Source organism: Streptomyces sp. NPDC015661 (assembly GCF_043077765.1).
Taxonomy (GTDB): domain Bacteria; phylum Actinomycetota; class Actinomycetes; order Streptomycetales; family Streptomycetaceae; genus Streptomyces.
In genome coordinates this window covers 561,640-616,096 of the sequence record NZ_JBIBST010000001.1, presented here as the reverse complement: position 1 = coordinate 616,096, position 54,457 = coordinate 561,640, and the positions used below count along the sequence as shown (strand labels likewise).

Here is a 54,457-nt window from a genome sequence, read left to right as displayed (position 1 = left end):
ACACCTACGCGGGCTACGAGAAGCGCGTGAAGGCCAACCTCGAGCAGCGTGCCGTCTCGCTCAACGTCGAGGACTTCATCTACCAGGCCGAGGTCCCCGAGGAAGAGATCGTCCAGATCAAGGGCGGCGAGCGGAAGAACGTCAAGCAGAACAAGCTTCCCGGCTACGTTCTCGTCCGCATGGACCTGACGAACGAGTCCTGGGGCGTCGTCCGCAACACCCCCGGTGTCACCGGCTTCGTGGGCAACGCCTACGACCCGTACCCGCTGACCCTGGACGAGATCGTCAAGATGCTCGCCCCGGAGGCCGAGGAGAAGGCCGCCCGCGAGGCCGCCGAGGCCGAGGGCAAGCCGGCTCCGGCCCGCAAGCTGGAGGTCCAGGTCCTGGACTTCGAGGTCGGCGACTCGGTCACCGTCACCGACGGCCCGTTCGCGACCCTCCAGGCCACGATCAACGAGATCAACCCGGACTCCAAGAAGGTCAAGGGCCTCGTCGAGATCTTCGGTCGCGAGACCCCGGTCGAGCTCAGCTTCGACCAGATTCAGAAGAACTGATCTCACCGTCTTCCGACCAGGTCAGAGTGGCTCTCGAAGCCGCTCTGACCTGCTCGGTTTTTGGCCGCACGTCTATACCCGTTATCGTTGTGCGGTATGCCTGCATCCGGATGACCGGAAGGCGGGCTGAACACTCTCACTAGGACCCGGAGAGAGCAATGCCTCCCAAGAAGAAGAAGGTCACGGGGCTTATCAAGCTCCAGATCAACGCTGGTGCGGCCAACCCGGCCCCGCCGGTCGGCCCCGCGCTCGGTCAGCACGGCGTCAACATCATGGAGTTCTGCAAGGCCTACAACGCCGCGACCGAGTCGCAGCGTGGCATGGTCGTGCCGGTGGAGATCACGGTCTACGAGGACCGCACCTTCACCTTCATCACCAAGACTCCGCCGGCCGCCAAGCTGATCCTCAAGGCCGCGGGTGTGGAGAAGGGCTCCGGCGAGCCGCACAAGACCAAGGTCGCCAAGCTCACGGCCGCCCAGGTCCGCGAGATCGCCACGGTCAAGCTCCCCGACCTCAACGCCAACGACCTGGACGCCGCGTCCAAGATCATCGCTGGCACCGCCCGTTCCATGGGCATCACGGTCGAGGGCTGATCACCCCCCGTTTGACCCTTCAGTGGTAGGGCCTGCGCGGCCCGCACCACGACTCCACCCCTGAACCACAGGAGAAGCAGTGAAGCGCAGCAAGGCTCTCCGCTCCGCGGACGCCAAGATCGACCGCGAGCGGCTCTACGCCCCCCTCGAGGCCGTCCGTCTCGCCAAGGAGACGGCCACCACCAAGTTCGACGGCACCGTCGAGGTCGCCTTCCGCCTGGGCGTCGACCCGCGCAAGGCCGACCAGATGGTCCGTGGCACCGTGAACCTCCCGCACGGCACCGGCAAGACCGCCCGGGTCCTGGTCTTCGCGACCGGTGAGCGTGCCGAGGCCGCGATCGCCGCGGGCGCCGACATCGTCGGCTCCGACGAGCTCATCGACGAGATCTCCAAGGGCAACCGCCTGAACGAGTTCGACGCCGTTGTGGCCACCCCGGACCTCATGGGCAAGGTCGGCCGCCTCGGCCGCGTCCTCGGCCCGCGTGGTCTCATGCCGAACCCCAAGGTCGGCACCGTCACCCCCGATGTCGCGAAGGCTGTCAACGACATCAAGGGCGGCAAGATCGAGTTCCGCGTCGACAAGCACTCGAACCTCCACTTCATCATCGGCAAGGTCTCCTTCGATGACACGAAGCTGGTCGAGAACTACGCCGCGGCCCTGGAGGAGATCCTCCGTCTGAAGCCGTCCGCCGCGAAGGGTCGCTACATCAAGAAGGCGGCCCTCACGACGACGATGGGCCCCGGCATCCCGCTGGACTCCAACCGCACCCGCAACCTCCTCGTCGAGGAGGACCCGGCCGCGGTCTGAACCTCATCGGTTCACTGAGTGGTCAGCCGGCCCCGCACCTCTCCGGAGGTGCGGGGCCGGCTCTTTGTTACGGTTCAAGGAACCGTAAAGACCTTGGATCAAGGGGTGGGGAACGCTCATGAACAAGTCCGCATGGAAGCGCGCGGGCGTCGCCCTCACGGCCGTGGTGGCCGTGAGCGGCGTCGCGGGCTGTCAGGACGGCGGGGACGCCAAGGGGGCCGCTCCGGTCGCTCCCGAGGTGCAGGACCACGGGGACGCCACGCAGGTCATCCAGGCCGCGTACGCGAAGACCTCGGCGGCCAAGGCCGCCAAGGTCAAGATGACGATGACCATGGAGGGGCTCGGCGCCGAGTCCGGCACGATCGAGATGACCGGTGTGCAGGGCTGGAACCCGGCGGTCATGGACATCACCATGAAGAGCTCCATGCTCTCCGCCGGCAGCCCGGACGGCCCCGAGCAGATGCACATGATCATGCTCGACCAGGTCATGTACATGGACATGGGTGCCAAGCAGGCCGCCGAGATGGACGGCAAGCGCTGGATGAAGCTCGACATGAGGGACGCGGCCGACGCCTCCGGCGACAAGGCGCTGCAGAAGCAGATGACCGGCGGCCTGGACAACATGAACCAGGACCCGGCCCAGCAGCTCGCCCTGCTCCTGGACTCCCCGGACCTGAGGCACATGGGTGCCGAGAAGATCAACGGCATGGAGACCCAGCACTACAAGGGCACGCTCACCTTCGAGCAGATGCTCAAGGCCAACGAGTCGTCGAAGGTCCTCTCCAAGGAGGACCACGACAAGCTCATCGCCAGCGTGAAGCAGGCGGGTCTCAAGGGCTACGACACCGAGCTCTGGGTCACCGAGGACGGCTACCCGGCGCGCATGGACATCGGCATGACCATGGCCAAGGGCACGATGCAGATGCGGGCCGACTACACCGACTACGGCACCAAGGCCGCCGTCCAGGCCCCGCCGGCCAAGGACACCGTGGACCTCTTCGAGATGATGAAGGACTTCGGCAAGAACACCGACCAGGGCTGATTTGCCCGAAGCCGAACCCGTCACGTACTCTTCCACAGAAGCCAAAGACCGCTGGTCGTTGCTGTGCCCCTCTCGGGTGCGGTGGCCGAAGGATCCGCTGACAACGGACGACCCGCGCAGGTGACTGTGGAAAGTTCCCGGACTTCGTGTCCGGTCGAGCTCAGCCCCGTGCGCCTGCGCCCGGGGCGTTTTGTTTTGTTCAGCCTCCTTCTGAGCGGTCCTCATCACCCGGAAGGAGGCCGAAGCACTATGCCGACGCCCAACAAGGCTGCATCGGTGGCCGAGCTCAAGGACGCGTTCCAGAGCTCCAACGCCGCCGTGCTGACCGAGTACCGGGGTCTCACCGTGGCGCAGCTCAAGACGCTGCGTCGTTCGCTCGGTGAGAACGCCCAGTACGCCGTGGTGAAGAACACGCTGACCAAGATTGCGGCCAACGAGGCCGGGATCACCGCACTGGACGAGCACTTCGCTGGTCCGACCGCGGTCGCCTTCGTCACCGGTGACCCGGTGGAGTCGGCGAAGGCCCTGCGTGACTTCGCCAAGGAGAACCCGAACCTCATCATCAAGGCCGGTGTCCTTGACGGTAAGGCTCTCTCCGCCGACGACATCAAGAAGCTTGCGGACCTCGAGTCCCGCGAGGTTCTGCTCAGCAAGCTGGCCGGTGCCTTCAAGGGCAAGCAGTCTCAGGCTGCCTCGCTCTTCCAGGCGCTGCCGTCGAAGTTCGTCCGCACCGCGGAAGCGCTTCGCGTCAAGCTCGCCGAGCAGGGCGGTGCCGAGTAATTCGGCTCGCGCATTGATCCGCGCCGCCTAGTGCGCGGGTCGTAGCGGGCCGTTACGCCCGCCTCTAAAGACACATCGGCACCTGCCGAGATTAGTGGAAGGATCGCCCATCATGGCGAAGCTCTCTCAGGACGACCTCCTCGCCCAGTTCGAGGAGATGACCCTCATCGAGCTCTCCGAGTTCGTGAAGGCCTTCGAGGAGAAGTTCGACGTCACCGCCGCCGCGGCCGTCGCCGTTGCCGGCCCCGCCGTCGGTGGCGCTGCCCCCGAGGCCGCCGAGGAGCAGGACGAGTTCGACGTCATCCTCGAGGGTGCCGGCGACAAGAAGATCCAGGTCATCAAGGTCGTGCGTGAGCTCACCTCCCTCGGCCTGAAGGAGGCCAAGGACCTCGTCGACGGCACCCCGAAGCCGGTCCTCGAGAAGGTCGCGAAGGAGGCCGCCGAGAAGGCTGCCGAGTCCCTCAAGGCCGCCGGCGCCTCCGTCACGGTCAAGTAAGACCGTTTCGGCTCGCTGAGCTGACTCCTGCCCCCGTGTAACGCGGAGGCACCGAGAGGCGATCACCCAACTGGGTGGTCGCCTTTCGGCGTTCCCGGGAAACGGGCGTGGCGGGGGTCCTGCGGGCCGCCGGAAGCGGAGTATGGTGATCTTCGCCGTGCGCCCCGCAGACCGGCGGGTCTTGACGAACCGCACGCAGCGCGCAATTCTCAGGACGCGTCGTCACAACGATCCGTTTCCGAGGCATGGATCGACGGCTGAACGGGCAGTATCGAGGTGCGCCGCACGGCGCGAGGTACCGCGGAGTTGAGAGCAACGAGGGTCGCGAAGAAGTCGCCCTGGACATCAGTGAGCCAAGTGGCTACACTGACCCTTTGCGCTGCCTGTTAGCTGCCCCCTGCCCGTCACCAGGGGCATACCTTCGCATCAGCTTCGTGGACCGACCCCGTCTGACCTGGCCTTTTGGTCATCTCAGGAAAAGTCTGCCGTGAAGCGTTGCTGGGGACCGGTACGCGCGTAGTGAGTCCGAGCCCTCGGAAGGACCCCCTCTTGGCCGCCTCGCGCAACGCCTCGACCAATACGAACAACGGCGCAAGCACCGCCCCGCTGCGCATCTCCTTTGCAAAGATCAAGGAGCCCCTCGAGGTTCCGAACCTCCTCGCGCTGCAGACCGAGAGCTTTGACTGGCTGCTCGGCAATGCCGCCTGGAAGGCTCGCGTCGAGGCTGCCCTTGAGTCGGGACAGGACGTCCCCACGAAGTCCGGTCTGGAGGAGATCTTCGAGGAGATCTCCCCGATCGAGGACTTCTCCGGGTCGATGTCGCTGACCTTCCGCGACCACCGCTTCGAGCCGCCGAAGAACTCGATCGACGAGTGCAAGGACCGTGACTTCACGTACGGCGCCCCGCTCTTCGTCACCGCCGAGTTCACCAACAACGAGACCGGCGAGATCAAGTCCCAGACGGTCTTCATGGGCGACTTCCCGCTCATGACGAACAAGGGCACCTTCGTCATCAACGGCACCGAGCGTGTCGTGGTGTCGCAGCTGGTCCGTTCCCCCGGTGTCTACTTCGACTCCTCCATCGACAAGACGTCCGACAAGGACATCTTCTCCGCCAAGATCATCCCGTCCCGGGGTGCCTGGCTGGAGATGGAGATCGACAAGCGCGACCTGGTCGGTGTCCGCATCGACCGCAAGCGCAAGCAGTCCGTCACCGTCCTCCTGAAGGCTCTCGGCTGGACCACCGAGCAGATCCTGCAGGAGTTCGGCGAGTACGAGTCGATGCGCGCCACCCTGGAGAAGGACCACACCCAGGGCCAGGACGACGCGCTGCTGGACATCTACCGCAAGCTCCGTCCGGGCGAGCCGCCGACCCGTGAGGCCGCTCAGACGCTGCTCGAGAACCTCTACTTCAACCCGAAGCGCTACGACCTCGCGAAGGTCGGCCGCTACAAGGTGAACAAGAAGCTCGGCGCCGACGAGCCGCTGGACGCCGGTGTCCTCACCACCGACGACGTCATCGCCACGATCAAGTACCTGGTCAAGCTCCACGCGGGCGAGACCGAGACGATCGGCGAGAACGGCAACGAGATCGTCGTCGAGACCGACGACATCGACCACTTCGGCAACCGTCGTCTGCGCAACGTCGGCGAGCTCATCCAGAACCAGGTCCGCACGGGTCTGGCTCGTATGGAGCGCGTCGTCCGCGAGCGGATGACCACCCAGGACGTCGAGGCGATCACGCCGCAGACCCTGATCAACATCCGGCCGGTCGTCGCCTCCATCAAGGAGTTCTTCGGCACCAGCCAGCTGTCCCAGTTCATGGACCAGAACAACCCGCTGTCGGGTCTGACGCACAAGCGTCGTCTCTCGGCTCTGGGCCCTGGTGGTCTCTCCCGTGAGCGGGCCGGCTTCGAGGTCCGAGACGTGCACCCGTCCCACTACGGACGCATGTGCCCGATCGAGACCCCCGAAGGCCCGAACATCGGTCTGATCGGTTCGCTCGCCTCGTACGGCCGCGTCAACGCGTTCGGCTTCATCGAGACGCCGTACCGCAAGGTCGTCGACGGCCAGGTCACCGACGAGGTCGACTACGTCACCGCCGACGAGGAGGACCGGTTCGTCATCGCGCAGGCCAACGCCGCGCTCAACGACGAGCTCCGCTTCTCCGAGCCGCGCGTCCTCGTCCGCAAGCGTGGCGGCGAGGTCGACTACGTCGAGCCGTCGGACGTGGACTACATGGACGTCTCGCCGCGCCAGATGGTGTCGGTCGCGACCGCCATGATCCCGTTCCTCGAGCACGACGACGCCAACCGTGCCCTCATGGGCGCGAACATGATGCGTCAGGCCGTCCCGCTCATTAAGTCGGAGGCCCCGCTCGTCGGCACCGGCATGGAGTACCGCTGCGCCACCGACGCCGGCGACGTGCTCAAGGCCGAGAAGGACGGTGTCGTCCAGGAGCTGTCGGCCGACTACATCACGGTCGCCAACGACGACGGCACGTACATCACGTACCGCCTGCACAAGTTCTCCCGCTCCAACCAGGGCACCTCTGTGAACCAGAAGGTCGTCGTGGACGAGGGGCAGCGCGTCATCGAGGGCCAGGTCCTCGCCGACGGTCCCGCCACCGAAGACGGCGAGATGGCGCTCGGCAAGAACCTCCTCGTGGCGTTCATGCCGTGGGAGGGCCACAACTACGAGGACGCGATCATCCTGTCGCAGCGCCTCGTGCAGGACGACGTCCTCTCCTCGATCCACATCGAGGAGCACGAGGTCGACGCCCGTGACACCAAGCTCGGCCCCGAGGAGATCACCCGGGACATCCCGAACGTCTCCGAGGAGGTCCTCGCGGACCTCGACGAGCGCGGCATCATCCGCATCGGTGCCGAGGTCGTCGCCGGCGACATCCTGGTCGGCAAGGTCACGCCCAAGGGTGAGACCGAGCTGACCCCGGAGGAGCGCCTGCTCCGCGCGATCTTCGGTGAGAAGGCCCGTGAGGTCCGTGACACCTCGCTGAAGGTCCCGCACGGCGAGATCGGCAAGATCATCGGCGTCCGCGTCTTCGACCGCGAGGAGGGCGACGAGCTTCCCCCGGGCGTGAACCAGCTGGTCCGCGTCTACGTCGCCCAGAAGCGCAAGATCACCGACGGTGACAAGCTCGCCGGCCGTCACGGCAACAAGGGTGTCATCTCGAAGATCCTTCCGATCGAGGACATGCCGTTCCTCGAGGACGGAACTCCGGTCGACATCATCCTCAACCCGCTGGGTGTCCCGTCCCGAATGAACCCGGGACAGGTCCTGGAGATCCACCTCGGCTGGCTCGCCAGCCGCGGCTGGGACGTCTCCGGTCTCGCGGACGAGTGGGCGCAGCGCCTCCAGGCGATCGGCGCCGACCAGGTCGCCCCCGGCACCAACGTCGCGACCCCGGTCTTCGACGGTGCGCGTGAGGACGAGCTCGCGGGTCTGCTCCAGCACACCATCCCGAACCGCGACGGCGAGCGCATGGTGCTCCCGACCGGTAAGGCGAGGCTGTTCGACGGCCGCTCCGGCGAGCCGTTCCCGGACCCGATCTCCGTCGGGTACATGTACATCCTCAAGCTCCACCACCTGGTCGACGACAAGCTGCACGCGCGTTCGACCGGTCCGTACTCGATGATCACCCAGCAGCCGCTGGGTGGTAAGGCCCAGTTCGGTGGCCAGCGCTTCGGTGAGATGGAGGTGTGGGCGCTGGAGGCTTACGGCGCCGCGTACGCCCTCCAGGAGCTGCTGACGATCAAGTCCGACGACGTGACCGGCCGCGTGAAGGTCTACGAGGCCATCGTCAAGGGCGAGAACATCCCTGAGCCCGGCATCCCCGAGTCCTTCAAGGTGCTCATCAAGGAGATGCAGTCCCTGTGCCTCAACGTGGAGGTGCTGTCCTCGGACGGCATGTCCATCGAGATGCGTGACACCGACGAGGACGTCTTCCGCGCAGCGGAGGAGCTCGGCATCGACCTGTCCCGGCGCGAGCCGAGCAGCGTCGAAGAGGTCTGACGGGAGTCCGGCAGGGGGACTAGTGATGGTCCCCCCGCCGGCCCCAGGACCCCCGTATCAGACCCCACAGCCTTACAACCCTGAGAGGGATTGACGCATAGTGCTCGACGTCAACTTCTTCGACGAGCTCCGGATCGGTCTGGCCACCGCTGACGACATCCGTCAGTGGAGCCACGGCGAGGTCAAGAAGCCGGAGACCATCAACTACCGCACCCTGAAGCCCGAAAAGGACGGACTCTTCTGCGAGAAGATCTTCGGTCCGACCCGGGACTGGGAGTGCTACTGCGGCAAGTACAAGCGTGTCCGCTTCAAGGGCATCATCTGTGAGCGGTGTGGCGTCGAGGTCACCCGCGCGAAGGTGCGCCGTGAGCGGATGGGCCACATCGAGCTCGCCGCCCCCGTCACCCACATCTGGTACTTCAAGGGCGTCCCGTCGCGCCTTGGCTACCTGCTCGACCTCGCCCCGAAGGACCTGGAGAAGGTCATCTACTTCGCGGCGTACATGATCACGTACGTCGACGACGAGCGTCGTACGCGTGACCTGCCCTCCCTGGAGGCGCACGTCTCCGTCGAGCGTCAGCAGATCGAGAACCGTCGCGACTCCGACCTGGAGGCCCGCGCCAAGAAGCTCGAGAACGACCTCGCCGAGCTGGAGGCCGAGGGCGCCAAGGCCGACGTGCGCCGCAAGGTGCGCGAGGGTGCCGAGCGCGAGATGAAGCAGCTGCGCGACCGCGCGCAGCGCGAGATCGACCGTCTGGACGAGGTCTGGTCGCGCTTCAAGAACCTCAAGGTCCAGGACCTGGAGGGCGACGAGCTCCTCTACCGCGAGCTGCGTGACCGCTTCGGCACGTACTTCGACGGTTCGATGGGTGCCGCGGCGCTGCAGAAGCGCCTGGAGTCCTTCGACCTGGAGGAGGAGGCCGAGCGCCTCCGCGAGATCATCCGCACCGGCAAGGGCCAGAAGAAGACCCGTGCGCTCAAGCGCCTCAAGGTCGTCTCCGCGTTCCTGCAGACCGCGAACAGCCCCAAGGGCATGGTTCTCGACTGCGTGCCGGTCATCCCGCCGGACCTGCGTCCGATGGTGCAGCTCGACGGTGGCCGCTTCGCGACCTCCGACCTGAACGACCTGTACCGCCGCGTGATCAACCGCAACAACCGTCTGAAGCGGCTTCTCGACCTCGGCGCGCCCGAGATCATCGTGAACAACGAGAAGCGCATGCTCCAGGAGGCGGTCGACGCCCTCTTCGACAACGGCCGTCGTGGTCGCCCGGTCACGGGCCCCGGCAACCGTCCGCTGAAGTCCCTCAGCGACATGCTGAAGGGTAAGCAGGGTCGATTCCGTCAGAACCTGCTCGGCAAGCGTGTCGACTACTCGGCGCGTTCCGTCATCGTCGTCGGCCCGCAGCTCAAGCTGCACCAGTGCGGTCTGCCGAAGGCCATGGCGCTTGAGCTCTTCAAGCCGTTCGTGATGAAGCGCCTGGTCGACCTGAACCACGCGCAGAACATCAAGTCGGCGAAGCGGATGGTCGAGCGCGGCCGCACGGTCGTGTACGACGTCCTCGAAGAGGTCATCGCCGAGCACCCGGTTCTGCTGAACCGTGCGCCCACGCTGCACCGCCTCGGCATCCAGGCCTTCGAGCCGCAGCTGGTCGAGGGCAAGGCCATCCAGATCCACCCGCTCGTCTGCACCGCGTTCAACGCGGACTTCGACGGTGACCAGATGGCCGTCCACCTGCCGCTCTCCGCGGAGGCGCAGGCCGAGGCCCGCATCCTGATGCTGTCCTCGAACAACATCCTCAAGCCCGCCGACGGCCGTCCGGTGACGATGCCGACCCAGGACATGGTCCTCGGTCTGTTCTTCCTCACCACCGACGGTGAGCTCCGTGACACCAAGGGCGAGGGCCGCGCGTTCGGCTCGACGGCCGAGGCGATCATGGCGTTCGACGCCGGCGAGCTCGCGCTGCAGTCGCAGATCGAGATCCGCTTCCCGGTCGGCACCGTCGCTCCCCGTGGCTGGGTTCCCCCGGTCGCCGAGGAGGGCGAGCCGGAGTGGCAGCAGGGTGACTCGTTCCGTCTGAAGACCTCGCTGGGCCGCGCGCTCTTCAACGAGCTGCTGCCCGAGGACTACCCGTTCGTCGACTACTCCGTCGGCAAGAAGCAGCTCTCCGAGATCGTCAACGACCTCGCCGAGCGCTACCCCAAGGTCATCGTGGCGGCGACGCTCGACAACCTGAAGGCGGCGGGCTTCTACTGGGCGACCCGTTCCGGTGTCACCGTGGCCATCTCCGACGTCGTCGTTCCCGAGGCGAAGAAGGAGATCGTCAAGGGCTACGAGGCGCAGGACGAGAAGGTCCAGAAGCAGTACGAGCGCGGTCTGATCACCAAGGAAGAGCGCACGCAGGAACTCATCGCGATCTGGACCAAGGCGACCAACGAGGTCGCCGAGGCGATGAACGCGAACTTCCCCAAGACGAACCCCATCTTCATGATGGTTGACTCGGGTGCCCGAGGAAACATGATGCAGATGCGGCAGATCGCCGGTATGCGTGGTCTGGTGTCGAACGCCAAGAACGAGACCATCCCGCGTCCCATCAAGGCGTCCTTCCGTGAGGGCCTCTCCGTCCTCGAGTACTTCATCTCGACGCACGGTGCCCGTAAGGGTCTCGCCGACACCGCCCTGCGTACCGCCGACTCGGGTTACCTGACCCGTCGTCTGGTGGACGTCTCGCAGGACGTCATCATCCGCGAGGAGGACTGTGGCACCGAGCGCGGTCTGAAGCTGCGGATCGCGGCCAAGGACGAGGCCGGTGTCCTGCGGAAGACGGACGACGTCGAGACCTCCGTGTACGCGCGGATGCTCGCCGAGGACGTCGTCGTCGACGGCAAGGTCATCGCGCCGGCCAACGTCGACCTGGGTGACGTGCTCATCGACGCCCTGGTCAACGCGGGCGTCGAGGAGGTCAAGACCCGTTCGGTCCTGACCTGTGAGTCCGCCGTCGGTACCTGTGCGTTCTGCTACGGCCGTTCGCTCGCCACCGGCAAGCTGGTCGACATCGGTGAGGCGGTCGGCATCATCGCCGCCCAGTCCATCGGTGAGCCCGGTACCCAGCTGACGATGCGTACCTTCCACACCGGTGGTGTGGCCGGTGACGACATCACCCAGGGTCTGCCCCGTGTCGTCGAGCTCTTCGAGGCGCGGCAGCCGAAGGGTGTCGCCCCGATCTCCGAGGCGGCCGGTCGCGTCCGCATCGAGGAGACCGAGAAGACCAAGAAGATCGTCGTCACCCCGGACGACGGCACCGACGAGACGGCGTTCCCGATCTCGAAGCGTGCCCGTCTGCTCGTGGGCGAGGGCGACCACGTCGAGGTGGGCCAGAAGCTCACCGTGGGTGCCACCAACCCGCACGACGTGCTCCGGATCCTCGGTCAGCGCGCGGTCCAGGTCCACCTGGTCGGCGAGGTCCAGAAGGTCTACAACTCGCAGGGCGTGTCGATCCACGACAAGCACATCGAGATCATCATCCGGCAGATGCTGCGCCGCGTGACGATCATCGAGTCCGGCGACGCGGAGCTCCTGCCGGGCGAGCTGGTCGAGCGGTCGAAGTTCGAGACCGAGAACCGTCGTGTGGTCACCGAGGGCGGTCACCCCGCCTCCGGCCGTCCGCAGCTGATGGGTATCACCAAGGCCTCGCTGGCGACGGAGTCCTGGCTGTCGGCCGCCTCCTTCCAGGAGACGACCCGAGTCCTGACGGATGCGGCGATCAACGCCAAGTCCGACAGCCTCATCGGCCTCAAGGAGAACGTCATCATCGGTAAGCTCATCCCGGCCGGTACGGGTCTGTCCCGCTACCGCAACATCCGGGTCGAGCCGACCGAGGAGGCCAAGGCCGCGATGTACTCGGCCGTCGGCTACGACGACATCGACTACTCGCCGTTCGGCTCGGGCTCCGGCCAGGCCGTTCCGCTGGAGGACTACGACTACGGTCCGTACAACCAGTAAGCGAGTCGCTTGACCGAAGGGCGGTCACCCCGTGCGGGGTGGCCGCCCTTCGGCGTGTGCGCGGCCTTCGGCTAGCCGAGGAGCGCGCGGTGCACGCGCAGGAGTGCCCGGGTGCCGACGGCGAGGACGGCGGGGACGTCTTCGGTGGGGACCCGGCGGGCGAGCGCGAGGGCGTCGACCACGATGGCGTAGTCGTCCACGATCGCCCGGGGTGCTTCGGGATGGGTCGCGGCGGCGGCGTACTCGGCGGCCACCGCGCCGTACTCGATGAGGGTGAGGTGGACGTCGGTGTGGACGCCGGCGTCGTGACCGATGGACGGGGCGTGCGGGGATACGGGCGGATCGTGGTCGTCCGTCGCCATGACGGTCCCCCTTCGTCGGCTGGTCGGGCCTCTGTGCAGTGTCCGCCCGTACGGCCCCGGGGGACAGGGCCACGGGCCGGTCGTGTGGGGAGGTGCTTCCTGCCGGGGCCCGGCAAGGGGCGGGAGGCGGGGCCGCCCGGCGCTGGGTCCGGGTGGCCCCGCCTCCCCGGTCGGGTGCCTCAGCGGGCCGCCAGCTCCCAGGCCGTGACGGCCACCGTCGCCACCGCGGCGAGGGCGCCGATGCTGGCCAGTGGCCAGCGGGACCGTTCCAGGGCGTCCAGGCGGGCCTCGTGGTCGGCGAGCTGCTTGTCGGTCTGGTCGCTGCGCTGCACGAGCAGCGCGAGCGAGCCGTCGACGCGGGCGAAGCCGGCCTCCAGGGTGCCGCGGAGCCGCTCCAGTTCGAGGGCGACGGCGACGGGGTCGTTCGGGTCAGGCTCGGTCATCGGCACCGCCCGGGGTGGGGCGCAGCCAGGACGGCAGCAGGTTCTGCACCAGGTCGAGGGCCATCACCCGGGCCAGCCCGCCGGCGACGGCGAGGGCCCCGGCGACCCAGGGGAGGGTCGCGGGGATGCCGGAGGCGTCGACGATCGCGGGGAGCACGACGGCGATGCCCACGGCGGACTGGAGGACGGTACGGGCCGTGCGCTTGGCGGCATCGGACATCGGTCTGCTCCTCTGGGTCACTTCGTGTACGGGACTTTCAGCGCGTTCCATGAGGCGGCGCCCGGGATGCCGTCGGCGTCGGAGCCGCGGAAGCCGAGCTTGTGCTGCCACTTCGCGTAGCTGAGCCGGTCGGCCTCGCCCCAGCGGGGGCTGGGGCCGACGGTGTACGCGGAGCAGCCCTCGGCGACGAGGCGGCGGCCCATGGCGGTGATGATCGGGGAGCTCGTCTCCCGGCGGAAGAACGAGGTGCCCGGGAAGGGCTGGAGGCGGGGGGCGGCCGGCTTGCCGGCGTCGGGGGCGGGCCTGGCGGGGGCCTTGTTCAGCCGGGCCTGGACCCGGTCGCGCATCGTCGGCATGGCGAAGCCCCGGGGGTCGTCCTTCCAGTCCGACCACTCCTTGTGGCCGATGACGGAGCGGGCGCCCCAGCCGTGGGCCCGGCACAGGGCGGCGGAGACCCGTTCGATGGCGTCGAGCTGGGCGGGCGGCCAGGGGTCGGTGCCGTTGCCGAGGTTGACGCATTCGAAGCCGTAGAAGCGGGAGTTGCCGTCGACGGCGCCTGCGCTGCCCTGGTGTGCGCGCGGGGCGGGCGGGCGGTCGCCGTACGTCTCGCTGATCACGGCCTGGAGGACGGAGGGGTCGCCGCCGCCGGCGTGGTTGGCGCGGCCGTTGGCGACGAGGTGGACGCTGCCGTCCTTGGCGATGACGCCGTGGCAGAGCGGGCCCGGCAGCCCTTCGTAGCCGTTGAAGCACATCTCGACCGTGTTGGCGGTGCCGGCGGAGACGGTGTGGTGGATGATCACGCCGGTGACCGGGCCCCAGGCGCCGACGTGGTTGCGGTTGTGGGTGCGCCAGCCGGGGTGCTCGACGACGGTGACGCCTTCGGCGCGGAGCGCGGCGACGAACCGGTCCGCGGTGAGGGGAGTGGCCATCTGGTGTCCTCCGGACATGAGAAAGGCCCGCACCGGGGAAGCCGGCCGGGCGTGCGTACGGGTGGGGGCCCGGGTTACGGGGTGGGGGCGGGGGCCGTCGGGGCCCAGGCCGCGCACAGCGCGGCGCTCGCGGCCCGGCGGGTCTCGAAGTCGGCGAGCGCGGCCGTCACGGCCCGCTGGGCGGCGGTCTGGTCGGGGACGGCCGGGACGCCGTCCTCGGCGGCGACGACGACCAGGCCCGAACCGCGCAGGACGGCGTCGCCGGTGCCCTTCTCCGTGACCTCGGCGGTGACGTACACCGAGGGGTACTGGCCGGTGACCGGGTCGCGCTGGAGGGTGTAGCCCATGGTGTTGTCGTAGACGCGGACGACGAGGGTGTGGCCGTCCTCGGTGACGGTGGCGCGGCCCGCGTAGTCGATGGCGACGCCCCAGGGCTGGGTGGGGTCGATGTTCATGGGGTGCTCCTTGTGGTCTGCCGCGGGCGGTTCAGGTCTGGGCGCCGTGGATGAGCAGGGGCTGGGCGTAGACCGTGCCGGCGGTGGCCAGGGCCTGGATCTCGACGGTCATCGTCTGGCCGAAGCGGGTCTTCATGTCGCCGGGCAGCAGGCCGAGGTAGTCGTAGGTGGTGCCGGCGGTGACGGTGGGGCCGAAGGGGGTGCCGTCGACGAGGACCCGCACCTGGCCGGTGCCGCCGCTGGACGCCGCCGTGCCGATGGAGAGGCGCATCTTCGGCTGCCAGATGGGGTTGAGGCAGCGGGCGATCGTGGTGAACGTGGCGGCGGTGGTGGAGGGCCACTTGGCCGTGTCGCTGGCCAGCGGCGGCATGAGCTGCAGCCAGGGCCGGGCGAGACCGCCGGTCATGATGTCGTCGGCGAAGATCTCGTGGTTGTAGCCGTCGAAGATCCGGAACAGCGGCCGGGTGATGGTGACGCTGCCGGTCGTCTGCGGGGGACGGAACTCGTTGACGGCGGGACGGGTGTTCACGGCCGTGGACAGGGCCTTGAGCCGGCGTTCCATCTGGTTGAGCCGGTCGATGATGTCCTCGGGCAGCTGGGGCATCAGGCCTCCTCGAGGTAGAGCTCGGCGGTGTCGGGGCGGCCGCGTTCCGGCGGGGTGACCTTGGCGCCGATGATGCGGTAGCGGGCGTCGAGGCCCTGGGAGTACCACTCGTCGGTGATCCGGATGCGGGCGACGCGGCCGAGGAGCTGCGGCGGGACGATCCCGCCGAGGTGGATGGAGACCGAGGGGATCACGACGGCGCCGCGGGCCTGCCTGAGCTCGGTGGCGGCCACCGAGTCGAGCGCGAGCGGGTCGGTGATCTCGTTGTGGTCCGAGGACAGGTCGATCAGCGGCCAGCCGTCCACGAGCAGGTCGCTCGCGTACTGCTGGGTGGAGTAGATCGGCCGGGACTCGGCGGCGGCGTTGGCGTTGGTGGAGGCGCCGCGGGCCAGGGCGGTGGTGCCGCCGCGGGTCGCGTCGTACGGGAAGGAGTACGACAGGATGACGCCGGGCCGGTCGAAGATCAGGTCGGTCGCACCGGTGACGATCTTGGGTTCGCCGATGCGGAGCTGCCGGATCCGCGAGCCGGTGACCGGGTCGCGGTAGACCAGGATCTGGTACTCGAAGCCGTTCTCGGTGGCGGCGAGCTGGTCGAGGGCCTCCAGGTAGACGGTCTCGTCGCCCTTGCGCCACGAGGCCGTCTTCTGGAACTTGGGCAGCTCGTCGCCGAAGGTGATCCCGAGGCGGCGGGGGTCCTCGCCCGCGGGGGCGTCGGGGTAGGCCTGGACGTCGAGCTCGCGCCACAGCCGGCGCACGATCTCCACCTGGTCGGTGGGGGTGTCGTACGTGATGTCGGTGCGGATGCGGCGGCGTCCGGCGTACGAGTCGAAGGTGGCGGCCTGGATGCCGAGGGTCAGCACCCCGCGGCCGCTGGACTGCAGGGTGCTGGTCCAGACGATGCCGCCCCACCACAGGTCGCCGCCGCGCTCCAGGTAGACCGCGGTGCGGCCCTCGCGGACCTTCTTGACCCGGTCGGCGATGGCCTTGTCGGGGATGGGGATCGTGCCGGAGAGCGAGCCCGCCTTGCCGATGTAGTCGTCGAAGGAGACGTCCCGCAGGGGGAGGATGTCCAGCGTCTGGTCGGTGAGCAGGTCGCAGAAGATCGCCCGGTAGGGCGTGTCGATTGCCATCGAGGGCCCCCTTACAGGACGTAGGTGGCGGTGATGCGGATGTTCCGGCCGGCGGTCAGGACGCCGTTGGCGGACCAGGTGCGCACATGGACGCTGCCGTCCGTGGAGAAGGTGAAGGAGCCCTGGCCGTAGAAGTCGGTGCCGGTGGCCTCGTAGGCGAACGAGGGGCGCCAGCCCACCGGGATGGTGGCCACCAGCTCGTCGGGGCTGAGGTTGCCCGCGGAGGTGGCGGTGAGGTCGGCGCCGCTGCGGGTCACCGTCACGGACACGGTGGCCACGCCCCGGGTCCTGCGGCCCGCGAAGCCGTTCAGCGTCCATCCGGCGGCCGGGGTCGCCGCCGAGGTGCTGACGGTCTCGACCTCGACCGGCGGCTGGTAGGCCGCCCAGGCGGTGCCGTTCCAGCGCTGGAGCTGGCCGCCGTTGTAGTCGCGGTACTGGCCGGCGTAGCTGCCGGTGGTGATCGTGCCGCTGGGCGCGATGCCGCCGATCTCCTTGGGGTAGGCGATCCAGGCGGTGCCGTCCCAGCGCTGGAGGAAGTGGGCGTTGTCGTTGTCCTGGTACTGGCCCGGGTAGGCGCCGGCCACGCCCGCGTTGTTGTAGACGGGCAGGATGCCGCCGGCGGAGACGGTCGTGGTGCGCAGGTCGGTGGCGGCGCCGCCCACCCAGTCGATGCCGCCGGTGCCGGCGGAGGCGCCCTTCTTCACCTTCACCGAGAACAGGGTGAGGGAGCGGGCGGGCGCGGCCGGGGCGACGGGGGCGGCCGCCGGGGTGCCCTTGACGATCTCGATGCCGGCGTCGTACTTGCCGAGGGCGTCCACGTCGTTGTCGTAGACGCGGATCACGACGAGGTCGATGCGGTCGTTGAGCGGGTCGCCGTCGGCGAAGGTGATGGTGATGTCCTCGTCGAGGGCGACGGGGTAGGCGCCGTCGGTGGTGGCGCCCTGGATGACGGCCCTGCCGTGGTAGACGGTGGCCGTCATCGGGCCGGTGGAGCTCATCCACAGGCCGCCGACCCGGTACTTGCCGTCGTACGTGCCGGGCAGGATGCCGGACCGGACGCCGAGGGGGTTGACGGGGGTGGTGGCGCCGATGTTGGTGACGCGGGTGTTCTGGCGGGTCTGCCCGGTGGGCATCAGCCATCCGGAACGTACGGGCATGGTGGACTCCTGTGGTGGGGCGGCGGGCGGGGGCTGGGCTCAGTGCTGCGGGGTGACCTGGAGGAAGGTGTTGTTGAACCAGGTCTGCAGAGCGGTGTTCGTCCCCCGGTAGTAGGCGGTGACCGTGTACGTGGCGCCCGCCGTGAGGTTCTGGAGGCGCTGGGTGGTGGCCACGGAGAGGTTTCCGGGGGCGGCGGCGACCACCGCGTTCGAGTCGTTCACGTCCGAGTGGACGGCCGCGCCCTGGGTGACCTTCACGCCCATGAAGCCGACGCCGGCCCCCGTGCCGACCAGCTGGATCCGCGAGCCGAAGGTGAGGACGGCCTGCCGCGAGGCGGGGGCGACGAAGCTGAGGGACACCACGCCCCGGTTGGTCAGCGTGTTCACCCAGGTCGTCGAGGTGGTGTAGCTGGAGTCCAGCGAGTCGGTGAAGTACGGCCCCGGGACGGCGGGCGCCCACGCCGAACCGTTCCAGCGCTCGATCCGGCCGCCCGCGCCGTCCCGGTACTGGCCGGTGTAGCTGCCCTGGAGGGTGGACGCGGAGGACGGGACGATGCCGCCGACGGCCTCCGGGTAGGCGACCCACTTGCCGCCGTCCCAGCGCTGGAACTGGTTGTTGGCGGTGTCCTGGTACTGGCCCGGGTGGGCACCCGGCTGGACCGGGCCCTCGACCGGGAGGATGCCGCCGAGGGAGACGACCGGCGTGCGCAGGTCCTTCAGGGAGGTGGCCCACGGGATGCCGCCGTTGCCCGCGCTGGCGCCGGCCGGGACCGTCACCTCGTACAGCGCGAGGCTGCGCGGCGGGGCCACCGGCGCCTGGGGGGCCTGGCCGGGCACGCCCTGGATGATCTCGACCTTCGCCTCGTTGCGGTTGCTGCCGTCGTAGAGGTTGTCGTAGACCTTCAGGACGACCAGGTCGATCCGGCCGTACTGGGCGTCGCCCGCGGCGAAGGTGACCTGCTCGGCGGCCGGCAGGGCCACCGGGTAGACGCCCTGGGAGATGTCGCCCTGGATGACGGCCCGGCCCTCGGCGACGGTCGCCGTCATCGCGGAGGCCTTGTCCATCCAGAAGCCGGACAGCCGCCACTTGCCGTCGTAGGAGCCCGGCAGGATGCCGGAGCGGACCTGGACGGGGTTGACCATGGTGGTCGCGCCGACCTGGTTGAGGCGGGTGTCCTCGCGGGTCTGGCCGGTCTCGGCGACCCAGCTGCTGCGCAGTGCCATGGGGGTTCTCCAATCGGGGAGGTGCGGTGGGAGGGGGCGGTCAGGACCTGATCCACTGGGCGGTCAGGGTGCTGTAGTAGCCCGAGCCGCCGAGGGTGCGGACGGCGGCGGTGTGGTTGTGGTAGCCGGCGAGCTGCAGGACGTTGCCAGCGGTGAGCTTGATGAGGCCCTCGCCGCCGACGGTGACGGCGCCGGTCGACGCCTGGGTCAGCCACGTCATCCGGGGGACACCGACGCCGCCGAGGTGGATGCGGGCGCCGCGCACGCCGGTGGTGGAGTCGCCGTTCCAGGCGATGTGGGCGGAGACCCGCCACCAGCCGGTGCGCGGGACGACGAAGCTGTCGGTGCCGTTCCAGCCGGTGAAGTCGTCGATGTCGACGTTGTTCAGGGTGATCGGCGTCCAGGTGCCGGCCGGCACGCTCTGCATCGACGTCTGCGAGACGCTGAACAGGACGGTCGCCTTGCCCTCGGCGTACTGCCAGGCCGCGCCGTCCCAGCGCTGCAGGATGCCGGCGTTGTCGCGGTACTGGCCGGTGTAGCCGCCGGTCGTCATCGTGCCGTTGGGCGCGATGCCGCCGATCGCCTTCGGGTACCCGGCCCAGAGGCTGCCGTCCCAGCGCTGGAGCTGGCCCGCGACGTCGCGGTACTGGCCGGCGTACACGCCGTTGAAGCCGCTGGTCGGCATGATGCCGCCGAGCGCCGTCATCGGGTAGTGCTTGGTGGTGACGGCGCTGGAGGTCCAGCCGATGCCGCCGGTGCCGGCCGAGGTGCCGGCCGGCACGGAGATCGTGTAGAGCGGGAAGGCACTGCCGGGGCCGGAGGACGGGGCCACCGGGGTGGCCGCGGGCGTGCCCTTGATCAGCCGGATCACGGCGTCGGTGGAGCCCGCATTGTCGTAGGCGTCGTCGAGCACGGCCAGTTCGATCAGGTCGATCCGGCCGTACTGCGGGTCGCCGTCGGCGATGGTGAGCGTCTCGGGCGCGGTCACCGCGATCATGTACGCGCCCTGGGCGGTGTCGTTGCCCTGGAGGACGGCCCGGCCGGTGCCGATGGTGCACTGCATCGCGGAGCTGCCGGTCAGCACGAAGCCGCCCGGCACGATGCCGGGCCGCGAACGCAGGGCGGGCGCGGAGGCGTTCGCGCCGCTGGGGGTGAGCAGCGCGGACAGCGCGATCCGGGTGTCCTCTCGGGTCTGGCCCGTGGACTGGAGCCAGGCGGCTCGTACGGTCATGGGGTGTTCACCTCTTCCGGGAGGGGCGGTCGGGGGCTTCGGTCACCACTCGGCGCTGCGCCAGCGGACCGTCATCAGCGCGTCGGAGGTGGCCGCGTCCGGACGGAACGACAGCTCCGTACGGCCCGGTTCGAGGAGGAACAGCTCCTCGGGGCTGGAGTCGGCCATCGCGGTGTGGCGGCGGGAAGCGGTGTTGTTGAGCATCACCGTGCCGTTGGCGGTGTCGACGACGAGCTCGTCGCCGGCGGCGAGGTCGATCGCGTACCGCAGGCGGCGCTTGGAGACCCGCTCGGTGACGGTCGGCATGGAGCAGGGGCCGCGGAAGACGATCACCGGGTGGGTGGCGGCGGAGCCGGTGTTCTCGGCGACGGCGTCACCGGTGGACTTGGCCTGGCCCCAGTTGAGCGGCCAGGTCAGCGGCCAGGTCAGGCCGGACTCCGGCTGCGGGGGAGTGGTGGAGGCGGACTGCTCGTTGACGCTGTAGCGGCGCGGGTCGGAGGCCAGCCACTGGATCGACATCTTGGAGCTGCCCTGGGTGGCGAAGCCCTGGTCGGCGGGGACCACGCGCTGGGCGATCCGGGCGCGCACGGCGAGGAGTTCGCCGTGCAGCCGGACGGTGAGCCAGCGCTCCTCGTCGAGCAGGGCGAGCGACTGGCGCAGGGCGCGGATGGCCTCGGCCGCGCCGGAGTACTCCGGCATCAGCACGATCGTGCCGCCGATCTTGCGCGGCTTGGCGTAGCGGGAGCCGGGCCAGGCGCCGTGCGAGGTGGGCCGGTCGGCGTCGGAGGAGTCGTACTCGGGCAGGTCCTCCCAGCCCTGGAGACCGGAACGGTCGACGTTGAACGGCGTGCCGGGGCCGATGAGAAGCCCGGCCCACTGGATCTGCCCGTCCTGGGTGATCAGTGAGCCGGGCGCGAGGTCGGCGGTGAGGGTGCTTCCGGCGTATGTGGTTGTGGTCTCGGCCATGGGGCCGTCACCTCACTTCTGAGGGGCTGGGGGGCTTCTGACGGTCTGTCGGGCTGACGGACTTCTGTCTGGCGCGCTGTCAGGCCTGCGGTGCCTGCGGCGCCTGCGGGGCCTGCGTGCCTTCGGGCGGGCGGGGCCTGCGGCGCCTGCCGTGCCTTCGGGCCTTCGGGCGGGCGGGGCCTGCGGCGCCGTCGGGCCTGCGGGCGGGCGGGGCTTCAGCCGTGGGCGGCGAGGAGGAAGAGCAGGTCCTCGGCGGTCGACCGCGGGCCGGCGCCCGGATCCTCGTGGAACTCCGTGATGCGGTGGGGCTGCCGGGGAGCCTCGGTGAGGGCCGGGACGCGCCGCTGTTCGAGGACGGTGAGCGGGTCGATGCGCGGCGCGCTGTCGGCACCGGGGAAGACGACACCGCCCTCGGCGAGCATCGGGATCTTGTCGATGTCGACGCCGAAGTGTTTGCCGAGGAAGTCGAAGCTCAGCTTGTTGAGCCCGTCGATGATCCAGTTGGCGAAGGCGATGAGCCCGTTGATCGGGCCCTTGACGACACCGAGCACGGCGGTCAGGGCGCCCTTGATCAGCTCGCCCATGCCGTGCAGGGCCTTGCCGACGGCGTCCTTGGCGTGCCGGAAGAAGCCCGGGATCTTGTCGGTGAAGAAGGACAGGAACGGGTGGATCGCGCCCTTGATGCCGCCGATGGTGCTCGAAGCGATGCCGCACAGGGCGTTGGTGGCGGAGGTGACGGAGGAGCGGACGTGGGAGAAGCCGTTGACGGCGTCCCCGATGATCTTCAGAGCGGTCGTGAAGAGGGTGAGGTAGGCCTTGAAGTAGACCGAGACCGCCTGGCCGATCGCCTTCAGGACCGGCTGCAGGAACTTCCAGACCGCCTGGAAGCCCTTGAGGGCCGCCTGGAAGACCTGCTTCATGATCCGCTGCCCGGTCTCGGTCTGCATCGCGTACTCGATGAGCCACGCGGCGACCGGGACGAGGATGCCGGCGAGGAAGCCGAGCGGGTTGCCGCGCATGGCGAGGTTGACGCCGGTCATGGCCACGGAGGCGATCTCCATCACCGTGCCGTAGGTGTCCATCAGCTTCGTGAGCGTGTCGACGAAGGGCAGCAGCGGGAGGATCATCTCCAGCAGCATGCCGACGGCGGGGCCGGCGAAGAGCCCGGCCACGGTCCCCGCCTTGCCCGCCGCGACGCCGATGCGCCGGAATCCGTTCGCCGCCCTGGACCGCTGGATGCGGCGTACGGAGCCGACGGCGCCGGACGCGTTCCTGCCGACGGCGCGTACGGAGGTGCCGGCCGTACGGAACCCGGTGGCGAACCGGTCCAGGCCGCCGGACGCCCGCTGCGCGTCCTGCCGGAGCCGCTTCAGTCCGTCGCTCGCCTGGCCGAGGCCCCGCCTGAGGGAGGTCATCGCCGGCAGGGCCCGGCGGAACGGGTTCGGGAAGGCCGCGACGGCACTCATCCGCGTGCCTTCGCCAGGTACATCAGCGCGTCGGCCGTGGACTGCGGGTCACTGTTGCGGGCCGCGTGGTAGTGCTCGATGTGCAGCCCGGCACCGCCGCCACCGTTGCCCGCCTGGAGCTGCGCCGTCATCCGGGCGCGCCGGGCCGTCATGGCGAGCAGCCGGTCCAGCTTGGAGAGCGGCAGGACGGCCTCGGCCTCGCCCGCCTCGGCGAGGATCGCCGGGACACCGCCGCTGCGGGGCATGACGACACCACCCGTGGCGAGCATGGGGATGGTGGGGATGTTGACGCCGAAGGTCTTGCCGCCGACGATCGGCACCCAGCCGGGGACGCTGACCTTGACGCCGTTGACGGCCCTGATCATGCGGTTGATCAGGCCGATCACGGCGTTGACCGGGCCGGACACGCCGCTCTTGATGCCCTCGAACGCCCGGGACGCGATGTCCTTGAGGCCGTTCCAGATGGAGGACATCTTGTCCTTGACGGCGGTGAAGGCGTTGGGGATCGCGGACTTGATCCAGTTCACCACCGGCGTGATGACGGCCTTGATGCCGTTCCAGACGGCGCCGATGACCGTCTTGATCGCCTTCATGACGGTCGTGATGACCGTCTTCCAGATGTTGACGTAGGTCTTGATGACGGTGGCGACGGCCTTGACCACGACGGAGACGGCCTTCTTGATGCCGTCCCAGACCTTCTTGATCAGCTGCCCGGCCTGCTTCATGATCGGGCCGATGGCCTTCATGACGGCGCTGATCACGACCTTGATGGCGTCGAAGGCCTTCTTGATGATCTTCTGCATCGTCTTCGATTGCATCGCCATCTCGACGACCTTCTCGATGAGAGGCATGAAGAGCTCGACGAGGCGGGCGAGGAGATTGCCCTTCATCGACTTGTTGAGCTTGTCCTGACCCTTGGACGCCTTGCCCGCGCCGGACTCGTACTTGCCGAGCTTGGTCCCGGCGGTCTCGCCGGTCTTGCCGGCCTTCGCCATGGCCTTCTCGGCGTTGTCCGAGGCGGTCTTGAGGTTCTTGAGCTGACCGCCGGCGCCGTCGGCGCCCGCCTTGAGGTTCTTCAGCTGGCCGGACGCGCCGTTGCCGGCGTCCCCGACCTTCTTGATGTCGCCGGCGGCGCCGGACGCCTGCGTCTTGAGGGTGCGCAGGGTGTCGGCGGCCTTCTTCGAGGCACTGAAGAGAGACATGGGTTACCTCCTTCCGAGGGGGTGGGGATCAGGTGGTGGGGGCGATTTCCTGGGCGGCGCGGTGAGCGGCCAGCTTGAGGTCGTTGAACGCCTGGGCGACGTTCCTGCCCGCGTCGGCGAGGGCGCTGGCGGCGCCGGCGGTGGTCCGCAGGGTCGTGGCGTCGGGGAGGCTCCGCGGCTGGAAGTGCCGCTGGGCGCCGGAGAGCTTGCCGACCGCCTTGGCGAGCTCGGTCATCTTGGTGGGGTTGGACTTGCCGACGGTCTTGTTGATCTTGTCGAGCTCGCGGTGGTCCGGCGTCTTCGCGGGGTCGAACTTCTCCAGGGCGTCGGCGAGTTGCCCCATCTTGGTGGGGTTGGAGGCCGTGACGGCCGCGTTGATCTTGTCGACGGCGCCGGCGGTCTTGGTGATGGCGCGGGCGCTCGGCAGCTTGTCGATGTTGGTGAGGAACGAGGGGGCGTGCTGGTTGAACGTGTCCAGGTGCGGGTTCAGCAGCTGGAGCTGGTAGCGCAGGGGGGCGAAGTTCGCGTTCCGCGGGATCGCGGCCAGGTTGCCGCCGGCGGCGTCCTCCCGGTTCTCGACGTCGGTCCGGTTCTGGAGGCGGATGCCGCGGCCGGTGTTGGAGGTGGCCAGCACCCGGCCGTTGGTGTTGCCCATCATGCGGGCCGGCAGCTGCTGGATGTCCCGCTGGAGTTTGACCACCCAGGCGGTGAGGATGACGCCCATCGCGGGGATCATGAGGCCCACGATGGCCGACCCGAGGTACCAGCCCCACTTGGTGTCGGCCCCGCTCCTGCTCTCGTAGTACTTCTCGAGCGCGGCGCCGAAGCCGTCCAGGCCCATGGCCTCCAGGAACTCGGACTTCTTCGCCTTGGTGAGCTCGTCGTACATCGACTGGAAGTGTTCGGTCCACTTCTCGGGCAGCTGCTTCTGGAAGTACTGCTCCGTGACCAGCGGGGTGCCGTCCGACTTCGTGAGGTAGGTCCTCAGGTCCTGGATCTCCTTGGAGATCTCCATGTTCGTTTTTTCGTCTGCCATGGTTTGCTCCGCTTCCGGCCGGTGACGGCCAAGCGCCGAAAAGCCCCCGCCGGTTCCGGCAGGGGCTCGTTCGTGTGGGGGCAGCCGGCGCGGCTACACGGCGCCCTCGTCATGGCGGGAGCCGCGGCGCACCGTCGCGAGGGCGTCGTTCCAGCCCGCCGTGTACGCGAGGGTCTCGTAGCGGCTGACCTCGGCGTACAGCGTGCCGAGCAGCGCTCTCTTGTCGAGGGCGACGGGTCCGTCGAGGAGCTGGCGGAGGCGGTCCTGGAGCGGGATGTGCGGTCGCGATGCCTCGGCCTGCTGAGTCATGGACGCCTGCCTTCCGGTTGCTTGCCCGTGCGTGTGTGGCGGCGCCGCGGAGTCAGGAGCGGGGGCACCACGTGTTCGAACTGCTGTGCGAACAGAGTGTGGAACATCTGTTCGATGTTTGTCGAGCGGGAAACACCTGACGGTGTGTCTTCCTGCGGGTTCCCCATGGGTCTTGTGCCTAGAACAGAGCTTCTGTTCGACCGGGTACCCTGGAAGGCGCGTTCCCTGGACCTGACTTATTCGGGGAGCCGGGGGGCGCGAGGGGCGCGTGGGGACCCCAGGGGGTTGGAAGGCAGTGCTGACGCATGGACACCGAGCCGGGCGCCAACCGGCGCGAGCAGGTCATCGACTGGCTCGAATCCCATCCTGATCTGCCCCACCTGTTCGCCCGGCTCGCCGAACTCGTCCATGTCGCCGGGTACGCCCCGGAGGACCTCGTCGTGCTGCCCCGCGCCGAGGTGGACCGTCGCGAGACCGCCGCGTTCACCGCCGGCTGGGCCGAGGCCGTCTCCGACGAACTCCCCCGTATCCGCAGGGAGTACGAGCGGCGCGTCGCCGACGCCTACGCGCAGGGCCAGGGTGACGCGCGTGGAATACGGCGCCCGCAGCGGCGCACGGACTCCGCCCACCAGGACGGCGCCCGCGTGATCGAGCTGCCCTTCGCCCGGCTCCTGGAACCCCCGGCCGCGGTGGTCAAGGCCGAGGAGCGCGTCCGCCGGGAGCGCGAGCTGTTCGAACAGCGCCCCGAGCCGGAGCGTGTGGAGTACGAGGAGCACGAGGAGTACGAGCCGGAGCCCGCGCCCGTACCCGTGCCCGCTCCGCTGGACGAACCCGAGCCGGAGCACGCCGCCGAACCCGCGCCCGAACCGGAGCCCGAGGCGGAGGTGCGGGTGACCGCCCAGGAGAGCCGCCCCCGCAGAAACCCCCAGCCGGTGCGGAAGGTCGTCCGCGGCAAAGGCGGCCGCCCGATCGTGCCTCCGCTCAGCGGCGTACCCGGTCAGGCCGGGGGGACCCCCGAGCGGCGCGGACGCCGGCTCTCCGAACGGGCCAGGAGCCTGGAGGAGGAACTGGCCGCCGAGCGAGCACAGGAAGCGCCCCCGGAGCCCGCTTCCTGACGGGAGCGGGAACCGGGGGCGAAGGGGGGAGTGCTAGCCGAAGAAGCGGGCCAGGGCCGACGGGGAGACTGCCGGTCCGGCACTCACCTCCGCCGACTCCCCGTCCCGCTCCTCGCCGTCCTCGTCCGTGACACCCGGACGCGGAACGGGCTTCGGCGGATCGGGTGCCTCGTCGTCCTCGCCGGTGTTGACGCACTGGAACATCCAGTTCGCGACGGCCAGATGGTCCACGGCCGCGGCGAGGAGATGGTCGGAGAGCGACCACTCCGCCGACTCGCCGTGGAGCTCGCGCTGCACCGCGCCGTCCGCCGGAAGGTGCTTGATCAGCACCATCAGACGCCGGCTGGAGAGCTCGCCCCGGTGCCAGTCGAGGAGATCGGTGGCGTAGTAGCGGAGCAGGTCCGCTTCGAGGGCCTCGGCGTGTTCGTCGACGAACTCGACGAGGCTCAGTCTTCCCCCAGGCCGAGCCCGGTCTCCTTGCCGTAGGCCTCCAGGATCGCGGCGATGTCCTGCATCGTGAGGTCGTGCTCCTCGAAGCGGGCGAACTGCTCCTCACCCATCAGGAGCGCGAGCAGGCCGTCCACGTCGTTGTCGTCGAGCTTCCGCAGCGCCTTCGCGGTCTTGCGGGAGAGCTCGGTGGGAAGCGTGTAGGCCTCGCCGTCCAGCTCGAAGGACCAGGTGCGGCCGTGGGCCTCCAGGCGCTGGGCGCGGGCGGCGTTGACGTCGAAACGGGCCATGGTGATGCGTACTCCTTGTTCGAGTGAGTGAGGAGGAGAGGGGGTGGGGCGGGACGGCGGTGCGCCGTCCCGCCCCGGGTGGAGAAGGATCAGACGGTCGCGGAGTACTGGCTGTCCTTCATGAGGAAGGTCGCCAGCGGCTTGCCGTCGCCCTTCGACATGGCGGTGAAGGTGACGCCCAGCTGGGAGGCCGCCTTGCGGGCCAGCTTGATGTCGTCGGTCGCGGTGACCTGGCCGCGCGGGATGATGAAGCGGTACTTCACCGCGGTCGTGCCACCGGCCTTGACGTCGGTGAACTCCAGGCCGAGGGCGCGGACGTCCGAGAACGGACGCTCGGCGATCTCGTACCGGTAGGTGTCGACCGCCGGGGTCGGCTCGGCCTTCACCGCGTCACCGCCCATGAAGAACGGCAGCGTGTCCTCGTTGAACTGGAGCAGCGAGAACTTCAGCGACAGGTCACGGCTCGAGTAGATGTAGTGGACCGGGGAGACCGACTGCCACGAGTCGATGGCCTCCAGCTTGTCCTTCTTCGAGAACGTGACGCCGTCGCCGGAGGTGAAGCCGAGGTCCTTCCAGCCCGCGCCGGACCAGTCGGCGGCGGAGTCCGTGCCGAAGGTGGCGGGGAGGGAGGTGCCGGCGTCGGCGACGTAGAGCTTGCCGATGCCTGCGACGCGGATCTCGGCGGAGTTGTTTCCTGCCATGGTGGGTTTCTCCTTGTTTTGTGAGGGCTGCCGGTGCCCGGACGTCGGGTCCGGGTACGGCAAAGGCCCCGCCGAACGGCGAGGCCTGGTCTGTGGGTCGCTGGGTCTTGAGGACGTGGGTGTCTAGAAGACGTTCAGCGAGAGCTGGATGACGCAGAGGTAGCGATTGGCGCCCCGGTAGAGGTAGTCGGGCATCCAGCGCGGCCCGTCCTGCTCCTCGACGTCGCTGACGAAGTTGGCGCCGAGCTGCTTGCCGATGGTGGCGAGCAGGGCCCGCCGGGCGGCGTTGGCGAGGACGTGGGCCGCGTTCTTCGTCGGTCCGTACACCTCGAACTCGATCAGCGGCTTGTCGACGTGCAGGTCGCCGATCCAGGCGCCGCCGCGGCGGTTCACCAGGACGGCGTTCTGCGTGCCGTCGAAGCCGGCCGGCGCCTGGACGGCGACCGTGATGCCGGCCATCGCCGGGTCGGCCTTGAGGACGTCGACGACCAGCTTCTCGACGTCCGGGAACGCACTCGGGGGAGTGGTCATGACGGTTCTCCTCGGGAGAAGGGGAGGCGGGACGGGCGGTGCGGGGGCCGTCCGGGGCGCTCGACGCGGGGGAGGGGCGGGGGCGCGGAGCGCTCCCGGACGGCGTACGGCGGAGGCTGCGGCCCGTCTCGCGGGCACAGCTCCGCCGCTGCACCAACTGTGACAGGGAGCGTGCGCGCACGCAACTAGTTCTGAACCCGATCCCCGCACGGCCCTCCGGGAGTCCCGCCGCAGCACGGCCTCCCCACGGCGAAATCCACCCGGCCCGGGCCCCACGCCCGCCCCGGTGTCCGGGCCCCGTGTCCGGGCCCCGTGCCCGCCCCGGTGTCCGGGCCCCGTGCCCGCCCCGGTGTCCGGGCCCCGTGCCCGGCTCCGTGTCCGGGCCCCGTGTCCGGGCCCCGTGCCCGGCTCCGTGTCCGGGCCGTACGCCCGGGCCGGTCCGCCCCGCGGCTGCGGCGCGGGCCGCGCCCCGCACGGGCGGGGCCCGTCCGCCCCGCGCGGCACGGCCTCCCCGCGGCGGAATCCGCCCGGGCCGCGCCCCACGCCCGCGCCCTCCGCCCGGGCCGGTCTGCCCCGCGGCTAGGGCCCGGCCGTCCGTCCCGCGCGGCTTCGGCCCGGCCGTCCGTCCCGCGCGGCTTCGGCCCGGCCTCCCCGCGGCGGAATCCGCCCGGGTCGCGCCCCACGCCCGCGCCCTCCGCCCGGGCCGCGCCCCACGCCCGCGCCCTCCGCCCGGGCGGGTCTGCCCCGCGGCTAGGGCCCGGCCGTCCGTCCCGCGCGGCTTCGGCCCGGCCTCCCCGCGGCGGAATCCGCCCGGGTCGCGCCCCACGCCCGCGCCCTCCGCCCGGGCGGGTCTGCCCCGCGGCTTCGGCCCGGGCCGCGTCCCGCGTGGCTGCCGCCCGCCCGTCCAGCCGCGCGGCTTCGGCCCATCCGTCCGCCCCGCGCGGCCGTGGCCGCTCCGGGCGGCCGGGCGTGCGGTTCCCGGGTGGGTGCCCGGTAGGTTGAGCGGCCCCGACCCAGGAGCCGCCCCCGTGTCCGCCCGCCACCGCCTGCTCTACGTGACCGACCTCGCCTACCCGGCCCGGGGCCGGCGCTACGGCGACGAGGACGTCCACCTCACCGCCCGGCTCCGCGAGAGCTTCGACCTGGCGCTCTGTCACCCGCTCGACGCCGCCGCCCTCATGGACGGCTTCGACGCCGTCGTCGTCCGCAACAGCGGCCCGGTCCTCGGCTACCAGCAGGAGTACGAGGCCTTCCGCGCGCAGGCCCTGGCCCGCGGCACCCGCGTCTACAACCCCCTCCACGGCCGCGGCGACATGGCCGGCAAGCAGTACCTCCTCGACCTCACCGCCGCCGGATTCCCCGTCATCCCCACCGTCGACCGGCCCGAGGACCTCCACCGCCTGCCCGAAGCCGCCCAGTACGCGGTCAAGCCCAAGGCCGGCGCCGACTCGATAGGGCTTCGCTTCCTCCCGTACGAGGACCTCGCCGGCCTCGCCTACGGCGACGTCCTCGTCCAGCCGCGCGTCGACTTCCGGTACGAGGTCTCCTTCTACTTCGTCGACGACCTCTTCCAGTACGCCCTGTACGCCCCCGACCCCGAGCGCCGCTGGGTCCTGGAGCCGTACGAACCGACCGCCGAGGACCTCGCCCTCGCCCGCCGCTTCATCGACTGGAACACCCTCGACCACGGCATCCAGCGCGTCGACGCCTGTCGCGCCCCCGACGGCGAGCTGCTCCTCGTCGAGCTGGAGGACCTCAACCCGTACCTCTCCCTCGACCGCGTCCCCGAGGACACCCGCGAGCGCTTCGCCACCGCCTTCGCCGACTCGCTCCGCCGCTTCCTGGCGGCATGACGAAGCGCCCCGCGTCCGGGAAGGACGCGGGGCGCTTCGTCATACGAGTCGTACGAGAACGGGGGGGCAGCAGTCAGGCGGTACGGGGTCGGCGGCGGGCCAGTCGCTCCGCCGCGAAGACGTCCTCCAGGCGGAAGAGCTGCGCCCGGCCCGCCCGGCCCGCGGCCCGCAGATGGCCCAGCTGGACCCACTTGCGGATCGTCGCGGGCGCCACCCCCGCCTCCTCGGCGGCCAGTGGGCCGGGGACCAGGGTGGGCAGTGCGGGCGAGCTCAGCACGAGGTCTCCTTCGGGTCGTCCATCGCCGCCTCGATCTCCTCGGTACGGGTCCCCGACGCCTCCGACAGCTCCTCCCACCGTTCCTCCGGCCACAGGTGCCGGTAGGACGGGTCGTCCTGGCAGCCGCAGACCTCGTCCGTGCAGACACAGGCCGGGTTCACGCACAGCACCGCGCGCCGGTCCGGGAACGCCCGCAGCGACACCGAGTCGCACCAGGGGCAGCGGCCCGAGACCCGCACGACCGTCTCCGAGTCGCCGAGCGTCCGCGCGCAGCGCCGGGCCATCCGGCGGATCTCGTCCCGTACGTGCCGGGCCAGGTCCGGGTGGGCCGCGATCGGGTCGAGCAGTCCCACGAGGCGCCGGAGCCGGTCGATCACGCCGGCGCGGGGCGGGCGGGGCAGCGTGAGGCGGGCGCACACCGCCTCCTCCAGCTCCACCACGCCGTCGGTGATGTCCCGGATGGCGTCGGAGACGTGCAGCCGGATCGGGGCGGCCCCGTGGCCGGGGACGGAGAGCCCGTGCCGCTGCTGGAGCAGCAGCGCCTCCCGGCGCTCCTCGCGGATCAGCTCGTCACGGCCGGCGGGGGAGGGCGCGGGCGCCGTCCCGGCGGGACCGCGCCGCCCGGGCGCGAGCTCCTCCGCGAGCTCGGGGAACTGCCGTACGAGGGAGGCGGTCCAGAGCGCGATGTCCCGCAGGACGAGCGCGACGGCGGGGTCGGACGCGGCGGTGCGGTCAGTCACGGTGGGCGCTTCCCGTCTTCGCCAGGGCCTTCGCCACGCGGTGGGCGTCCGCCGGGCGGCCGTTGCGCCAGAGGCGGCCCGCGCAGACGCCGTCGAAGTAGCTCTCGGCCGGGGCCACCGCCGTCTCGCACTCGCCCCGCACGGGGCAGGAGGCGCAGGCCCGCAGGGCCGGGGCCGCCTCCTTGGCGCGGCGGGCGAAGACGACGGACGGGGAGAGGCCGGCGCACGCGGCGGAGGCCTGCCAGGGGGACGGGTCGGGATGGAACAAGGGGTTCTCCACGGTCCGGGGCCCGCCCGGGCCGCCACGGGGCCGGTGGGGCGCCTGGGGCTCAGGGGGCCGACGAGTGCGGCGGCGAGCCAGACTTACACGTTGCGTGCGAGCGCGCAACAAGATTCGGGAGCGGTGTGGGCTCACCTTCACCGATTCGACACGGTTGCGTGCCCGAAAGCACGTAATTCCGTGCGCGCAAGCACGCTAAGGTGTGGGATCCGGAGGGTGGGGAAAGAGGAGCGGTACACATGAGCACTCAAGGGCTCGACGAGTTCGCAGGCTGGGTCGAAGGCCTGATGAGACAGCGCGGCTACGACATCGACAGCCCGCGCGGCGGCGGCAAGTCCCGGATCGCGGACGAGGCCGGGGTCCACCGCGCGGCCGTCACGCGCCTGCTGCAGCGGCAGAGCATGCCCGACCTGGAGACCATGCGCCGGATCGCCCCGCTGCTCGGCGTCTCCGTCCGCGACATGCTCATCCGGTCCGGGCGCGTGACCCCCGAGGAGCTCCCGATGGCGGCGGATCTGCTGCCGCCGAGCGACTGGCAGCCGTCGATGGAGGACTTCGCCCGCTGGCTGGGCGTGCCGGACGAGCGCATGGGCGTCTTCGTCAAGGTCGTGAACCAGTTCCTGGAGCCCGACGCCGAAGCGGCGGGTACCGGCGAGTCCGCAGAGCCCCGCCGCACGGCCCGCGACTGACCCGCCGCCACCTGGCGGGGGCGGCTTGGCCGGCCCGGCCCGGGAGGCCCCGCAGGGGCCTGGGCGACCCCTGCGGGACCGCCCGGCCTGGACCGCCCCTGCGGGGCCGCCCGGCCTGGACCGCCCCTGCGGGGCCGCCGGGCCTGGACGACCCCTGCGGGGCCGCCGGGCCTGGACGACCCCTGCGGGGCCGCCGGGCCTGGACGACCCCTGCGGGACTGCCGGGCCTGGACGACCCCTGCGGGACCGCCGGGCCTGGACGACCCCTGCGGGACCGCCGGGCCTGGACGACCCCTGCGGGACCGCCCGGTCTGGACCGCCCCTGCGGGAAGGCCCTCCGGGACCGGCGCTCCGGGCCGCCCCGGCCCGGGGTCCCGGGGCGGAGGCCTGTTCCCGGCCGGGCCCCGCCCGTTCCCGCCCGGGCCCGGGCGGAGCCGCCCCGCTCCCGTCCGGGGCCCCGCCGGGAGCGGACCGTTCCCGGTCGTCGGCCCTGGTGGAACCGGTCTCCTTCGGCCCGGCCCCGGTCGGGGTCCCGCGCGTGGGCATTTGTTTTGACCGGAGTCCATGCGATAGGTACGCTCATGCCTTGTGCCTGGGGTGTGCCTGGGCTCCCGTGCGTGTCCTCAACCGCACGGCGAGTCATATACCGGCCACCGTGATCCGCGCTTTTTCCGCCCCTGGCGGAGGTCCGCGAGATTCGACACACCCGACCGCGTGGGTCGGCGAATGTTCCAGGTTAGTTTTACAGACGGCACACAGAAACCGGAGAAGTAGTGCCTACGATCCAGCAGCTGGTCCGTAAGGGCCGGCAGGACAAGGTCGAGAAGAACAAGACGCCCGCACTCGAGGGTTCCCCTCAGCGTCGCGGCGTCTGCACGCGTGTGTTCACGACCACCCCGAAGAAGCCGAACTCGGCCCTCCGTAAGGTCGCGCGTGTGCGTCTGACCTCGGGCATCGAGGTCACGGCCTACATCCCGGGTGAGGGTCACAACCTGCAGGAGCACTCCATCGTGCTCGTGCGTGGTGGCCGTGTGAAGGACCTGCCGGGTGTTCGCTACAAGATCATCCGCGGTTCCCTCGACACGCAGGGCGTCAAGAACCGTAAGCAGGCTCGCAGCCGCTACGGCGCCAAGAAGGAGAAGTAAGAATGCCTCGTAAGGGCCCCGCCCCGAAGCGCCCGGTCATCATCGACCCGGTCTACAGCTCTCCTCTTGTCACCTCGCTGATCAACAAGATCCTGCTGGACGGCAAGCGTTCCACCGCCGAGCGCATCGTGTACGGCGCCATGGAGGGTCTTCGTGAGAAGACCGGCCAGGACCCGGTCATCACGCTGAAGCGCGCTCTCGAGAACGTCAAGCCGGCCCTCGAGGTCAAGTCCCGCCGTGTCGGTGGCGCCACCTACCAGGTGCCGATCGAGGTCAAGCCGGGCCGCGCGTCCACGCTCGCCCTCCGCTGGCTCGTCGGTTACTCCCGCGCCCGTCGCGAGAAGACCATGACCGAGCGCCTCATGAACGAGCTCCTCGACGCCTCCAACGGCCTCGGTGCTGCCGTCAAGAAGCGTGAGGACACGCACAAGATGGCCGAGTCCAACAAGGCCTTCGCGCACTACCGCTGGTAGTCGCAACCCACATCGAGACCGAGAGAAGACTGAGCCGATATGGCTACCACTTCGCTTGACCTGGCCAAGGTGCGCAACATCGGCATCATGGCCCACATCGACGCGGGCAAGACGACCACCACCGAGCGGATCCTGTTCTACACCGGTGTCTCGTACAAGATCGGTGAAGTCCACGACGGCGCTGCCACGATGGACTGGATGGAGCAGGAGCAGGAGCGCGGCATCACGATCACGTCTGCCGCGACGACCTGCCACTGGCCGCTCGAGAATGTCGATCACACGATCAACATCATCGACACGCCGGGTCACGTCGACTTCACCGTCGAGGTGGAGCGTTCGCTGCGCGTGCTCGACGGTGCTGTCACCGTGTTCGACGGTGTGGCCGGTGTCGAGCCCCAGTCCGAGACTGTCTGGCGTCAGGCGGACCGCTACGGCGTCCCGCGCATCTGCTTCGTCAACAAGCTCGACCGTACGGGCGCCGAGTTCCTCCGCTGCGTCGACATGATCGTGGACCGCCTCGGCGCCGTCCCGATCGTCATGCAGCTCCCGATCGGCGCCGAGATGGACTTCCAGGGCGTCATCGACCTGGTCCGCATGAAGGCGCTTGTCTGGTCCGCCGAGGCCAGCAAGGGTGAGATGTACGACGTCGTCGACATCCCGGCGGACAAGCTCGAGCAGGCCGAGGAGTACCGCGCCAAGCTCGTCGAGACCGTCGCGGAGAACGACGAGGAGCTCATGGAGCTCTTCCTCGAGGGCGTCGAGCCCACCGAGGAGCAGCTGTACGCGGCTGTCCGTCGTATCACCATCGCGTCCGGCAAGGGCAACGGCGAGAAGACGGTCACCCCCGTCTTCTGTGGCACCGCGTTCAAGAACAAGGGCGTTCAGCCCCTGCTCGACGCTGTCGTCCGCTACCTCCCGTCGCCCCTGGACGTCGAGGCCATCGAGGGCCACGACGTCAAGGACGCCGAGGTCGTCGTGAAGCGCAAGCCGTCCGACGACGAGCCGCTGTCGGCCCTCGCGTTCAAGATCGCGAGCGACCCGCACCTCGGCAAGCTCACCTTCGTCCGGATCTACTCCGGTCGCCTGGAGGCCGGCACCGCGGTGCTGAACTCCGTCAAGGGCAAGAAGGAGCGCATCGGCAAGATCTACCGCATGCACGCGAACAAGCGTGAGGAGATCGACTCGGTGGGCGCCGGCGACATCGTCGCCGTCATGGGCCTCAAGCAGACCACCACCGGTGAGACGCTGTGCGACGAGAAGAACCCGGTCATCCTGGAGTCCATGGACTTCCCGGCGCCGGTCATCCAGGTCGCCATCGAGCCCAAGTCCAAGGGTGACCAGGAGAAGCTGGGTGTCGCCATCCAGCGTCTCGCGGAGGAGGACCCCTCCTTCCAGGTCCACTCGGACGAGGAGACCGGCCAGACCATCATCGGTGGTATGGGCGAGCTTCACCTCGACATCCTCGTCGACCGTATGCGTCGCGAGTTCAAGGTCGAGGCGAACGTCGGCAAGCCGCAGGTCGCGTACCGCGAGACGATCCGCAAGGCCGTCGAGCGCGTGGACTTCACCCACAAGAAGCAGACCGGTGGTACCGGTCAGTTCGCCAAGGTGCAGATCGCGATCGAGCCCATCGAGGGTGGCGACGCCTCCTACGAGTTCGTGAACAAGGTCACCGGTGGCCGCATCCCGAAGGAGTACATCCCTTCGGTCGACGCGGGTGCGCAGGAGGCCATGCAGTTCGGCATCCTGGCCGGCTACGAGATGACTGGCGTCCGCGTCATCCTTCTCGACGGTGCCTACCACGAGGTCGACTCCTCCGAGCTCGCGTTCAAGATCGCCGGTTCGCAGGCCTTCAAGGAGGCCGCGCGCAAGGCTTCTCCCGTCATCCTTGAGCCGATGATGGCCGTTGAGGTCGTCACGCCCGAGGACTACATGGGCGAGGTCATCGGTGACATCAACTCCCGCCGTGGCCAGATCCAGGCCATGGAGGAGCGCAGCGGCGCCCGCGTCGTGAAGGGCCTCGTGCCGCTCTCGGAGATGTTCGGCTACGTCGGAGACCTCCGCAGCAAGACCTCGGGTCGCGCAAGCTACTCGATGCAGTTCGACTCCTACGCCGAGGTTCCGCGGAACGTCGCCGAGGAGATCATCGCGAAGGCCAAGGGCGAGTAACTCTCCCGAGTTCACGCTTTAGGCTTGACACCAGTTGCCGGGGCTCAGCCCCCCGAAACCCGAGGGATCGGGCCCCGGTTTACTGGCATCCCAGCAAAGATCACCTGGCGCCGATGAAGCAAGGCGTTCAGAACCACTCCAGGAGGACCCCAGTGGCGAAGGCGAAGTTCGAGCGGACTAAGCCGCACGTCAACATCGGCACCATCGGTCACATTGACCACGGTAAGACGACCCTCACGGCCGCCATTACCAAGGTGCTGCACGACGCGTACCCGGACCTGAACGAGGCCTCGGCCTTCGACCAGATCGACAAGGCTCCCGAGGAGCGCCAGCGCGGTATCACCATCTCGATCGCGCACGTCGAGTACCAGACGGAGTCGCGTCACTACGCGCACGTCGACTGCCCCGGTCACGCTGACTACATCAAGAACATGATCACGGGTGCCGCGCAGATGGACGGCGCCATCCTCGTGGTCGCCGCCACCGACGGCCCGATGCCGCAGACCAAGGAGCACGTCCTCCTTGCTCGCCAGGTCGGCGTTCCGTACATCGTCGTCGCCCTGAACAAGGCCGACATGGTGGACGACGAGGAGATCCTCGAGCTCGTCGAGCTCGAGGTCCGTGAGCTCCTCTCCGAGTACGAGTTCCCGGGCGACGACCTGCCGGTCGTCCGCGTCTCGGCGCTCAAGGCGCTCGAGGGCGACAAGGAGTGGGGCGAGAAGCTTCTCGGCCTCATGCACGCCGTCGACGAGTCCATCCCGCAGCCCGAGCGTGACGTCGACAAGCCGTTCCTGATGCCGATCGAGGACGTCTTCACGATCACCGGTCGTGGCACCGTCGTCACCGGTCGTATCGAGCGTGGTGTCCTCAAGGTCAACGAGACCGTCGACATCATCGGCATCAAGACCGAGAAGACCACCACCACGGTCACCGGCATCGAGATGTTCCGCAAGCTGCTCGACGAGGGCCAGGCCGGTGAGAACGTCGGTCTGCTCCTCCGTGGCATCAAGCGCGAGGACGTCGAGCGCGGCCAGGTCATCATCAAGCCGGGTTCGGTCACGCCGCACACCCAGTTCGAGGCCCAGGCCTACATCCTGTCGAAGGACGAGGGTGGCCGTCACACCCCGTTCTTCAACAACTACCGTCCGCAGTTCTACTTCCGTACCACGGACGTGACCGGCGTCGTGACCCTCCCCGAGGGCACCGAGATGGTCATGCCGGGCGACAACACCGCCATGTCCGTCGAGCTGATCCAGCCCGTCGCCATGGAGGAGGGCCTCAAGTTCGCCATCCGTGAGGGTGGCCGGACCGTCGGCGCCGGCCAGGTCGTCAAGATCACTGCCTGATCTTGAACTGACCTGGTAGCTCGCAAGAGCTGCTGAGCAGTGAGGGAAGGCCCCGCACCGAAAGGTGCGGGGCCTTCTCGCGTTCCCGGCTCCTACGGGCGCCGGCTCCAGGGGTGGCCGTCGGCGCCGAGGCCCACCACGGTCGCCCCCCGGGCGTCCACGTGGAGCGCGGCCGAGACCGCCGCCTTCTCCTGTCCACGGAGCCGGCCGCCGGACCTGAGTATCGTCCGGCCCTTCTGGTCCGTGCCGAGCAGGACCGTCCCGAGCTTCGGGGACCGGGCGGCGACCACACCCCCGTACCCGTCGAGACCGGCGTCGCCGGCCGGGCCGGTCAACCGCGCCGCCGCGGGCGCCCGGAAGTAGAGCTCGCCGCCCGCGCTCGCCACCGTGGACCCGGAGAGCGGCAGCGGGGCGGACTGCGGGACCCCGTCCACCCAGTGCCGTACGGACGCACGCCCCGCCGCGTACACATGCACCCGGCCGGCCGGGTCCGTCGAGACGGCCAGGCCGTCCTGGACCTCCGCGTCGCCGGGGAGCGGTCGCCACGGGGACCAGGAGCCGTCCGCCGCCCGCACCCGCGTCGACACGCCCCTGTCCGCGTTCCGTACGAAGAGGTGGACCCGGCCGTCGGGGGCCGTCACCGCCACCGGGGCGCCGATCCGGCGGCCCCGGTCGTCGATGCGCTCCGGATTCCCCAGGCCCCGCCAGGCCAGGAAGGCGCCGCCGGGGGAGCGCTGCTCCAGGAGCACCACCTCGCGCCGGTTGGCCCCGCCGTGCCCGTCGAGCGCGGCGAACCGCACCCCGAGGAGCAGCACCCGGCCGTCCGGGAGGACCGCCGAGCCGAGCGCCGGCGCGAGCGGGCCGCCGCCCAGGTCCACCGGTTCGTCCCAGACGCCGGGCGCGGACTCCCGCCAGCGGACCGCGCGCAGCCCGAGCACCCCGTACGCGGCGAGCCGGCCGTCCGGCTCCACGGCGAGCGCGGGGGCCGCGCCGGGCCAGCGGTGGTGCGTGGAGCGCACCCAGCCCTTGCGGTTGGTCAGCGGCCGCTCGCCGCCGACGCCGTAGTCGCCGCAGCCCGAGGGGTTCCCGCACCGCCAGGAGGGGTCCCCGCCGTACGGGACGAGCCGGTTCGCCTTCTCCTCGAGCACTGCCGGGGGGAGGTTCTTGGGCCAGTGCCGGTTGTAGTAGCCGCGGAAGGCGGTGGTGGTGAAGGCCGGTATCGGCTCCCCGTCCCGTACCGCGTCCGTGACCCAGCGGCACAGGGCGGCCCAGGTGAAGGAGGCGACCGCCGTGTGGTCCCCGTGGTCCGAGTAGCCGGGCTGCTCGGAGTCCCGCTTCCGGACGGCCTCCTCGCTCAGCTGGATGTCGGGGTCCGGGTCCAGGGTGTGCACGACCGTCGGCCGGTAGCGGCGGAGCAGCCCGACGAGGACGTCGATCAGCCGGTCGTAGTCGTAGGTGTCGGCGCGGGTGACGGGGGAGCCGGCCGACAGATGGGTGCGCAGCTCAAGGGCCCGGTCCTGCCAGAGCGCGGGCAGGGCCATGTAGCGGCGGCCGGCGTGCATCGGCAGGTTGAGGAAGACCAGTTCGATCCTGCGGGCGCCGTGCGCGAGGGTGTCGATCTCGGCCCGCCGGCCGCCGGGGAGCGTGAGGACCTCCCGCTGCCAGGAGGTGAAGGCCGGGAGGCCGAGCGCCACCGCGTACGACTGGCGCAGGCCCTGGTGGCGGGCGGAGGAGTAGGCCGCCGGGTCCGGGGGAGTCTCGGGCATCCCCGCGATCCGGTTCCGGCCGGTGTGCTCGCCCGCGGTCACGTACACGGAGACGAGCGGGACGCCCGCGTCGAGCAGCCGCTGGGTGTCCGGGTTCATGAAGTACAGGTCGTCGTCCGGATGCGCGGAGAACTGCAGGAGCAGCGCCCGCCGGTCCCGCGCGGAGTCGATCGGCTTGCCGGGCGCCGGGTCGGCGGTCGGCGCGGTCCGGCGCGGCTCCGGTACGGAACACGCGGCGACGGCCGAGGTGACCGCGAGGGCGGCGGCGAGGACCGCCCGCCGACGGGGTGGAGTGTGCACGACAGGGCCTTTCGCTCAATCGGTCCACTGGAAGACGGATGTGCGAGTGAGCCGGTTGTGCGCCGGGCGTGGGACGTCGGGGAAGATCCCCGAAAAAAGGTCTCAGGAATGTGCGGACGGATGTCGAGGGGACGATCCTGGTTCCGACCGAGGGGTGACAGCGCGCCACCGGGGCGGGCGGGACGGGGAGGACACCCGAGATGAAGTACGTCGCGATGATCTACGGCAACCAGGCCAAGTGGGACTCCTTCCCGGCCGAGGCCTGGCCCGAGGCGATCGCCCGGCAGGAGGCCTTCAACCGCAGGTACCGGGAGAGCGGCGAGCTGCTCGGCGCGTACGGCCTGGCCGACGCGGCCGCGGCCCAGCTCGTACGGCGCGAGGGCGGGGTCCCCGCGGTCACCGACGGCCCGTACCTGGAGACCAAGGAGTACCTGGCCAGCTTCTACCTGCTCGACTGCGACAGCCTGGAGCGGGCCCAGGAGATCGCCGCGGACATGCCCTTCGCGGACGTCGAGCCCGTCGAGCTCTGGCCGATCCTGCACGAGTCCGCGGCGGACGTGTGACCCGCGCGCACGAGATCGAGGACCTGCTGCGCGCCTGTGCGCCGCAGGTCCTCGGCACGCTGGTCCGCCGGTACGGCGACTTCGACCTCTGCGAGGACGCCGTCCAGGAGGCCCTGATCGCCGCGGCCCGGCAGTGGCCGGACGAAGGGGTCCCCGAGCACGCGCGCGCGTGGCTGCTGACCGTCGCCCACCGCAAGTACGTGGACCATGTGCGCAGCGAGGCCGCGCGCCGGCGCCGCGAGGACGCCGTGGCGCTCGCCACCCCGGACTCCGCGCTCCTCTCGCGCGCCGCCGACGACGCTCCGGACACCGACCGGGACGACTCCCTGTCGCTGCTGTTCCTCTGCTGCCACCCCGACCTGTCGCCGCCCAGCCGGATCGCGCTCACCCTGCGCGCCGTCGGCGGCCTCACCACCGCGCAGATCGCCGCCGCCTTCCTCGTGCCCGAGCCGACGATGGCGCAGCGGATCAGCCGCGCCAAGCAGGCGATCAGGGAAGGCGGCCTGTCCCTCGCGCCGCCCGAGGGCGAGGACCGCACCGCCCGCCTCTCCGAGGTGCGGCACGTGCTGTACCTCGTCTTCAACGAGGGCTACACGGCCAGCGGCGGCGACGAGCTCACCGCGCCCGAGCTGTCCACGGAGGCGATCCGGCTCGCCCGGATGCTGCACCGGCTCGTCCCCGACGACACCGAGACGGCGGGCCTGCTCGCGCTGATGCTGCTCACCGACGCCCGCCGCCCGGCCCGCACGGGCCCGCACGGGGAACTCGTACCGCTCGCGGAGCAGGACCGGGGGAGCTGGGACGGCGCCCTGATCGCCGAGGGCGTGGAGCTGATCAGCCGCACCCTGCCGCAGGGCCGGGTCGGCCCGTACCAGCTCCAGGCGGCGATCGCGGCCGTGCACGACGAGGCCGGCTCCGCCGAGGCCACGGACTGGCCGCAGATCCTCGCCCTGTACGAGCTCCTGGAGCACACCGGGCCGAACCCGATGGTCACCCTCAACCGCGCGGTGGCCCTCGCGATGGTCCGGGGCCCGGAGGCGGGTCTGGAACTCCTCGACGGGCTGGCGGCGGACAAGCGGCTCGCCCGGAGCCACCGCCTCCTCGCGACCCGCGCACATCTGCTCGAACTCCTCGGCGAGAAGGAGGGTGCGGCCGCGGCCTACCGCGAGGCGGCCCGCCACACCACCAGCGCGCCCGAGCGGCGCCATCTGACGGAGCGGGCCCGGCGCCTGGGGTGAGGGCCTCGGAGGACGGCCTCGAAGGACGGGGAGGGGGCGCGCGGGACCGGCGCATGCGCCCCGGCGCATGGGTGTACGTGACGTGGGGTACAGTCTTCGCCCCCGATTGGCGGCCGGAAGGCCCCGTATGGCAGACTGTCCAAGTTGCTCGGTTGAGTGCCGATGCTGCGCGCCTCCCGTCGGGAGGACCGGAAGCGAGTCCCACAGTACTCGTCGCTCCTTTTCAGGAGCGGACGTACGGGAATCTTCTGGGAAGCGTCAGCGGGGTGCCGGCCAGGCGCCCGGTGGGTGTTCGCCCCCGGCCTGCGGTCATGGCGACCGTGCCCCCTTGGTTGGGAGATCCCTAGGGATTTCTGCGTAGAGGGAGCGCGACACGCCCGACCGCGTGGGTCGGAGGAGGACGCGAACCGACCGGGTTCCAGAGCGTTAACGAGACAAAGGACTACTAGTAGCCATGGCGGGACAGAAGATCCGCATCCGGCTCAAGGCCTACGACCACGAGGTCATCGACTCCTCGGCGAAGAAGATCGTCGAGACGGTGACCCGCACTGGTGCGTCGGTCGCGGGCCCGGTGCCGCTGCCCACTGAGAAGAACGTGTACTGCGTCATCAAGTCGCCGCACAAGTACAAGGACTCGCGCGAGCACTTCGAGATGCGCACGCACAAGCGCCTCATCGACATCCTCGACCCCACGCCGAAGACGGTTGACTCGCTCATGCGTCTCGACCTGCCGGCGGGCGTCGACATCGAGATCAAGCTCTGAGGTGACGCGCGAGATGGCTAAGAACATCAAGGGCATCCTGGGCGAGAAGCTCGGCATGACGCAGGTCTGGGACGAGAACAACCGGGTCGTCCCGGTGACCGTCGTCAAGGCCGGCCCGAATGTCGTGACCCAGGTCCGTACGAACGACGTCGACGGCTACGAGTCGGTCCAGATCGCCTTCGGCGAGATCGACCCGCGCAAGGTGAACAAGCCCCTCAAGGGCCACTTCGCCAAGGCCGACGTCACCCCGCGCCGCCACCTGGTGGAGCTCCGCACCGCTGACGCCTCCGAGTACACGCTCGGCCAGGAGATCACCGCCGAGGTCTTCGAGGCCGGCGTGAAGGTCGACGTCACCGGTAAGAGCAAGGGCAAGGGCTTCGCCGGTGCGATGAAGCGCCACAACTTCCGTGGTGGCAAGGCCTCGCACGGTGCCCACCGCGTGCACCGCAAGCCCGGTTCGATCGGTGGCTGCGCCACCCCGGGCCGTGTCTTCAAGGGCATGCGCATGGCCGGTCGCATGGGCAACGAGCGTGTGACCACCCAGAACCTGACCGTCCACGCCGTTGACGCCGAGAAGGGTCTGCTGCTCATCAAGGGCGCCGTCCCCGGCCCCAACGGTGGCCTCGTCCTGGTCCGCACCGCGGCCAAGGGGGTTTGAGGAACCGATGAGCACCATTGACATCCTTTCGCCGTCTGGCGACAAGGCCGGGACCGTCGAGCTCCCCGAGGAGATCTTCGGCGCCAAGGTCAGCGTCCCGCTGATCCACCAGGTCGTCGTCGCGCAGCTGGCCGCGGCCCGTCAGGGCACGCACAAGACCAAGACCCGTGGCGAAGTCCGCGGTGGTGGCAAGAAGCCTTACCGCCAGAAGGGCACCGGCCGCGCCCGTCAGGGTTCGACCCGCGCCCCGCAGTTCGCCGGTGGTGGCGTCGTGCACGGTCCCGTGCCGCGTGACTACTCGCAGCGGACCCCGAAGAAGATGAAGGCCGCCGCCCTCCGCGGTGCCCTGTCGGACCGGGCGAACCACTCCCGCATCCACGTCGTCACCGGCGTGGTCGAGGGTGGCATCTCCACCAAGGCCGCCAAGACGCTGCTCGGCAAGATCTCGGAGCGCAAGAACCTGCTCCTGGTCGTCGAGCGCTCCGACGAGGCCGCGTGGCTGTCCGCCCGCAACCTGCCCCAGGTGCACATCCTGGAGCCGGGCCAGCTCAACACGTACGACGTGATCGTCTCCGACGACGTGGTCTTCACCCAGGCCGCCCTCGAGTCCTTCGTGTCTGGCCCCCAGACCGCTGAGACCGAAGGGAGCGACGCCTGATGACTGAGGCCGTCGTCACCAGCAAGACCTTCTCGGACCCGCGCGACATTCTCGTCAAGCCGGTTGTCTCGGAGAAGAGCTACGCCCTGCTGGACGAGAACAAGTACACGTTCATCGTCGCGCCTGGCTCCAACAAGACCCAGATCAAGCAGGCCGTCGAGGCGGTCTTCTCGGTCAAGGTCACCGGGGTCAACACGATCAACCGTCAGGGCAAGCGCAAGCGCACCCGCACCGGTTTCGGCAAGCGCGCCAACACCAAGCGCGCCATCGTGACCCTTGCTGAGGGCAACCGTATCGACATCTTCGGCGGTCCGACCGCCTAACGGCGGTCTGGATCGTCCGGAATCGGACGAGGACTGAGAAATGGGAATCCGCAAGTACAAGCCGACTACGCCGGGCCGTCGTGGCTCCTCCGTAGCCGACTTCGTCGAGATCACGCGGTCCACGCCGGAGAAGTCGCTGGTCCGCCCCCTGCACAGCAAGGGCGGCCGTAACAACACCGGTCGTGTGACCGTCCGTCACCAGGGCGGTGGCCACAAGCGTGCCTACCGTGTGATCGACTTCCGTCGTCACGACAAGGACGGCGTGCCGGCCAAGGTCGCTCACATCGAGTACGACCCCAACCGCACCGCGCGCATCGCGCTCCTCCACTACGTGGACGGCGAGAAGCGCTACATCATCGCCCCCAAGGGTCTGACCCAGGGCGACCGCGTCGAGAACGGCCCGGGCGCGGACATCAAGCCCGGCAACAACCTGGCGCTCCGCAACATCCCGGTCGGTACCACGATCCACGCGATCGAGCTCCGTCCCGGTGGCGGCGCCAAGTTCGCCCGCTCGGCCGGTGCCTCCGTGCAGCTGCTGGCGAAGGAGGGCACGATGGCCCACCTTCGTATGCCGTCCGGTGAGATCCGTCTCGTCGACGCCCGCTGCCGCGCCACCATCGGCGAGGTCGGCAACGCCGAGCAGTCGAACATCAACTGGGGCAAGGCCGGCCGCAAGCGCTGGCTGGGCGTTCGCCCGACCGTTCGCGGTGTGGCGATGAACCCGGTCGACCACCCGCACGGTGGTGGTGAGGGCAAGACCTCCGGTGGTCGCCACCCGGTCTCCCCGTGGGGTCAGAAGGAGGGTCGTACTCGTTCGCCGAAGAAGGCTTCGAACAAGTACATCGTCCGCCGCCGCAAGACGAACAAGAAGCGCTAGGAGCGGGTTTAGATGCCGCGCAGTCTCAAGAAGGGACCCTTCGTCGACGGCCACCTCGTCAAGAAGGTGGACGCCCAGAACGAAGCCGGTACCAAGAACGTCATCAAGACCTGGTCCCGTCGCTCGATGATCATCCCGGCCATGCTCGGCCACACGATCGCGGTGCACAACGGCAAGACCCACATTCCGGTGTTTGTCACCGAGTCGATGGTCGGCCACAAGCTCGGCGAGTTCTCGCCGACGCGCACCTTCCGGGGTCACGTGAAGGACGACCGGAAGTCGAAGCGCCGCTAGTAGCGGGGTGGAATGACCATGACAGACACTGGAAGGACAACCATGGAAGCCAGGGCCCAGGCGCGGTACATCCGCGTCACGCCCATGAAGGCCCGCCGCGTGGTGGACCTTATCCGTGGCATGGACGCCACGGAGGCTCAGGCGGTCCTGCGTTTCGCCCCGCAGGCCGCGAGCGTGCCGGTTGGCAAGGTGCTTGACAGCGCCATCGCCAACGCCGCGCACAACTACGACCACACGGACGCCTCTTCGCTGTACATCAGCGAGGCGTTCGTCGATGAGGGCCCGACCCTGAAGCGGTTCCGTCCGCGTGCCCAGGGCCGTGCCTACCGGATCCGTAAGCGGACCAGCCACATCACCGTGGTCGTCAGCAGCAAGGAAGGAACCCGGTAATGGGCCAGAAGGTTAACCCGCATGGGTTCCGGCTCGGCATCACCACGGACTTCAAGTCCCGCTGGTACGCCGACAAGCTGTACAAGGACTACGTCAAGGAAGACGTCGCCATCCGTCGGATGATGACGTCCGGCATGGAGCGCGCCGGCATCTCGAAGGTTGAGATCGAGCGCACCCGTGACCGCGTGCGGGTGGACATCCACACCGCGCGTCCCGGCATCGTCATCGGCCGCCGTGGCGCCGAGGCCGACCGCATCCGCGGCGACCTCGAGAAGCTCACGGGCAAGCAGGTCCAGCTGAACATCCTCGAGGTCAAGAACCCCGAGATGGACGCCCAGCTGGTTGCTCAGGCCGTTGCCGAGCAGCTCTCCTCCCGCGTCTCCTTCCGCCGTGCCATGCGCAAGAGCATGCAGGGCACCATGAAGGCCGGCGCCAAGGGCATCAAGATCCAGTGTGGCGGTCGTCTCGGCGGCGCCGAGATGTCCCGCTCGGAGTTCTACCGCGAGGGTCGTGTGCCGCTGCACACGCTCCGCGCGAACGTGGACTACGGCTTCTTCGAGGCCAAGACGACCTTCGGTCGCATTGGCGTCAAGGTCTGGATCTACAAGGGCGACGTCAAGAACATCGCCGAGGTCCGCGCCGAGAACGCCGCGGCCCGTGCGGGTAACCGCCCGGCCCGTGGTGCCGGCGCTGGCGACCGCCCGGCCGGCCGTGGTGGCCGCGGTGGCGAGCGTGGCGGCCGCGGCCGCAAGCCGCAGCAGTCGGCTCCGGCCGCCGAGGCCCCCAAGGCCGACGCCGCCGCCGCTGCTCCGGCTGAGAGCACCGGAACGGAGGCCTGACCGACATGCTGATCCCCCGTAGGGTCAAGCACCGCAAGCAGCACCACCCGAAGCGCTCCGGCGCGAGCAAGGGTGGTACGCAGGTTGCGTTCGGCGAGTACGGCATTCAGGCCCTCACGCCGGCTTACGTGACCAACCGCCAGATCGAGGCGGCTCGTATCGCGATGACCCGCCACATCAAGCGTGGCGGCAAGGTCTGGATCAACATCTACCCGGACCGCCCGCTGACGAAGAAGCCCGCCGAGACCCGCATGGGTTCCGGTAAGGGTTCTCCGGAGTGGTGGATCGCGAACGTCAAGCCGGGTCGGGTGATGTTCGAACTGTCCTACCCGAACGAGAAGATCGCGCGCGAGGCCCTGACCCGTGCGGCCCACAAGCTGCCGATGAAGTGCAAGATCGTGAAGCGCGAAGCAGGTGAGCTGTGATGTCGGCCGGTACCAAGGCGTCCGAGCTGCGCGAGCTGGGCAACGAGGAGCTTCTCAACAAGCTCCGCGAGGCCAAGGAAGAGCTGTTCAACCTCCGCTTCCAGGCGGCGACCGGTCAGCTCGAGAACCACGGTCGGCTCAAGTCCGTCCGTAAGGACATCGCCCGGATCTACACCCTGATGCGTGAGCGTGAGCTGGGCATCGAGACGGTGGAGAACGCCTGATGAGCGAGAGCAACGTGACTGAGAAGACCGAGCGCAACGCTCGCAAGGTCCGCGAGGGCCTGGTCGTCAGCGACAAGATGGACAAGACCGTCGTCGTCGCTGTCGAGGACCGCGTCAAGCACGCGCTGTACGGCAAGGTCATCCGCCGTACGAACAAGCTCAAGGCTCACGACGAGCAGAACGCTGCCGGCATCGGCGACCGCGTCCTCCTGATGGAGACCCGGAAGCTGTCCGCCACGAAGCACTGGCGCGTCGTCGAGATCCTCGAGAAGGCCAAGTAATTACCTGAGGGGTTTCCCTCAGGTCAGTTCCGCCAGGCTCGGTGGGGTTGCGCTGATCGCTTAGCGCAACCCCGCCGGGAACCGGCAGACAAATCAGGAGATAGACGTGATCCAGCAGGAGTCGCGACTGCGTGTCGCCGACAACACTGGTGCCAAGGAGATCCTTTGCATCCGTGTTCTCGGTGGCTCGGGTCGCCGCTACGCGGGCATCGGTGACGTCATCGTCGCCACCGTCAAGGACGCGATCCCCGGTGGCAACGTGAAGAAGGGTGACGTCGTCAAGGCGGTCATCGTTCGCACCGTCAAGGAGCGCCGCCGCCAGGACGGCTCGTACATCCGCTTCGACGAGAACGCCGCTGTCATTCTCAAGAACGACGGCGACCCTCGTGGCACCCGTATCTTCGGCCCGGTCGGCCGTGAGCTGCGCGAGAAGAAGTTCATGAAGATCATCTCGCTCGCGCCGGAGGTGCTGTAAGCATGAAGATCAAGAAGGGCGACCTGGTCCAGGTCATCACCGGTAAGGACAAGGGCAAGCAGGGCAAGGTCATCACGGCCTTCCCCCGCGAGAACCGCGTCCTCGTCGAGGGTGTCAACCGGGTCAAGAAGCACACCAAGGCCGGCCCGTCGCAGGCCGGTGGCATCGTCACGACCGAGGCTCCGGTCCACGTCTCCAACGTCCAGCTGGTCGTGGAGAAGGACGGCAAGAAGGTCGTCACGCGTGTCGGTTACCGCTTCGACGACGAGGGCAACAAGATCCGCGTTGCCAAGCGGACGGGTGAGGACATCTGATGGCTACCACCACTCCGCGTCTCAAGACGAAGTACCGCGAGGAGATCGCGGGCAAGCTGCGTGAGGAGTTCTCCTACGAGAACGTCATGCAGGTTCCCGGCCTCGTGAAGATCGTGGTCAACATGGGTGTCGGCGACGCCGCCCGTGACTCGAAGCTCATGGACGGTGCCGTCCGTGACCTCACCACGATCACCGGTCAGAAGCCGGCCGTCACCAAGGCTCGCAAGTCCATCGCGCAGTTCAAGCTGCGTGAGGGCCAGCCGATCGGTGCGCACGTCACCCTCCGTGGCGACCGCATGTGGGAGTTCCTGGACCGCACCCTGTCGCTCGCGCTCCCGCGCATCCGCGACTTCCGTGGTCTGTCCCCCAAGCAGTTCGACGGGCGTGGCAACTACACCTTCGGTCTCACGGAGCAGGTCATGTTCCACGAGATCGACCAGGACAAGATCGACCGTGTCCGGGGTATGGACATCACCGTGGTGACCACGGCGACCAACGACGACGAGGGCCGTGCCCTTCTGCGTCACCTCGGCTTCCCGTTCAAGGAGGCGTAAGCGAGATGGCGAAGAAGGCTCTCATCGCGAAGGCTGCCCGCAAGCCCAAGTTCGGCGTGCGTGGCTACACGCGCTGCCAGCGCTGTGGTCGTCCCCACTCCGTGTACCGCAAGTTCGGCCTGTGCCGCGTGTGCCTCCGTGAGATGGCTCACCGTGGCGAGCTGCCGGGCGTGACCAAGAGCTCCTGGTAACTCCCTTCCGTCCTTTGGACGTTAGGGATGCCCAGGGACTCTCGGTAAGCATTGGGTCGGCGGAGGCCCACCCTCGCATGCCTTAGGCTTGTGGGGTTGGGCGTCCGCCGCCCGTACGACTTACTACGCCGTAGGTCCCCGCGCCGCACCCGTCCCGCCCCTGTGTGGGGAGAGGGATGGCGCACTGGAAACCCCGGCGAGAGAGGCCGAAGGCCAATTCATGACCATGACTGATCCGATCGCGGACATGCTGACTCGTCTGCGTAACGCGAACTCGGCATACCACGACTCCGTGACGATGCCGCACAGCAAGATCAAGTCTCACATCGCGGAAATCCTCCAGCAGGAGGGCTTCATCACGGGCTGGAAGGTCGAGGACGCCGAGGTCGGCAAGAACCTCGTCCTCGAGCTCAAGTTCGGTCCGAACCGTGAGCGCTCCATCGCGGGCATCAAGCGGATCTCGAAGCCCGGTCTCCGGGTTTACGCGAAGTCCACCAACCTGCCGAAGGTCCTCGGCGGCCTGGGCGTGGCGATCATCTCCACGTCCCACGGTCTCCTGACCGGCCAGCAGGCAGGCAAGAAGGGCGTAGGTGGGGAAGTCCTCGCCTACGTCTGGTAGTCGGGAACGGAGGAATAGCTAATGTCGCGTATTGGCAAGCTGCCTATCCAGGTTCCCGCCGGCGTGGACGTCACCATCGATGGCCGCACGGTCACGGTGAAGGGTTCCAAGGGCACCCTGAGCCACACCGTCGCCGCGCCGATCGAGATCGTTAAGGGCGAGGAGGGCGTTCTCAACGTCACCCGTCCGAACGACGAGCGTCAGAACAAGGCCCTTCACGGCCTGTCCCGCACGCTGGTGGCCAACATGATCACCGGTGTGACCCAGGGTTACGTGAAGGCGCTCGAGATCAGCGGTGTCGGTTACCGCGTGGCCGCGAAGGGCTCCGCTCTGGAGTTCCAGCTCGGCTACAGCCACCCGATCCTGATCGAGGCGCCCGAGGGCATCTCGTTCAAGGTCGAGTCGCCGACCAAGTTCTCGGTCGAGGGCATCGACAAGCAGAAGGTCGGCGAGGTCGCGGCGAACATCCGCAAGCTGCGGAAGCCCGACCCGTACAAGGCCAAGGGCGTCAAGTACGCCGGCGAGGTCATCCGCCGCAAGGTCGGAAAGGCTGGTAAGTAAGCCATGGCATACGGTGTGAAGATCGCCAAGGGCGACGCTTACAAGCGTGCCGCCAAGGCCCGCCGCCACATCCGCATCCGCAAGAACGTGTCGGGTACGGCGGAGCGTCCGCGCCTCGTCGTGACGCGTTCGAACCGCGGTATCACCGCTCAGGTCATCGACGACCTCAAGGGTCACACCCTTGCGTCGGCGTCGAACCTGGACGCGTCGATCCGCGGCGGCGAGGGTGACAAGTCCGCGCAGGCCAAGCAGGTCGGCGCCCTGGTCGCCGAGCGCGCCAAGGCCGCTGGTGTCGAGGCTGTCGTGTTCGACCGTGGTGGCAACAGGTACGCCGGGCGCATTGCCGCTCTGGCTGACGCCGCCCGCGAAGCCGGGCTGAAGTTCTAAGCCCCGGTTCCGGGACTAACGGACGTAACAGAGAGAGGTAATCCAATGGCTGGACCCCAGCGCCGCGGCAGCGGTGCCGGTGGCGGCGAGCGGCGGGACCGGAAGGGTCGCGACGGTGGCGCTGCCGCCGAGAAGACCGCGTACGTTGAGCGCGTTGTCGCGATCAACCGCGTCGCCAAGGTTGTCAAGGGTGGTCGTCGCTTCAGCTTCACCGCGCTCGTCGTGGTGGGTGACGGTGACGGCACCGTAGGTGTCGGTTACGGCAAGGCCAAGGAAGTTCCCGCGGCCATCGCCAAGGGCGTCGAGGAAGCCAAGAAGAACTTCTTCAAGGTTCCCCGCATCCAGGGCACCATCCCTCACCCGATCCAGGGCGAGAAGGCCGCGGGCGTCGTCCTGCTCAAGCCGGCTTCCCCCGGTACCGGTGTTATCGCCGGTGGCCCGGTGCGCGCCGTGCTCGAGTGCGCCGGCGTTCACGACATCCTGTCGAAGTCGCTCGGCTCCGACAACGCGATCAACATCGTGCACGCGACCGTGGAGGCCCTGAAGGGCCTGCAGCGTCCCGAGGAGATCGCGGCCCGCCGCGGTCTGCCGCTCGAGGACGTCGCTCCCGCGGCTCTGCTCCGTGCGCGTGCTGGGGCGGGTGCGTAATGGCTCGCCTCAAGGTCACGCAGACGAAGTCGTACATCGGCAGCAAGCAGAACCACCGCGACACCCTGCGCTCGCTCGGCCTCAAGAAGGTCAACGACGTGGTTGTCAAGGAGGACCGCCCCGAGTTCCGCGGCATGGTGCACACCGTCCGCCACCTCGTGACGGTCGAGGAGGTTGACTGACATGGCGGAGAACAACCCGCTGAAGGCCCACAACCTCCGTCCCGCCCCGGGCGCCAAGACCGCCAAGACCCGTGTGGGTCGTGGTGAGGCGTCGAAGGGTAAGACGGCCGGTCGTGGTACGAAGGGTACGAAGGCCCGTTACCAGGTTCCGGAGCGCTTCGAGGGTGGCCAGATGCCCCTCCACATGCGTCTTCCGAAGCTGAAGGGCTTCAAGAACCCCTTCCGCACCGAGTACCAGGTCGTGAACCTGGACAAGCTCACCGCGCTCTACCCGCAGGGTGGCGAGGTCACGGTGGCCGACCTGGTCGCCAAGGGTGCCGTTCGCAAGAACCAGCTCGTCAAGGTCCTGGGCCAGGGCGAGGTCTCCGTGGCGCTGCAGGTGACGGTCGACGCCGTCTCCGGCTCCGCCAAGGAGAAGATCGCCGCCGCCGGCGGCACCGTCACCGAGCTCGTCTGAGCTTCGGTCGACAGCTGAAAGAGCCCGGCCGGTTCCCCCGTGGGGGAGCCGGCCGGGCTTCTTCGTGCGCGCGGCAGGAGCCCATGGAGGCCGACGGGCACGCCGGACGGCGTGCCGTGGGTCCGCGGTGCCGCGTCACCCCGTGACGACCCCCTGGGCGAGCACGACTGCACGCAGAACGATCCAGGTGGACAGCCAGTACGCCAGTACCCTCCGCCGGCCGCCCTTCGAACGGGATCGCTACTCATGGGTGTTCCCCCGGAAGGGGCGAGGTGGGGTGTCGAACCGTTCCTCCGGTCGGTCCGGAACGGCTCGATCGCGACCGGGGACGCCTCTCAAAAGGGGCATCCCCGGTTGGTCGTTCCTAGGGGGGCATGGTCGCCGGTAAGGTGGCGTGCACTGTCTACACTCCGTGCGGTATGCCCGCACGGGATTGAAGACCGATAACCAATCGTCGAACCTCAAGACCGTCACCCTTGACGCATAGCGCGGGGGTCGCAGGAGGCACCGTGCTCACCGCGTTCGCCCGGGCGTTCAAGACGCCCGACCTGCGCAAGAAGCTGCTCTTCACGCTCGCCATCATCGTGCTGTACCGCCTCGGGGCCCACATCCCGGTACCCGGCGTCAGCTACGAGGCCGTCCAGCAGTGTGTCAAGCAGGCCAGCGAGGGCAACAACAGCCTGTTCGGCCTGGTCAACATGTTCAGTGGCGGAGCGCTGCTGCAGATCACCATCTTCGCGCTCGGCATCATGCCGTACATCACGGCGAGCATCATCCTGCAGCTGCTGACCGTCGTGATCCCGCGCCTCGAAGCCCTCAAGAAGGAGGGTCAGGCCGGTACTGCCAAGATCACGCAGTACACCCGGTACCTGACCGTGGCGCTCGCCATCCTTCAGGGCACCGGTCTCGTCGCGACCGCCAAGAGCGGTGCGCTCTTCAGCGGCTGCATCGTCGCCGACCAGGTCGTGCCCGACCAGTCGATCTTCACCATCGCCACGATGGTCATCACGATGACCGCGGGCACGGGCGTGGTCATGTGGCTCGGTGAGCTCATCACCGACCGCGGCATCGGCAACGGCATGTCGATCCTGATGTTCATCTCGATCGCGGCCGGCTTCCCGGGCGCCCTCTGGGCCATCAAGAAGAGCGGCAAGCTCGCCCAGGGCTGGATCGAGTTCGGTGTCGTCATCCTCATCGGCTTCGTGATGGTGGCCCTCGTGGTCTTCGTCGAGCAGGCCCAGCGACGCATCCCCGTGCAGTACGCGAAGCGCATGATCGGCCGGCGCTCCTACGGCGGTACGTCCACTTACATCCCTTTGAAGGTGAACCAGGCCGGTGTGATTCCTGTCATCTTCGCGTCGTCGCTGCTCTACATCCCGGCCTTGATCGCGCAGTTCTCGAACTCCACCGCAGGGTGGAAGACCTGGATCGAAGCCCACTTCGTCAAGGGTGACCACCCGTATTACATCGCCGCGTACTTCCTCCTGATCGTGTTCTTCGCCTTCTTCTACGTGGCGATCTCGTTCAACCCCGAGGAAGTTGCGGACAACATGAAGAAGTATGGTGGCTTCATCCCGGGTATCCGGGCTGGTCGACCTACTGCCGAGTATCTGAGCTACGTGCTCAACCGGATCACTTGGCCGGGCTCGCTGTACTTGGGTCTGATCGCTCTTGTGCCGACGATGGCGTTGGCAGGCTTCGGTGGCGCCAATGCCAACTTCCCCTTCGGTGGGACGAGCATCCTCATCATCGTGGGTGTGGGGCTGGAGACCGTGAAGCAGATCGAGAGCCAGCTCCAGCAGCGCAATTACGAAGGGTTCCTCCGCTGATGCGAATCGTCCTCGTCGGACCGCCCGGTGCGGGCAAGGGCACGCAGGCCGCGTACCTCGCCAAGAACCTGGGCATCCCGCACATCTCTACGGGCGACCTGTTCCGTGCCAACATCTCGCAGGGCACGCCGCTGGGCGTAGAGGCGCAGTCGTACATGAAGGCCGGCCAGCTCGTGCCGGACTCCGTGACGATCGGGATGGCCGAGGACCGGATGCGCCAGGCGGACGCCGAGGGCGGCTTCCTGCTCGACGGGTTCCCGCGGAACGTGGCCCAGGCCCAGGCTCTGGACGCCTTCCTCAAGGCCGACGGCATCGAGCTGGACGCGGTCCTGGACCTTGAGGTCCCCGAGGACGAGGTCGTGAAGCGGATCGCGGGTCGCCGCATCTGCCGCAAGGACTCCGCGCACGTCTTCCACGTGACGTACAACGCTCCGAAGACCGAGGGCGTCTGCGACGCCTGCGGCGGCGAGCTGTACCAGCGCGACGACGACACGGAGGAGACCGTCCGCAAGCGCCTGTCGGTCTACCACACGGAGACCGAGCCGATCATCGACTACTACCGGGCGCAGAACCTGGTCGAGACGATCTCGGCGCTCGGCAAGGTGGACGAGGTCACCGCCAAGGCGATGGCCGCGCTCAAGAAGTAACCCCTGGTTCGTTCGATACGGCCGCGGTGCCCCTCGGGGGTGCCGCGGCCGTATCGTTGTTCTGTTCCCCGTACTCGATGGAAAGGCCGCGGCCACGATGGTGCAGATCAAGACCCCCGAGCAGATCGCGAAGATGCGCGAGGCGGGGCTGGTCGTCGCCGCCATCCACGCGGCGACCCGCGAGGCGGCCGTGCCGGGCGCCACGACGAAGGACCTCGACGAGGTCGCGCGGAAGGTCATCGCCGACCACGGGGCGAAGTCGAACTTCCTCGGGTACGGCGGTTTCCCCGCGACGATCTGCACCTCGGTGAACGAGGTCGTCGTCCACGGCATCCCCGACGAGAAGACCGTCCTCAAGGACGGCGACATCATCTCGATCGACTGCGGCGCGATCGTGGACGGCTGGCACGGCGACGCGGCGTACACCGCCTTCGTCGGCACCGGGCACGCCCCGGAGCTCGTGGAGCTCTCCCGGGTGACCGAGGAGTCGATGTGGGCCGGTATCGCGGCCATGAAGCTGGGCAACCGGCTGGTGGACATCTCGAAGGCGATCGAGACGTACATCAAGCGGCAGCCGCGGCCGGCCGTGGGCGACCACAGCCTGGGCCGGTACGGGATCATCGAGGACTACGGCGGCCACGGCATCGGCACCGAGATGCACATGGACCCGCACCTGCTGAACTACGTCTCCCGCAAGCGCGGCAAGGGCCCGAAGCTGGTCCCCGGCTTCTGCCTGGCGATCGAGCCCATGGTCTCCCTCGGCACCCCCCACACGGAGGTCCTGAAGGACGACTGGACGGTCATCACGACCGACGGCACCTGGTCCTCCCACTGGGAGCACTCCATCGCCCTCACCGAGGAGGGCCCCCTCGTCCTGACGGCGGTCGACGGCGGCAAGG

64 protein-coding genes (2 of these 64 running past the window's edge) are annotated in these 54,457 nt (G+C 69.0%); 41 read left to right on the top strand and 23 right to left on the bottom strand.

Features of this window, described 5'->3' with window-relative positions; genetic code table 11:
* The 8 genes from nusG to ACF07V_RS02920 all read left to right on the top strand — a co-directional run.
* A protein-coding gene (nusG, locus tag ACF07V_RS02955) for a transcription termination/antitermination protein NusG (RefSeq protein ID WP_392151087.1) crosses the window boundary here: on the top strand, positions 1–554 show its 3' portion. It extends 313 nt beyond the left edge of the window; only the last 554 of its 867 coding nucleotides appear in the window; its start codon lies beyond the left edge, outside the window; it ends in the stop codon at positions 552–554.
* A gap of 158 nt (positions 555–712) precedes the next feature.
* Positions 713–1,147: a 50S ribosomal protein L11 gene (gene rplK, locus ACF07V_RS02950; RefSeq protein ID WP_030687894.1), complete on the top strand. Its 435-nt coding sequence runs from the start codon at positions 713–715 to the stop codon at positions 1,145–1,147.
* Between the two features lie 79 nt (positions 1,148–1,226).
* On the top strand, positions 1,227–1,955 hold the full coding sequence (rplA, locus tag ACF07V_RS02945; protein WP_360800191.1) for a 50S ribosomal protein L1: 729 nt from the start codon (positions 1,227–1,229) through the stop codon (positions 1,953–1,955).
* A gap of 118 nt (positions 1,956–2,073) precedes the next feature.
* Positions 2,074–2,997 (top strand): hypothetical protein, encoded by a 924-nt coding sequence (locus tag ACF07V_RS02940; protein WP_392151086.1) that lies wholly within the window; start codon positions 2,074–2,076, stop codon positions 2,995–2,997.
* A gap of 249 nt (positions 2,998–3,246) precedes the next feature.
* On the top strand, positions 3,247–3,777 hold the full coding sequence (rplJ, locus tag ACF07V_RS02935; RefSeq protein ID WP_030687887.1) for a 50S ribosomal protein L10: 531 nt from the start codon (positions 3,247–3,249) through the stop codon (positions 3,775–3,777).
* Positions 3,778–3,889: 112 nt separating this feature from the next.
* The gene (gene rplL, locus ACF07V_RS02930; protein ID WP_033202007.1) at positions 3,890–4,273 is read left to right on the top strand and encodes a 50S ribosomal protein L7/L12; all 384 of its coding nucleotides are present in this window, start codon (positions 3,890–3,892) and stop codon (positions 4,271–4,273) included.
* Between the two features lie 549 nt (positions 4,274–4,822).
* Positions 4,823–8,305, top strand: coding sequence for a DNA-directed RNA polymerase subunit beta (gene rpoB, locus ACF07V_RS02925; RefSeq protein WP_369145937.1), 3,483 nt, complete (start codon positions 4,823–4,825; stop codon positions 8,303–8,305).
* 100 nt (positions 8,306–8,405) lie between these two features.
* Positions 8,406–12,305 carry a DNA-directed RNA polymerase subunit beta' gene (locus ACF07V_RS02920; RefSeq protein ID WP_041130748.1) on the top strand — a complete coding sequence of 1,300 codons (3,900 nt, stop codon included), beginning with the start codon at positions 8,406–8,408 and terminating at the stop codon, positions 12,303–12,305.
* Between the two features lie 71 nt (positions 12,306–12,376).
* Here the strand turns inward: ACF07V_RS02920 and ACF07V_RS02915 are convergent, their stop codons facing one another.
* The 15 genes from ACF07V_RS02915 to ACF07V_RS02845 all read right to left on the bottom strand — a co-directional run bounded on the left by ACF07V_RS02915 (position 12,377) and on the right by ACF07V_RS02845 (position 25,039).
* Positions 12,377–12,667 carry a hypothetical protein gene (locus ACF07V_RS02915; RefSeq protein WP_392151085.1) on the bottom strand — a complete coding sequence of 97 codons (291 nt, stop codon included), beginning with the start codon at positions 12,665–12,667 and terminating at the stop codon, positions 12,377–12,379.
* Positions 12,668–12,846: 179 nt separating this feature from the next.
* Positions 12,847–13,110, bottom strand: coding sequence for a hypothetical protein (locus ACF07V_RS02910; RefSeq protein ID WP_392151084.1), 264 nt, complete (start codon positions 13,108–13,110; stop codon positions 12,847–12,849).
* Positions 13,097–13,330, bottom strand: coding sequence for a hypothetical protein (locus ACF07V_RS02905; protein ID WP_116159371.1), 234 nt, complete (start codon positions 13,328–13,330; stop codon positions 13,097–13,099). Before ACF07V_RS02905 ends, ACF07V_RS02910 begins: the two co-directional genes overlap by 14 nt.
* Positions 13,331–13,347: 17 nt before the next feature.
* The gene (locus ACF07V_RS02900; protein ID WP_392151083.1) at positions 13,348–14,259 is read right to left on the bottom strand and encodes a peptidoglycan-binding protein; all 912 of its coding nucleotides are present in this window, start codon (positions 14,257–14,259) and stop codon (positions 13,348–13,350) included.
* A gap of 74 nt (positions 14,260–14,333) precedes the next feature.
* Complete coding sequence (locus tag ACF07V_RS02895) at positions 14,334–14,714, bottom strand: ATP-binding protein (protein WP_392151082.1); 381 nt, start codon at positions 14,712–14,714, stop codon at positions 14,334–14,336.
* A 31-nt stretch (positions 14,715–14,745) separates the two neighbouring features.
* Complete coding sequence (locus ACF07V_RS02890) at positions 14,746–15,318, bottom strand: hypothetical protein (RefSeq protein WP_392151081.1); 573 nt, start codon at positions 15,316–15,318, stop codon at positions 14,746–14,748.
* Positions 15,318–16,448, bottom strand: a complete 1,131-nt coding sequence (locus ACF07V_RS02885) for a hypothetical protein (RefSeq protein ID WP_392151080.1) — start codon at positions 16,446–16,448, stop codon at positions 15,318–15,320. The genes ACF07V_RS02890 and ACF07V_RS02885 overlap by 1 nt, the downstream gene beginning before the upstream one ends.
* Positions 16,449–16,459: 11 nt before the next feature.
* A complete protein-coding gene (locus tag ACF07V_RS02880; RefSeq protein WP_392151079.1) occupies positions 16,460–17,605 on the bottom strand; it encodes a hypothetical protein in 1,146 nt (381 codons plus the stop codon).
* A 39-nt stretch (positions 17,606–17,644) separates the two neighbouring features.
* On the bottom strand, positions 17,645–18,829 hold the full coding sequence (locus tag ACF07V_RS02875) for a hypothetical protein (RefSeq protein WP_392151078.1): 1,185 nt from the start codon (positions 18,827–18,829) through the stop codon (positions 17,645–17,647).
* A gap of 40 nt (positions 18,830–18,869) precedes the next feature.
* A complete protein-coding gene (locus tag ACF07V_RS02870) occupies positions 18,870–20,060 on the bottom strand; it encodes a hypothetical protein (RefSeq protein WP_392151077.1) in 1,191 nt (396 codons plus the stop codon).
* Positions 20,061–20,102: 42 nt separating this feature from the next.
* The gene (locus ACF07V_RS02865; protein WP_392151076.1) at positions 20,103–21,026 is read right to left on the bottom strand and encodes a phage distal tail protein; all 924 of its coding nucleotides are present in this window, start codon (positions 21,024–21,026) and stop codon (positions 20,103–20,105) included.
* Positions 21,027–21,241: 215 nt separating this feature from the next.
* Positions 21,242–22,492 (bottom strand): tape-measure protein, encoded by a 1,251-nt coding sequence (locus ACF07V_RS02860; protein WP_392151075.1) that lies wholly within the window; start codon positions 22,490–22,492, stop codon positions 21,242–21,244.
* Positions 22,489–23,694 (bottom strand): phage tail protein, encoded by a 1,206-nt coding sequence (locus tag ACF07V_RS02855; protein ID WP_392151074.1) that lies wholly within the window; start codon positions 23,692–23,694, stop codon positions 22,489–22,491. The genes ACF07V_RS02860 and ACF07V_RS02855 overlap by 4 nt, the downstream gene beginning before the upstream one ends.
* Before the next feature lie 28 nt (positions 23,695–23,722).
* Entirely contained in the window at positions 23,723–24,730 is a 1,008-nt protein-coding gene (locus tag ACF07V_RS02850) for a hypothetical protein (protein ID WP_392151073.1), read from the bottom strand.
* 93 nt (positions 24,731–24,823) lie between these two features.
* Complete coding sequence (locus ACF07V_RS02845) at positions 24,824–25,039, bottom strand: hypothetical protein (protein WP_392151072.1); 216 nt, start codon at positions 25,037–25,039, stop codon at positions 24,824–24,826.
* Between the two features lie 305 nt (positions 25,040–25,344).
* Between ACF07V_RS02845 and ACF07V_RS02840 the strand changes: the two genes are divergently transcribed.
* Positions 25,345–26,154: a hypothetical protein gene (locus ACF07V_RS02840; RefSeq protein WP_392151071.1), complete on the top strand. Its 810-nt coding sequence runs from the start codon at positions 25,345–25,347 to the stop codon at positions 26,152–26,154.
* A 33-nt stretch (positions 26,155–26,187) separates the two neighbouring features.
* On the opposite strand, the gene ACF07V_RS02835 is transcribed toward ACF07V_RS02840, so the two are convergent.
* The 4 genes from ACF07V_RS02835 to ACF07V_RS02820 form a co-directional block, all read right to left on the bottom strand.
* Positions 26,188–26,487, bottom strand: a complete 300-nt coding sequence (locus tag ACF07V_RS02835) for a hypothetical protein (RefSeq protein WP_392151070.1) — start codon at positions 26,485–26,487, stop codon at positions 26,188–26,190.
* 113 nt (positions 26,488–26,600) lie between these two features.
* Positions 26,601–26,891, bottom strand: coding sequence for a hypothetical protein (locus ACF07V_RS02830; RefSeq protein ID WP_392151069.1), 291 nt, complete (start codon positions 26,889–26,891; stop codon positions 26,601–26,603).
* Between the two features lie 89 nt (positions 26,892–26,980).
* The gene (locus ACF07V_RS02825; protein WP_392151068.1) at positions 26,981–27,592 is read right to left on the bottom strand and encodes a phage tail protein; all 612 of its coding nucleotides are present in this window, start codon (positions 27,590–27,592) and stop codon (positions 26,981–26,983) included.
* Between the two features lie 123 nt (positions 27,593–27,715).
* Entirely contained in the window at positions 27,716–28,123 is a 408-nt protein-coding gene (locus ACF07V_RS02820; RefSeq protein WP_392151067.1) for a hypothetical protein, read from the bottom strand.
* A gap of 1,028 nt (positions 28,124–29,151) precedes the next feature.
* Between ACF07V_RS02820 and ACF07V_RS02815 the strand changes: the two genes are divergently transcribed.
* Positions 29,152–29,976, top strand: a complete 825-nt coding sequence (locus ACF07V_RS02815) for a hypothetical protein (protein ID WP_392151066.1) — start codon at positions 29,152–29,154, stop codon at positions 29,974–29,976.
* Between the two features lie 73 nt (positions 29,977–30,049).
* Here ACF07V_RS02815 and ACF07V_RS02810 read toward each other — a convergent pair whose 3' ends face one another.
* The 3 genes from ACF07V_RS02810 to ACF07V_RS02800 are packed head-to-tail and all read right to left on the bottom strand — an operon-like array spanning position 30,050 to position 31,261.
* Entirely contained in the window at positions 30,050–30,253 is a 204-nt protein-coding gene (locus tag ACF07V_RS02810; RefSeq protein WP_030687838.1) for a hypothetical protein, read from the bottom strand.
* The gene (locus tag ACF07V_RS02805; protein WP_392151065.1) at positions 30,247–30,993 is read right to left on the bottom strand and encodes a hypothetical protein; all 747 of its coding nucleotides are present in this window, start codon (positions 30,991–30,993) and stop codon (positions 30,247–30,249) included. The genes ACF07V_RS02810 and ACF07V_RS02805 overlap by 7 nt, the downstream gene beginning before the upstream one ends.
* The gene (locus tag ACF07V_RS02800) at positions 30,986–31,261 is read right to left on the bottom strand and encodes a WhiB family transcriptional regulator (protein WP_392151064.1); all 276 of its coding nucleotides are present in this window, start codon (positions 31,259–31,261) and stop codon (positions 30,986–30,988) included. Before ACF07V_RS02800 ends, ACF07V_RS02805 begins: the two co-directional genes overlap by 8 nt.
* A 251-nt stretch (positions 31,262–31,512) precedes the next feature.
* Here ACF07V_RS02800 and ACF07V_RS02795 point away from each other — a divergent pair, with 251 nt between their 5' ends.
* The 5 genes from ACF07V_RS02795 (at position 31,513) to tuf (ending at position 37,095) form a co-directional block, all read left to right on the top strand.
* Positions 31,513–31,962 carry a helix-turn-helix domain-containing protein gene (locus tag ACF07V_RS02795; RefSeq protein WP_392151063.1) on the top strand — a complete coding sequence of 150 codons (450 nt, stop codon included), beginning with the start codon at positions 31,513–31,515 and terminating at the stop codon, positions 31,960–31,962.
* Between the two features lie 773 nt (positions 31,963–32,735).
* Positions 32,736–33,107, top strand: coding sequence for a 30S ribosomal protein S12 (gene rpsL, locus ACF07V_RS02790; RefSeq protein ID WP_003948652.1), 372 nt, complete (start codon positions 32,736–32,738; stop codon positions 33,105–33,107).
* A 2-nt stretch (positions 33,108–33,109) separates the two neighbouring features.
* Complete coding sequence (gene rpsG / locus ACF07V_RS02785; protein ID WP_015035567.1) at positions 33,110–33,580, top strand: 30S ribosomal protein S7; 471 nt, start codon at positions 33,110–33,112, stop codon at positions 33,578–33,580.
* 39 nt (positions 33,581–33,619) lie between these two features.
* Positions 33,620–35,749 carry an elongation factor G gene (gene fusA, locus ACF07V_RS02780; RefSeq protein WP_369145961.1) on the top strand — a complete coding sequence of 710 codons (2,130 nt, stop codon included), beginning with the start codon at positions 33,620–33,622 and terminating at the stop codon, positions 35,747–35,749.
* Between the two features lie 152 nt (positions 35,750–35,901).
* The gene (gene tuf, locus ACF07V_RS02775) at positions 35,902–37,095 is read left to right on the top strand and encodes an elongation factor Tu (RefSeq protein ID WP_116159348.1); all 1,194 of its coding nucleotides are present in this window, start codon (positions 35,902–35,904) and stop codon (positions 37,093–37,095) included.
* A gap of 92 nt (positions 37,096–37,187) precedes the next feature.
* Here the strand turns inward: tuf and ACF07V_RS02770 are convergent, their stop codons facing one another.
* A complete protein-coding gene (locus ACF07V_RS02770; protein ID WP_392151062.1) occupies positions 37,188–39,161 on the bottom strand; it encodes a PIG-L family deacetylase in 1,974 nt (657 codons plus the stop codon).
* Positions 39,162–39,361: 200 nt separating this feature from the next.
* Here ACF07V_RS02770 and ACF07V_RS02765 point away from each other — a divergent pair, with 200 nt between their 5' ends.
* The 26 genes from ACF07V_RS02765 to map form a co-directional block, all read left to right on the top strand.
* Entirely contained in the window at positions 39,362–39,724 is a 363-nt protein-coding gene (locus ACF07V_RS02765) for a YciI family protein (protein WP_392151061.1), read from the top strand.
* Positions 39,721–40,962: an RNA polymerase sigma factor gene (locus tag ACF07V_RS02760; RefSeq protein WP_392151060.1), complete on the top strand. Its 1,242-nt coding sequence runs from the start codon at positions 39,721–39,723 to the stop codon at positions 40,960–40,962. The genes ACF07V_RS02765 and ACF07V_RS02760 overlap by 4 nt, the downstream gene beginning before the upstream one ends.
* Before the next feature lie 454 nt (positions 40,963–41,416).
* Complete coding sequence (gene rpsJ / locus ACF07V_RS02755; RefSeq protein WP_003948644.1) at positions 41,417–41,725, top strand: 30S ribosomal protein S10; 309 nt, start codon at positions 41,417–41,419, stop codon at positions 41,723–41,725.
* A 13-nt stretch (positions 41,726–41,738) separates the two neighbouring features.
* Positions 41,739–42,383 carry a 50S ribosomal protein L3 gene (gene rplC / locus ACF07V_RS02750; protein WP_030687820.1) on the top strand — a complete coding sequence of 215 codons (645 nt, stop codon included), beginning with the start codon at positions 41,739–41,741 and terminating at the stop codon, positions 42,381–42,383.
* A 7-nt stretch (positions 42,384–42,390) separates the two neighbouring features.
* Complete coding sequence (gene rplD, locus ACF07V_RS02745) at positions 42,391–43,041, top strand: 50S ribosomal protein L4 (protein ID WP_392151059.1); 651 nt, start codon at positions 42,391–42,393, stop codon at positions 43,039–43,041.
* Positions 43,041–43,364: a 50S ribosomal protein L23 gene (gene rplW / locus ACF07V_RS02740; RefSeq protein WP_041130775.1), complete on the top strand. Its 324-nt coding sequence runs from the start codon at positions 43,041–43,043 to the stop codon at positions 43,362–43,364. Before rplD ends, rplW begins: the two co-directional genes overlap by 1 nt.
* A 40-nt stretch (positions 43,365–43,404) precedes the next feature.
* The gene (gene rplB / locus ACF07V_RS02735) at positions 43,405–44,241 is read left to right on the top strand and encodes a 50S ribosomal protein L2 (RefSeq protein ID WP_030208986.1); all 837 of its coding nucleotides are present in this window, start codon (positions 43,405–43,407) and stop codon (positions 44,239–44,241) included.
* 12 nt (positions 44,242–44,253) lie between these two features.
* Positions 44,254–44,535 carry a 30S ribosomal protein S19 gene (rpsS, locus tag ACF07V_RS02730; protein ID WP_015035577.1) on the top strand — a complete coding sequence of 94 codons (282 nt, stop codon included), beginning with the start codon at positions 44,254–44,256 and terminating at the stop codon, positions 44,533–44,535.
* Positions 44,536–44,577: 42 nt separating this feature from the next.
* A complete protein-coding gene (gene rplV / locus ACF07V_RS02725; RefSeq protein WP_031012097.1) occupies positions 44,578–44,925 on the top strand; it encodes a 50S ribosomal protein L22 in 348 nt (115 codons plus the stop codon).
* Entirely contained in the window at positions 44,925–45,764 is an 840-nt protein-coding gene (gene rpsC / locus ACF07V_RS02720; RefSeq protein WP_041130776.1) for a 30S ribosomal protein S3, read from the top strand. Before rplV ends, rpsC begins: the two co-directional genes overlap by 1 nt.
* 5 nt (positions 45,765–45,769) lie before the next feature.
* Positions 45,770–46,189, top strand: a complete 420-nt coding sequence (rplP, locus tag ACF07V_RS02715) for a 50S ribosomal protein L16 (protein WP_017239579.1) — start codon at positions 45,770–45,772, stop codon at positions 46,187–46,189.
* Positions 46,189–46,413, top strand: a complete 225-nt coding sequence (gene rpmC / locus ACF07V_RS02710; protein WP_017239580.1) for a 50S ribosomal protein L29 — start codon at positions 46,189–46,191, stop codon at positions 46,411–46,413. The genes rplP and rpmC overlap by 1 nt, the downstream gene beginning before the upstream one ends.
* Positions 46,413–46,694, top strand: a complete 282-nt coding sequence (gene rpsQ / locus ACF07V_RS02705) for a 30S ribosomal protein S17 (protein WP_030208995.1) — start codon at positions 46,413–46,415, stop codon at positions 46,692–46,694. Before rpmC ends, rpsQ begins: the two co-directional genes overlap by 1 nt.
* A gap of 106 nt (positions 46,695–46,800) precedes the next feature.
* Entirely contained in the window at positions 46,801–47,169 is a 369-nt protein-coding gene (rplN, locus tag ACF07V_RS02700) for a 50S ribosomal protein L14 (protein WP_003956455.1), read from the top strand.
* Between the two features lie 2 nt (positions 47,170–47,171).
* Positions 47,172–47,483 (top strand): 50S ribosomal protein L24, encoded by a 312-nt coding sequence (gene rplX / locus ACF07V_RS02695; RefSeq protein ID WP_015035583.1) that lies wholly within the window; start codon positions 47,172–47,174, stop codon positions 47,481–47,483.
* A complete protein-coding gene (gene rplE / locus ACF07V_RS02690; protein WP_106975815.1) occupies positions 47,480–48,037 on the top strand; it encodes a 50S ribosomal protein L5 in 558 nt (185 codons plus the stop codon). Before rplX ends, rplE begins: the two co-directional genes overlap by 4 nt.
* Before the next feature lie 5 nt (positions 48,038–48,042).
* A complete protein-coding gene (locus ACF07V_RS02685; protein ID WP_003948630.1) occupies positions 48,043–48,228 on the top strand; it encodes a type Z 30S ribosomal protein S14 in 186 nt (61 codons plus the stop codon).
* Positions 48,229–48,448: 220 nt separating this feature from the next.
* Positions 48,449–48,847 carry a 30S ribosomal protein S8 gene (gene rpsH / locus ACF07V_RS02680; RefSeq protein WP_015035585.1) on the top strand — a complete coding sequence of 133 codons (399 nt, stop codon included), beginning with the start codon at positions 48,449–48,451 and terminating at the stop codon, positions 48,845–48,847.
* Between the two features lie 21 nt (positions 48,848–48,868).
* Complete coding sequence (gene rplF / locus ACF07V_RS02675; RefSeq protein ID WP_392151058.1) at positions 48,869–49,408, top strand: 50S ribosomal protein L6; 540 nt, start codon at positions 48,869–48,871, stop codon at positions 49,406–49,408.
* Positions 49,409–49,411: 3 nt separating this feature from the next.
* On the top strand, positions 49,412–49,795 hold the full coding sequence (gene rplR, locus ACF07V_RS02670; protein WP_015035587.1) for a 50S ribosomal protein L18: 384 nt from the start codon (positions 49,412–49,414) through the stop codon (positions 49,793–49,795).
* A 45-nt stretch (positions 49,796–49,840) separates the two neighbouring features.
* The gene (rpsE, locus tag ACF07V_RS02665) at positions 49,841–50,443 is read left to right on the top strand and encodes a 30S ribosomal protein S5 (RefSeq protein ID WP_015035588.1); all 603 of its coding nucleotides are present in this window, start codon (positions 49,841–49,843) and stop codon (positions 50,441–50,443) included.
* The gene (rpmD, locus tag ACF07V_RS02660; protein ID WP_015035589.1) at positions 50,443–50,625 is read left to right on the top strand and encodes a 50S ribosomal protein L30; all 183 of its coding nucleotides are present in this window, start codon (positions 50,443–50,445) and stop codon (positions 50,623–50,625) included. Before rpsE ends, rpmD begins: the two co-directional genes overlap by 1 nt.
* Before the next feature lies 1 nt (position 50,626).
* A complete protein-coding gene (rplO, locus tag ACF07V_RS02655) occupies positions 50,627–51,082 on the top strand; it encodes a 50S ribosomal protein L15 (RefSeq protein ID WP_030687807.1) in 456 nt (151 codons plus the stop codon).
* Between the two features lie 509 nt (positions 51,083–51,591).
* Positions 51,592–52,911 (top strand): preprotein translocase subunit SecY, encoded by a 1,320-nt coding sequence (secY, locus tag ACF07V_RS02650; RefSeq protein ID WP_392151057.1) that lies wholly within the window; start codon positions 51,592–51,594, stop codon positions 52,909–52,911.
* Positions 52,911–53,558: an adenylate kinase gene (locus ACF07V_RS02645; RefSeq protein WP_392151056.1), complete on the top strand. Its 648-nt coding sequence runs from the start codon at positions 52,911–52,913 to the stop codon at positions 53,556–53,558. Before secY ends, ACF07V_RS02645 begins: the two co-directional genes overlap by 1 nt.
* A gap of 97 nt (positions 53,559–53,655) precedes the next feature.
* On the top strand, positions 53,656–54,457 hold the 5' portion of the coding sequence (gene map / locus ACF07V_RS02640) for a type I methionyl aminopeptidase (protein WP_392151055.1). Its footprint extends 50 nt past the window's final position; 802 of the gene's 852 nt are visible here — the first part of the coding sequence; the start codon lies at positions 53,656–53,658; the stop codon falls past the right edge of the window.

Coding starts and splice junctions, on each gene's coding strand:
- rpsQ (WP_030208995.1), top strand. CDS start 46,413: ATGAGCGAGAGCAACGTGACTGAGAAGACCGAGCGCAACGCTCGCAAG.
- rplF (WP_392151058.1), top strand. CDS start 48,869: ATGTCGCGTATTGGCAAGCTGCCTATCCAGGTTCCCGCCGGCGTGGAC.
- ACF07V_RS02870 (WP_392151077.1), bottom strand. CDS start 20,060: ATGACCGTACGAGCCGCCTGGCTCCAGTCCACGGGCCAGACCCGAGAG.
- ACF07V_RS02845 (WP_392151072.1), bottom strand. CDS start 25,039: ATGACTCAGCAGGCCGAGGCATCGCGACCGCACATCCCGCTCCAGGAC.
- ACF07V_RS02895 (WP_392151082.1), bottom strand. CDS start 14,714: ATGAACATCGACCCCACCCAGCCCTGGGGCGTCGCCATCGACTACGCG.
- rpsE (WP_015035588.1), top strand. CDS start 49,841: ATGGCTGGACCCCAGCGCCGCGGCAGCGGTGCCGGTGGCGGCGAGCGG.
- ACF07V_RS02840 (WP_392151071.1), top strand. CDS start 25,345: ATGGACACCGAGCCGGGCGCCAACCGGCGCGAGCAGGTCATCGACTGG.
- rplX (WP_015035583.1), top strand. CDS start 47,172: ATGAAGATCAAGAAGGGCGACCTGGTCCAGGTCATCACCGGTAAGGAC.
- rplB (WP_030208986.1), top strand. CDS start 43,405: ATGGGAATCCGCAAGTACAAGCCGACTACGCCGGGCCGTCGTGGCTCC.
- fusA (WP_369145961.1), top strand. CDS start 33,620: ATGGCTACCACTTCGCTTGACCTGGCCAAGGTGCGCAACATCGGCATC.
- rplR (WP_015035587.1), top strand. CDS start 49,412: ATGGCATACGGTGTGAAGATCGCCAAGGGCGACGCTTACAAGCGTGCC.
- rplJ (WP_030687887.1), top strand. CDS start 3,247: ATGCCGACGCCCAACAAGGCTGCATCGGTGGCCGAGCTCAAGGACGCG.
- ACF07V_RS02860 (WP_392151075.1), bottom strand. CDS start 22,492: ATGAGTGCCGTCGCGGCCTTCCCGAACCCGTTCCGCCGGGCCCTGCCG.
- rpmD (WP_015035589.1), top strand. CDS start 50,443: ATGGCTCGCCTCAAGGTCACGCAGACGAAGTCGTACATCGGCAGCAAG.
- rpsJ (WP_003948644.1), top strand. CDS start 41,417: ATGGCGGGACAGAAGATCCGCATCCGGCTCAAGGCCTACGACCACGAG.
- rplL (WP_033202007.1), top strand. CDS start 3,890: ATGGCGAAGCTCTCTCAGGACGACCTCCTCGCCCAGTTCGAGGAGATG.
- ACF07V_RS02880 (WP_392151079.1), bottom strand. CDS start 17,605: ATGCCCGTACGTTCCGGATGGCTGATGCCCACCGGGCAGACCCGCCAG.
- rplP (WP_017239579.1), top strand. CDS start 45,770: ATGCTGATCCCCCGTAGGGTCAAGCACCGCAAGCAGCACCACCCGAAG.
- ACF07V_RS02825 (WP_392151068.1), bottom strand. CDS start 27,592: ATGGCAGGAAACAACTCCGCCGAGATCCGCGTCGCAGGCATCGGCAAG.
- rplD (WP_392151059.1), top strand. CDS start 42,391: ATGAGCACCATTGACATCCTTTCGCCGTCTGGCGACAAGGCCGGGACC.
- ACF07V_RS02645 (WP_392151056.1), top strand. CDS start 52,911: ATGCGAATCGTCCTCGTCGGACCGCCCGGTGCGGGCAAGGGCACGCAG.
- ACF07V_RS02855 (WP_392151074.1), bottom strand. CDS start 23,694: ATGTCTCTCTTCAGTGCCTCGAAGAAGGCCGCCGACACCCTGCGCACC.
- ACF07V_RS02685 (WP_003948630.1), top strand. CDS start 48,043: ATGGCGAAGAAGGCTCTCATCGCGAAGGCTGCCCGCAAGCCCAAGTTC.
- rpmC (WP_017239580.1), top strand. CDS start 46,189: ATGTCGGCCGGTACCAAGGCGTCCGAGCTGCGCGAGCTGGGCAACGAG.
- rplV (WP_031012097.1), top strand. CDS start 44,578: ATGGAAGCCAGGGCCCAGGCGCGGTACATCCGCGTCACGCCCATGAAG.
- rpsG (WP_015035567.1), top strand. CDS start 33,110: ATGCCTCGTAAGGGCCCCGCCCCGAAGCGCCCGGTCATCATCGACCCG.
- ACF07V_RS02850 (WP_392151073.1), bottom strand. CDS start 24,730: ATGGCAGACGAAAAAACGAACATGGAGATCTCCAAGGAGATCCAGGAC.
- rpsC (WP_041130776.1), top strand. CDS start 44,925: ATGGGCCAGAAGGTTAACCCGCATGGGTTCCGGCTCGGCATCACCACG.
- ACF07V_RS02765 (WP_392151061.1), top strand. CDS start 39,362: ATGAAGTACGTCGCGATGATCTACGGCAACCAGGCCAAGTGGGACTCC.
- ACF07V_RS02875 (WP_392151078.1), bottom strand. CDS start 18,829: ATGGCACTGCGCAGCAGCTGGGTCGCCGAGACCGGCCAGACCCGCGAG.
- rplK (WP_030687894.1), top strand. CDS start 713: ATGCCTCCCAAGAAGAAGAAGGTCACGGGGCTTATCAAGCTCCAGATC.
- ACF07V_RS02885 (WP_392151080.1), bottom strand. CDS start 16,448: ATGGCAATCGACACGCCCTACCGGGCGATCTTCTGCGACCTGCTCACC.
- ACF07V_RS02865 (WP_392151076.1), bottom strand. CDS start 21,026: ATGGCCGAGACCACAACCACATACGCCGGAAGCACCCTCACCGCCGAC.
- rpsS (WP_015035577.1), top strand. CDS start 44,254: ATGCCGCGCAGTCTCAAGAAGGGACCCTTCGTCGACGGCCACCTCGTC.
- ACF07V_RS02890 (WP_392151081.1), bottom strand. CDS start 15,318: ATGCCCCAGCTGCCCGAGGACATCATCGACCGGCTCAACCAGATGGAA.
- rplW (WP_041130775.1), top strand. CDS start 43,041: ATGACTGAGGCCGTCGTCACCAGCAAGACCTTCTCGGACCCGCGCGAC.
- ACF07V_RS02900 (WP_392151083.1), bottom strand. CDS start 14,259: ATGGCCACTCCCCTCACCGCGGACCGGTTCGTCGCCGCGCTCCGCGCC.
- rplO (WP_030687807.1), top strand. CDS start 50,627: ATGGCGGAGAACAACCCGCTGAAGGCCCACAACCTCCGTCCCGCCCCG.
- ACF07V_RS02830 (WP_392151069.1), bottom strand. CDS start 26,891: ATGGCCCGTTTCGACGTCAACGCCGCCCGCGCCCAGCGCCTGGAGGCC.
- ACF07V_RS02795 (WP_392151063.1), top strand. CDS start 31,513: ATGAGCACTCAAGGGCTCGACGAGTTCGCAGGCTGGGTCGAAGGCCTG.
- ACF07V_RS02820 (WP_392151067.1), bottom strand. CDS start 28,123: ATGACCACTCCCCCGAGTGCGTTCCCGGACGTCGAGAAGCTGGTCGTC.
- ACF07V_RS02835 (WP_392151070.1), bottom strand. CDS start 26,487: ATGGTGCTGATCAAGCACCTTCCGGCGGACGGCGCGGTGCAGCGCGAG.
- ACF07V_RS02940 (WP_392151086.1), top strand. CDS start 2,074: ATGAACAAGTCCGCATGGAAGCGCGCGGGCGTCGCCCTCACGGCCGTG.
- rplC (WP_030687820.1), top strand. CDS start 41,739: ATGGCTAAGAACATCAAGGGCATCCTGGGCGAGAAGCTCGGCATGACG.
- ACF07V_RS02915 (WP_392151085.1), bottom strand. CDS start 12,667: ATGGCGACGGACGACCACGATCCGCCCGTATCCCCGCACGCCCCGTCC.
- ACF07V_RS02905 (WP_116159371.1), bottom strand. CDS start 13,330: ATGTCCGATGCCGCCAAGCGCACGGCCCGTACCGTCCTCCAGTCCGCC.
- rpsH (WP_015035585.1), top strand. CDS start 48,449: ATGACCATGACTGATCCGATCGCGGACATGCTGACTCGTCTGCGTAAC.
- ACF07V_RS02910 (WP_392151084.1), bottom strand. CDS start 13,110: ATGACCGAGCCTGACCCGAACGACCCCGTCGCCGTCGCCCTCGAACTG.